The sequence below is a fragment of the Kitasatospora sp. NPDC088346 genome (assembly GCF_044740765.1).
Classification (GTDB): domain Bacteria; phylum Actinomycetota; class Actinomycetes; order Streptomycetales; family Streptomycetaceae; genus Kitasatospora.
Genome location: NZ_JBIURH010000010.1, coordinates 113969 through 170666 on the forward strand (window position 1 = coordinate 113969; position 56698 = coordinate 170666).

Genomic DNA, 56698 nt, shown 5'->3' on the forward strand with positions numbered 1-56698 from the left:
CAGTCGATCGTCTGCGGTCCCGAGGAGCCGGTCGCGGAGCTGGTGCGCCGGTTCCGCGCACTCGGGGTGCTGGGCCAGGTGCTGCCGTTCCGGTCCGGCTTCCACACGCCGATGCTGGGCCCCTACCTGGACCCGATCCGGCAGGCCGCCGACCGCTTCGAACTGCACCGGCCGACCGTGCCGGTGTGGTCCGGGACGACGGCCTCGCCCTTCCCGGTCACCGAGGCCGGGGTGCGCGACCTGTTCGTCCGCCACCTGCTGGAGCCGGTGCGGTTCCGGCCGCTGGTCGAGGCGATGTACGCGGCCGGCTTCCGGGCGTTCGTCCAGGTCGGCACCGGGCAGGTCGGCTCGCTGGTGGGCGACACCCTGGGCGGCCGGGAGCACCTGGTGGTCGCGGCGAACTCGCCGCACCGCGACGGGCTCGCCCAGCTGCGGCGGGTCGCCGCCGCCCTGTGGGCGGACGGCGCGGAGCCGGACCTCGCCGTCCTGCGGCCCGCCCGGGCGGCGGAACGGGAGCGGCCGCACCCGCGTGTCCGGCTGGACCTCGGCGGCGCCCTCGTCTCGCTGGACCCCACCGCCCTCGACGCGTTGCGCGCCGACCTGGCACCGCACCGGCGCACCGGCACCGTCCGGGCCGCCTCCGCCGGAGGCGACGGCTCGGAGCTGGCCGCGCTGGCCGGCCGCCATCCGGTGGCGGCCGAGCTGGACGCCCTGCTGCGCGACACCGCACGGACCGCGGCCGAGCTGATCCACGCGGGCCGACCGGTCCCGGGACGCGGCACGCCACCACCCGGACCGGACCGCACGGCTCCCCCGCGCGACAGCGTGCTCCGGGTCTCGACCACCGCCATGCCGTACCTGCTCGACCACTGCTTCTTCCGGCAGCGCCCCGGCTGGCCCGATCTGGCCGACCGCTGGCCCGTCGTTCCGGCCACCACGATCGTGCACCACCTGGTCGAGGCCGCTGAACGGGCGGTGCCCGGCCGGGTCGCCACCGGCGTGCACGACCTGCGGTTCGGGCAGTGGGTGCCGGCCGCGACCCCGCTGGAGGTGGCGCTCACGCTCCGGGACGCGGGCCCCGGCCGGCTGGCCGCCGACTTCGGCGGCTACGCCCGCGGCACGGTCGAGCTGGCCGGCCGGTACCCCGCGCCGCCGACCGCGTGGCAACCGGATCCGGCCACGGAGACCGCGCCGGGGCTGACGGCCGCCGGGCTCTACGAGGAACGGTGGATGTTCCACGGCCCGGCCTTCCGGGGGCTCACCGAACTGACCGCGCTCGGCCCGGCCCACGTCCGCGGCGTGATCACCGCACCGGCCGCCCCCGGCGCACTGCTGGACAACGTCGGCCAGCTGCTCGGGTACTGGATCATGGCGACCCGCTCCGAGCGGACCGTCGTCTTCCCGGTCGGCATCCGGCGGCTCACCTTCCACGGACCGCCGCCCCGGCCCGGCACCCCGCTGAACGCCCACGTCCGCGTCACCGGCCTCACCGACACCACCCTCGAAGCCGATGTGCAGCTGCTCGCCGGCGGCGCCGTGTGGGCCGAGGTGCACGGCTGGCAGGACCGCCGGTTCGACAGCCACCCCGACACCCGTCCGGTGGAACGCTTCGCCGACCGCCACACCCTCTCCGCGCCGCAGCCCGGCGGCTGGGTGGTGCTGCACGAGCGGTGGCCGGACCTCGCCTCCCGCGATCTGATCATGCGCAACCACCTGGGGTCCGCCGAGCGGGTGGCCTACGAGCAGCAGCCGCCGCGCGGCCGGCGGGCCTGGTTGCTGGGCCGGATCGCGGTGAAGGACGCGGTCCGGCGCCTTCTCTGGGAGCAGGGCGAAGGCCCCGTCTTCCCCGCCGAGATCGCCGTGCGCAACGACCCGCCCCCCGACACGGGGCACCGGCACGGCCGGCCCCGGGTGTCGGGACTGCACGGCCGCACCCTCCCCGACCTGGACGTCTCGCTCGCGCACACGGCCGAGGCGGCGGTGGCGCTGGTCCGCCCGCGGCGCCCGGGAGGCGGACCGGGCGTCGGCATCGACCTGGCCGAGGTCACGGACCGCCCGGCGGACCTGCGGATCGCCCTCGGCCCGGGCGAACCCGAGCTGCTGGCAGCGGCCCGCGCCACCCACGGCGGCTCCGAGGCCCTGTGGCTGACCCGGTTCTGGGCCGCCAAGGAGGCCGCGGCCAAGGCCGAGGGCACCGGACTGCGCGGCCGGCCGAGGGAGTTCGCGGTGGTCGCCGCCGACCCGGCCGAGCTGCGGGTCACGGTCGCCCGGCCCGGCGGAGCCCGTACCCACCGGGTGCGGTGCACCCGGCTCGCCGCCCCTCCCGGGCTGCCGGACCGCAGCTACGTCGCGGCCTGGACCGAGGACTTCGACGACACCGAGACCCACGAAGGGACGGCCACCCCGTGACCGGCAGCGCACCCACCGTCGACCTGCACCCGCCCACCGAGCCGGAGGTGCTCGCCGAGATCACCGGCATGCTGGCCGCCGTGCTCGACGAGTACGGCCTCGACGAGGCCGAGGTGACCATGGAGTCCCGGTTCACCGAGGACATCGGGCTGGAGAGCATCGACCTGGTGACCCTGGCCGGGCGGCTCCAGGACCGCTGGGGCGAACGGGTCAACTTCGCCGAGTTCCTGGCGGGCATGGACCTCGACGAGATCATCGGCCTGACGGTCGGCCGCCTCGTCGGCCACGTCGTGGACCGGCTGCGGACCGGCGAGCGGGGCTGACCGTGGCCTTCCTCGACCTGGACGGGCTCCGCTTCCACGTGCAGCGGCTCGCCCCCGGCGACGGCGGGCCGCCCGCCGCCACCGCCGTCCTGCTGCACGGCCTGCTGACCGACAGCCTCGCCAGCCACTACTTCACCCTGGCCCCCGCACTCGCCGCCGCCGGGGTGGAGGTGCTGATGTACGACCAGCGCGGACACGGCCGGTCCGAGCGACCAGCCGACGGCTACCGGCTCGACGACTTCGTCGACGACCTCGCGGGCCTGCTCGACCGGCTGGCCCCCGACGGCCCCGTCCAGCTGGTCGGCAACTCCTTCGGCGGCACCGTGGCGTACGGGCTCGCCGCCCGGCGTCCGGACCGGGTCGCCGGGATCCTGGCCATCGAGTCCGAACCCGCCTCCCCGGCCTGGGCCGAGAAGCTGGACGGCATCCTGCGGCGGGCCGAGGCCGAGCTGGCCGACGAGTCCGCCCTGGCCTGGGTCGCCGCGGAGCGCGGGGCCCACACCGCCCGGCTCGCCCGCTCGGCCGGACGGCTGCTGGCCGGCACCTCGCTGGCCCGGGACATCCCCGCCAGCACGCTGCCCACGCCGGCGGAGCTGGGCACGATCGGCTGCCCCGTGCTGGCCGTCTACGGCACCGAGTCCGACCTGGCCGAGCAGGCGGCCCGGCTGGAGGCGCTGCTGCCGCGCTGCCGCAGCGCCTTCGTCCCCGGCCAGGAGCACTCCGTGCTGGTCGAGGCCCCCGACACCGTCCTCGATCTCACGCTGGCCTGGTTGCGCGAGCACGGCGCCCGGCTGCGCGGACCGGCCGCCCGGGCGGGGCAGGATCTGCACGGGAGCCTGCGATGACCCGGTACCTGTTCGTCGTACCGCCGCTGGTCGGGCACGTGAACCCGGTCGTGGGCGTCGCCGCCGAGCTCCGGGCCCGCGGGCACGCGACGGCCTGGGCCGGGCTGCCGGAGGTGGTCGGGCCGCTGACCGGTCCCGGCGGCGAGATCCACCCGTGCGCCGTCACCCTCGACGGCACGGCCCCGCCGCGGCCGCCCGAACTGCGCGGCCCGGCCGCACTGAAGTTCCTCTGGGCGGACTTCCTCGTCCCGCTCGCCGAGGCGATGGCCCCCGGGGTGGCGGCCGCGGTGGACCGGTTCGCGCCGGACGTCCTGGTGGTGGACCAGCAGGCCGTCGCCGGGGCGCTGGTCGCCGAGCGGCTCGGACTGCCCTGGGCCACCACCGCGACCACCTCCGCGGAGTTGACCGGCGCCCTGGCCGGCCTGCCGCTGGTGGAGGCCTGGATCGCCGATCTGCTCACGACGCTGCGACAGCGCGTCGGCGACCCGCACGGCACCGCCGACCCGCGTTTCTCGCCCCACCTGACACTCGCCTTCACCACCCCCGAGCTGACCGGACCGCTCGCCGAACTCCCCGGCCCGGTAAGGTTCGTCGGCCCGTCGATCACCGCGCGCCCCACCCCCGGGCCGTTCCCCTGGGAGTGGCTGGACCCGCTCCGGGCGACCGTGCTGGTCACCCTGGGAACGGCCAACGCCGACGCGGGCACGCACTTCCTGACGATCTGCCGGAAAGTCGTGCGGGCCCGCTCGGAACGGCTCCAGGCGGTGATCGTCGACCCGGGCGGGCTGCTCGGCGACCCGCGGCCCGACGCCGACGTACTGGTGGTGCCCTCGGTGCCGCAGCTGCGGCTGCTGGCGCGCACCGACGCGGTGGTCTGCCACGCGGGCCACAACACGGTCTGCGAGGCCCTCTGGCACGGCGTGCCGCTGGTGGTCGCCCCGATCCGCGACGACCAGCCCGCGATCGCCGGCCAGGTGGCGGCGGCCGGCGCCGGCGTCCGGGTGCGCTTCGGCCGGACCGGCACGGAACAGCTCGGCCGGGCCCTGAACGCCGTCCTGGACGACCCGGCCCACCGCTCCGCGGCCCGGCGGATCGGCGCGTCCTTCCGCTCGGCGGGCGGCGCGGCGGCCGCCGCCACCCGGCTCGAACGCCTGGCCGCCGCACCCGACAGGAGGCCCCGATGACCACCGAGACCGACCGGACGCCGGGCCGCGCCGCCGCCCGCGCCCACCGGGTCGCCGCGCTGCGGCCCGCTTACCAGGCCGAACTGGCCGACGGGACCGGCCGGTTCTTCGCGCCGCGCCGCACCGACTGCCCGTGGTGCGGCTCCGTGCGGCTGCGGCCCCGGCTGCACACCACCGACCTGTTGCAGCACAAGCCGGGGCGGTTCGTCCTGGACGAGTGCGGGGACTGCGCGCACGTCTTCCAGAACCCCCGACTGACCGGCCCGGGACTGGAGTTCTACTACCGCGACTTCTACGACGGCCTGGGCGAACAGCGGCTCGCCGGCATGTTCGCCACCCGCGACCGGGTCTACCGCGAACGGGCCCGCTCGGTCGCCCCGTTCGACCCCGCGCCGGGCCACTGGCTGGACGTCGGCACCGGGCACGGACACTTCTGCGCCGCCGCCCACGAGCTCTTCCCGGACACCGTCCTGGACGGCCTGGACCTCAGCGAGGGCGTCGAACTGGCCGAGAAGCAGGGCAGGTTGGCCCGCGGCTACCGCGGCACCTTCCCGGAGCTGGCAGACGAGCTGGCCGGCCGGTACGACGTGGTGAGCATGTTCCACTACCTCGAACACAGCACCGACCCCGCCCATGAACTGGCCGCCGCCCACCGGACCCTGCGCCCCGGCGGCCTGCTGCTGATCGAGGTGCCGGACCCGGAGTGCAGCTACGCCCGCCTGCTGGGCCGGTGGTGGCTGCCCTGGCTGCAGCCGCAGCACCTCAACCTGGTCCCGGTCGCCAACCTGCGCCGCCGGCTCGGCGAGCTCGGCTTCACCGTCCTGCTGGAGCAGCACGGCGAGGCGCACGACCCGGTGGACCTGCTGGCGGCCTGCTGGCTGCTGCTCGACGCGCTCGCCCCGCGCGAGGACGCGCCGTGGCACCCGGGTCCGCCCCCGGGGCGGCTGCGCCGCGTGCTGCGCGGCGCGGTCTTCCTGGCCGGCGCGCCGGTCCTGCTGCTCGCCGCCCTGCTGGACCGCGCGGTCGCCCGCTCGGCCCGACGCACCGGGCTCGCCAACGCCTACCGCGTGATCGCCCGCCGCGAGGGCGCCGCGGCCGCCGGGCGGGGCGCGGCCGCATGACGCCGGGAGGCTCCCGGGGTCACCCCCCGGGAGCCTCCCGGACCAGCCGCGATCAGCCGTCCCCGGCCAGGACCGGGCTGCCGACCCGGACCGGATCAGTGCGCGGTCTGCGGCGTCCCGCTCGCCCGGCGCGGCAGCTTCCAGCCGGGCCGCACGAAGTGGCAGGTGTAGCCGTCGGGGTAGCGCTCCAGGTAGTCCTGGTGCTCCGGCTCGGCCTCCCAGAACGGACCGACCGGAGCCACCTCCGTGACGACCCTGCCGGGCCACAGGCCGGAGGCGTCGACGTCGGCGATGGTGTCCTCGGCGATCCGCTTCTGCTCGTCGTCCTGGTAGAAGATCGCCGAACGGTAGCTCGTCCCGATGTCGTTGCCCTGCCGGTTCGCGGTGCTCGGGTCGTGGATCTGGAAGAAGAACTCCAGGATGGTCCGGAAGTCGGTGACGTCCGGGTCGAAGGTGATCTCGATCGCCTCGGCGTGGGTGCCGTGGTTGCGGTACGTCGCGTTCGGCACGTCGCCGCCGCTGTAGCCGACTCGCGTCGCGACCACCCCCGGCTGCCTGCGGACGAGCGCCTGCACGCCCCAAAAACACCCACCCGCCAGGACAGCCTTCTGCGTCTGCATGGCCACCAGGTCCTCCTTACGATTGCGCCTGGTAGCCCCAACGCGGACCGCCCCGGCGATCATTCCTGCGGCGGCCGCCGGTTTTGCGCGCGCACGCCGGCGGGCGCCCGCCGGCCGGTGCTCAGCCCGCGGTGACCACCATCCGGAAGCGGGGGGCGCCCGACAGCATCCGGTCGTACGCCGCCGCGGTCCCCTCCAGTGGCACGGTCTCCACCATCGGGCGGATCCCCTTCAGCACGCTGAACGCCATCGTGTCCTGCATGTCCTGCGCCGTGCCCGAGGGGTGGCCGCGGATGATCCGGCCGCTCATCAGCAACTGGTTCGGGCTGATCCCGAGCGGGGCCGGGTCCGCGCCGATGACCACCAGCTCGCCGCGCGGGCGGAGCCCTTCGGCGGTCGCCGTGATCGCCTCCGAGTTGGCCGCGGTGGCCAGCACGACCCGGGCGCCGCCGAGGGCCTGGAGGACGTCCGCGACGGTGGTGCGGCCGGTGCTGTCGACGTAGTGGTGGGCGCCGAGCTCCCGCGCGAGGTCGGCCTTGGCGCCGCCGCGGGCGACGGCCACGGTCTCGAAGCCCATCGCGGCGGCGTACTGCACCCCCAGGTGGCCCAGGCCGCCGAGGCCGAGGACGGCGACCAGGTCGCCCGGTCGGGCGCAGCTGCGCCGCAGCCCGTTGTACGTGGTCACCCCGGCGCAGCCGAGGGGCGCCGCCTCGGTGGCGGTCAGCTCGTCGGGGATCCGGGCGAGGGCGTCGGCCGGCGCGATCAGCTTCTCGGCGTAACCCCCGTCGTAGGCCCAGCCGGGGACCTTCAGGTTCTGGCAGACCACGAAGTCGCCCTGCCGGCAGGGCCGGCAGTGGCCGCAGCTGCCGCCGAACCAGCCCACCGCCACCCGGTCGCCCGGCTGCCAGCCGCGCTGGGCGGTGCCCTCGCCGAGTTCCTCGATGCGCCCGGCGATCTCGTGGCCGGCGACCAGCGGGAACCGGACGCCGGGGACCAGGGCGTTCACGAAGGCCGTGTCGCTGTGGCAGACCCCGCAGGCGTCCACCGCCACCCGGACGTGGCCGGGGCCCGGCCGCCGGAGCTCCCGCTCGACGAGCTCGAACGGGCTGCCGAGCGCCGCGATCTGTGCGGCTCGGTACGTCGTCATCGCCACTCTCCCGGGTCCGCGTTCGACCACCCCGGGAACCAGCAGACCAGCTGCGGAGCGAGAACGCGCGCCGAACGCCGCGCCGGGCCGGGCCCGGTCCGGCCGATCCCGCCGGGCCCGCGGCGCCGACGTGCGCCCCGGCCCGGGCGCGCGCATCCTGGCACTGCCGGAGCCGCCCCCGGGCCGGGGCTCCGGCACGACCCGACCGCGCTGTGCGGCGGCACGGGCGGACCGTTCCCGGCCCGGGCGCCCGGAGCGGCGACGAGCAGAACAGGACCGACCCAGTGGCCAAGCCTGACGCGGTTTTCCTCTTCATCGGCATCTACCCGGACGAGTCCACGGCGCGGGACGACTACGCCGTCGTCAAGGAGCTGCACTCGGCGGGAGCGGTCGGCACCTATGACGCCTCGGTGATCACCAAGGACGACTCCGGGAAGGTGCACGTCGACAAGGACGAGACGGCCACCCGGCACGGGGCCTGGGGCGGCGCCGGGGTCGGCGCGGTCATCGGTCTGCTGTTCCCGCCGGCGCTCATCGGCTCCGCCGTCGTCGGCGCGGCCGTGGGCGGCGTGGGCGGCCACCTGTGGCGGGGCATGTCCCGGTCGGACGTCAAGGAGTTCGGGGAGCTCATCGACGAGGGGCAGGCCGCGCTCGTCATCATCGGCGAGGCCAAGCTCGCGCAGGCCGTGGAGAAGGCCGAGCTGAGGGCCGCGAAGCACATCGCCAAGGAGCTGGACGTGAGCGCCGCGGACATCGACGGCGCCGTCCGGACGGCCGCGGCCGAGGTCGCCTGACCGGCCGTCCGCCCCTGACCCGCCCCTGACCCGCCACGACCCGCCGATCGGCAGGTGACCGGATGTCCACACCGACGAACCCCACGCCCCCCACGCCCCCCAGGGGCCCGACCACCCCGACGAATCCCCGTGACCACGAGTCCAACACCCTGGCCGGCGGCCTGGTGGTGTTCGCCGCCGTCATGCTCCTGATCTCCGGAGTGCTGGACGTCCTGCGCGGAATCATGGGCATCGCCAAGGACCCGGTCTTCGTCAGCACGCCGAACTACGTCTTCAAGTTCGACCTGACCAGCTGGGGATGGATCCACCTGGTCCTCGGCCTCATCGCGATCGCCGCCGGCCTCGGGCTGTTCCGGCTGGCGCTGTGGGCCAGGATCCTCGGCATCGTGGCGGCCGCGCTGCTCATCGTCGCCAACTTCCTGTCCATCCCGTACTACCCGCTGTGGTCCGTCACCGTGATGGCCGCCTCGGCGCTGGTGATCTGGGCCCTGTGCGTGATCCGCCGCGACCGCGGCACGGCCGCCGGCTGAGCGGACCGGCACGGGACCGCCCGAGCGGGCCGGGAGGACGGGAGGAGGAGCCGACGTGTCGTCGACGGTTGCCGGCAGGTCTGGCCGGGCGAGGCTGCTGGCCCGGCTGGCGCTGGCCTGCCTGCTGGGCGCGGTGGCGGTACTGGTGGCGACCAGCGGGCCGGGTGGTCTCCTGGTCCTCGTCGTCGGGGTGGCGGGGCTGGCGGCCGCGGCGGCCGGGACCTGGTGGGCGCTGGCGCACCGCGGAGCCGTCCGGGTCGGCGGGACGCTGCTCGCGGTGGGCGCGCCCGTCGCCGTCCTGGTGGTCTACGCCCGGGCGGGCCTGTGGCCGGCCGCGCTGGCCGGGCTGGCGCTCTGGGCGGTCGCGGTGCTGTGCGCGCGGGCGGCACTCGGCAAGGTGCGGCGGCCCCGGGGGATGCACGCGTCCCCGGCTGCGGCTCCCCGGCGGCCGGTGCTGATCATGAATCCACGGTCCGGCGGCGGCAAGGTCGGACGCTTCGGGCTGGTCGAGAGGGCCGAGGCGCTCGGCGCCCGGGTCGTCCTGCTGGACCCGGCCGTCCACACGGACGTCGCGGCGCTCGCCCGCCGGGCGCTGGCCGAGGGCGCGGACCTGCTCGGGGTCGCCGGCGGCGACGGCACCCAGGCCCGGGTGGCCGAGGTGGCCGCCGAGCACGACGTGCCGTTCCTGGTGATCTCCGCGGGCACCCGCAACCACTTCGCGATGGACCTGGGACTGGACCGCGAGGACCCGTCCCGCTGCCTGGAGGCGCTCACCGACGGCGAGGAACTGCGCGTCGACCTCGGCATGGTGGGCGGCCGGGCCTTCGTCAACACGGTCTCGTTCGGCGTCTACGCCCAGATCGTGCAGAGTCCGGAGTACCGCGACGCCAAGGCCGGCTCCGCCCTGGCCGCCCTGCCCGACCTGCTGCTCGGGTACGCCGGCCACCCGCTCGACGCCCGGGCCGGCAGTACCCGGCTGGAGCACCAGCAGGCCCTGCTGGTGAGCAACAACCCCTACGCGGCCCCCCAGCCGATGGCCGCGGGCGGCCGCCGGCCGCGGCTCGACCTCGGGACGCTCGGCGTGCTCGGGGTCCGGGTGACCAACGCCGCCCAGGCGGCCGAGGTCGCGCTCCGCGGTGCGCAGGCCTCCGGGCTCCAGGTCCTGACGGCCCACCAGGTGACGGTCGACTCCGACGCGGCACGCATCCCGGTCGCCGTCGACGGCGAGGCACTGCAGCTGCCCGTGCCGGTCGTCTGCACCCTCCGTCCGGGGGCGCTGCGGGTCCGCGTCCCCCGCCACCGGCCCGGGCCGCCGGCGGCTCCCGCACCGGTGCACTGGCGGGCGATCGTCCAACTGGCCTTCGGCCGGCGCCGCCCGGGGCCCGCCGCCTCAGGCCGCGGAGGCGGCTGAGCCCGGCTGCCCGGGCCCCTGCTTCCGGGCCCCCGCCTGCTCGGCCCCGGGTTGCCCGGTCGGGATCCGCCCGGTGAAGAACAGCGCGAGGACGGCCATCAGCGCGAGCACGCCGAGCGCCGCGCGCAGGCCGTCGATCCGGGCCGCCGCGTTCGCGTCGAGCGCCGCCGAGGCCACCTCCGGGCTGACCCCGGTCTGCGCCAGGGCATCGGTGAGCTGGGCGTCCGACAGGAAGGGCACGCCGCCGGCCAGTTCGACCGCGGCCTGCTCGGTGACCTCGGGGGGAATCGCCGGATCCTCCCCGACATTGGTCAGGAACGAGGTGCTGAGCACCGCGATCATGATCGAGCCGGCGAGGGCCGTACCGATCGAGGCGCCGAGGTTGGTGACGGCGTTCTGGACCCCGCCGACCTCCGCGCTCTGCTCGTCCGGCACGGCCGACACGGTGACCGCCCCGAGCTGCGAGGCCAGCGCGCCCATCCCCAGCCCGATCAGCAGCAGCGGGACGGCGACGATCTCGGCACCCGCGTCCACGTCCAGGGCGGCCAGCATGGCCACCGCGCCGGCGAACAGCGACAGCACGCCGAACCGCACCACCCGCCGCGGCGAGACGTCCGGCAGCAGTTTCGGGATCAGGACCGCCGCGGCCAGCAGCGCGAGCGACAGCGGCAGCAGCCGGGCCCCGGTGGCGAGCGCCGACAGGCCGAGGGCCACCGACAGGTAGAGCGGGACGACGAAGAACACGCCCATCTGCACGAGGTACTGGAAGAAGAACATCGTCAGGCCCCCGGTGAGCTGCCGGTTGTGCAGCAGGGCCGGGTCCACCAGCGGTTCGGTCCCGGCCCGCACCAGGCGGGCCTCCCAGCGCAGGAAGAGCCAGACCAGCGCCAGACCGGCCAGGCTCGTCCAGACGACCGCCGAGACGCCGAGCCAGGACGGCGCGCCGGGCTTCGGCAGGAACCAGCCCCACTCCCCCGACCGCAGCACCCCGTACACGAAGATACCGAGGCCGAGGGCGGAGATCACCGCGCCGACGAGGTCCACCCGGGCCCCGGCGGCGGCGGGCGCGTCGGCGATCGGCCGGGCGAGCACCAGGATGCACAGGACCAGGACGACCTCCCCGGCGAACACCCAGCGCCAGGAGAAGTACGTCGTGGCGACGCCGCCGACCAGGGGCCCGACCGCGATCGCGATGGCCCCGGCGGCGGCGACCAGCCCGTACGCCGCCGGCCGGCGCTCCGCGGGGAAGTTGCCCGCGACCAGCGCGACGATCGCGGGCAGGATGAGCGCCGCGCCGATCCCTTCGAGGAAGGACCAGCCGAACAGCAGCACGCCGAGGTTGGGGGCGATCGCCGTGGTGAACGAGCCGCAGCCGTACACGCAGCAACCGATCATGAACGCGCGCTTGCGGCCGATCACGGCGCCGACCTTGCCGCCCGGGATCATGAACATCGCCATCACCAGGGTGTACGCCGTGATCGCGCCCTGGATGCCGGTCACCGTCGTTCCCACGTCGTCGGCGACCGTCGCGATCGAGACGTTCATGACGGAGCTGTCGAGCGCCATGAGGAACTGGCCGGCCGCGAGTGTCAGCAGGACCACTCCGGAGGCCTTCGAGGACTTCGCACCGGATGCCATAGCGGCATGGTCCCAGCGGCCGTTCCCCGGCACGGACTCCGACTCGCCCCGGGGCCCGTCCTTTCGGTGCCGTGGTGCCCGCACCCGAGCCGGGCCGTCGGTGGCGTGGGCCGCGCACCGGAGCCGGGCCGGCGGTCCGGTCAGCCCGGCGTGATCAGGCGGCCGCTGATCCGGGCCGGGACGATCCGGATCCAGTGCTCGCGGACCCCGGCCGCCCAGGGCTCCGCCCCCGGCTGCCCGGTCAGTCGCCGTACGGTGGCCGCGTCGGTGACCGGTTCGGCGGTGCCGACGACGAGGACGCTCCAGCCCGCGCTGCGGGCCTCGTCCAGGCGGTCCGCCTCGAAGGCGAGTTCACCGGCCCCGACGGCCGTGGCCGCGCCCGCGGCGGACGTCCGGTAGACGATCGCGTGCGCGTCGACGAGGTAGTTCACGGGCAGGACGACCGGGCCCGCGTCCGAGGTCAGGGCGACCCGGCCGATGCCGTGGTCGGACAGCCGGTCCCAGCACTCCTGCGGCGCGAGCCTCGCCAGCACGGGCGCCGGAGCGGGGGGCGGCTGCCCGGGCGGCAGGTCGGTACGGCCCCCCAGCAGGTCGTCGTAGGTCGTCTCCAGCGCCACCGCCAGCCTGTGGGCGGCCTCCGGGTCGAAGCCGGTGCCCAGCTCCTCCAGGTGCCGGAGGTAGCCCGGCGACATGCCGGCGCGGGCCGCGACCTCCTCCCGGCTGAGACCGAGCTGCCGCGACCGCAGGGCGACCCGCAGGGCGACCTCCTCCGGACCGGGACCGGGGCCGGGACCGGGACCGGGGCCGTCCGGCGGCGGCAGAGGCGTCGGAAGGGGCGTCACGACTCGAACCGCCGTCCGGTGACGAGCTCCGGGTGGATGCTCAGGTAGTCCGTGGCCGGCCCGCGCCCCCACGGCCGCGGCCCCCGGCGGCGCAGCTCGGCGACCTCGGCCGGGTCGGTCACCAGGCGGGAGCGGCCGACGACCAGCACGGTCCACCCGCGGAGCGTGCGTTCGTCGAAGCGGTCCGCCTGGAACCCGACCACCTCGCCGTCCATCACGTCCACCCGCCAGCCCGCGGGCAGCGGGACCACCACCTCCCCGACACCGTCCAGGGTGAAGCAGGCGGGGGTCACGGCGGGCATCGCGTCATCGGTGTGGATGAGACGTCCGATCACCGTCTGCCGGAGCAGGTCCAGGCTCTGCTCCCGGGTGCACTCCCCGGTCGCGGCCTCGCCCGCCGGTGCCGGCGGGTCGGGCACCGGAGCGTTCGCGCGCACGACGCCCACCTCCTTCGACGGGTCCACCGGCGGACATCCCGCCGCCCACTGGCCAGCGTGCGCGGATCCGCCGCCGCGCGCTGGGGCCGCACGGGCCGACGGGGTGCGCCGAACGGCCCTGTCCGGCAGGGGCCGGGTGTGGTGGACCATGGGAGGAGTGGCCGGTCCCGGGTGCCGGCGGCCGTCCTGCCGGCACCCGGCCACCGGAGCAGAGCTGGGCGCAGCGCGGGACGAGGAGCCGAGATGTCAGCCTCCGGGGACGGCCTGATCCGCACGGTGGCCTGGGTGGTGGATCACCCGGGCCCGACGGCCTCGGCGCCGCTGCGGCGCGAGGAACGGACGATCGGGCCGCCCGGTCCGCAGGAGCTGCTGATCGAGGTGACGGCCTGCGGCGTGTGCCGCACCGACCTCCACCTCGCCGAGGGCGACCTCGCGCCGCGGACCCGGCACTGCACGCCCGGCCACCAGATCGTCGGCCGGGTCCTGCACCTCGGGGCCGAGGTGCAGGGGTACGCCCACGGCGACCGGGTGGGCGTGGCCTGGCTCGCGGGCACCTGCGGCAGCTGCCGCTACTGCCGGGCCGGCCGGGAGAACCTCTGCCCGCTCTCCCGCTACACCGGCTGGGACGTGCCCGGCGGCTACGCCCGGTACGCGGTGGCCGACGCCAGGTACGCCTACCGGCTGCCGGAGGAACCGCCCGACGTGGAACTGGCGCCGCTGCTGTGCGCCGGGATCATCGGCTACCGGGCCCTGGAACGGGCCGAGCTGCCGCCGGGCGGCCGGCTGGGGATCTACGGGTTCGGGGCGTCCGCCCACCTGACCGCGCAGCTCGCCCTCGCCCGGGGCGCCACCGTGCACGTGCTGACCCGGGCCGAGGAGGCCCGGCGGCTGGCGCTGGAGCTGGGCGCCTCCTCGGCCCGCGACGGGTACGAGGCCCCGCCGGAGCCGCTGGACTCGGCGATCCTCTTCGCACCGGTCGGCGACCTGGTGCCGGTCGCGCTGTCGGCGCTGGACCGCGGTGGCACGCTGGCGGTGGCCGGCATCCACCTCAGCGACATCCCCGGGCTGGACTACCAGCGGCACCTCTTCCAGGAACGGACGCTGCGCAGCGTCACCGCCAACACCCGTGCGGACGGCCGGGCGTACCTCGCCGAGGCGGCCCGCCACCGGCCGGTGGTCCACGTGCAGCGCTACACCATGGACCGGGCCGACCGGGCGCTGGCCGACCTCGCCGCGGACCGGGTGACCGGGGTCGCCGTCCTGGTCGCGGACTGAACCGGCCCGGCAGCGGCGGGCCCGGGCCGGCCGGGGTCACGGCCGGGGCAGCGTGCGCGGGTCCTCCGGCGGCGGCAGCGGTACGCGCCAGTCCAGCCGGGTGCCGCCGTCCGGCCCGGGGCCGGCCAGGAAACTGCCGCCGCGCCGTTCGGCCCGCTCGGCGAGGTTGGCGAGGCCGCTGCGCGGCCCGCCGGGTGGGAGGCCCGCACCGTCGTCGGTGACGGTGAGGACCAGGTCGCCGTCGACGTTCAGGGCCACCTCGACCCGGCGGGCGCGGGCGTGGCGCACGACGTTCGACAGGGCCTCCTCCAGGACGGCGACCACGTCGTCGGCCACCGCCTGCGGCACCTCGACGTCCAGCAGCCCCGTCATCCGCAGCCCCGGCGCGAAGCCGAGGCCGGCGCAGGAGCGGTCGACGACGGCGGCCACCCTGGCGCGCAGCCCGTGGGCGGCCGGTCCGCGTTCCCTGGTCCGCAGGCCGAAGATACTGGAACGGATCGTCCGCACGGTCTCGTCGAGGTCGTCGATGGCCCGCAGGACCCGCTCCGACGCCTCGGGGTGGTCGATGAAGCGGGTCGCGCCCTGCAAGGTCATGCCGGTCGCGAACAGCCGCTGGATCGCCAGGTCGTGCAGGTCCCGGGCGATCCGGTCGCGCTCCTCCAGCAGGGCGATCTGCTCGGAGTCCCAACGGCGTTCGGCCAGTTCCATCGCCACGGCGGCCTGCCCGGCGAAGCCCGCCAGCGGGCCCGACTCCTCGGGTACGAAGACCGGTTTGCCGGTGGCCCGCGCCAGCATCAGCACCCCGCGCACACCGCCCTCCACCGTGCCGACGGGCACGGCCACGGCGGGCCCGAGACCGGCCCAGCGCGGCGGCCCGGCGGTGATCCTCGGGTCCCGGTGCACGTCGACGCTGGTGACCAGCCCGCCGGTCTCGACGGCGGCCCCCATGAAGGACCCCACCCGGGGCAGCACCAGCCCCCGGTGCCGGTCCGCGTCCAGGCCCACGGCCACCCGCACCTCCAGGTCGGCCCCGCCGTTGACCGGCCGGGCCACCACGGTCAGGTCCGCACCGGCGATGTCGGCCGCCCGCGCGATCAGCAGGTCCAGCACCTCCCGCTGCGAACTGCCCGACAGCAGGCTGTTGGTGACCTCCGCGCTCGCCGCCAGCCAGCGTTCGCGCAGCCGGGCCCTGGTGTAGAGCCCGGCGTTGTCGATCGCCACCCCGGCCGCCACCGCCAGGGTCGCCAGCACCGACTCGTCCTCGGCGTCGAACTCCGCTCCGCCGCGCTTCTCGGTCAGGTAGAGGTTCCCGTAGACCTTGTCGCGGACCCGGATCGGGACGCCCAGGAAACTGTGCATCGGCGGATGGTGCGCCGGGAAGCCGTACGAGGAGGGGTGCGCGGAGAGTTCCGCCAGGCGCAGCGGCTCGGGGTGGCGGATCAGCTCGCCCAGCAGGCCGAGCCCGCGCGGCAGCGGCCCGATGCGGTCGGCCCGCTCCCGGTCGATGCCGACCGGGATGAACTGCGACAGCCGCCGGTCGTCGCCGATCACACCGAGCGCCCCGTACTCGGCGTCCACCAGCGTGACCGCGGACTCGACGATGTGCCGCAGCACCTGGGTGAGGTCGAGGTCCCGGCCGACGTCGAGGACGGCCTCCAGAAGGCCGTGGAACCGTCCCCTGGTGCCGCGCGCGGCGTCCGGCCGGGACGGCGGCGCACCGGGGTGGTCCGCGGGGCCCGGGTCGGCGGGGCCCGGCCGCGGCGGGTCGGCGGGGCCCGGGTCCGAGGATGCGGCCACCGCTTGCTCCGTTCACGTGCCGGCAGCTCCCCCGGTCCCCAGCCTAGGGTCCGTACGGCCCGGGGGCCTCCCCGGTCGGCGAGGTCGGCCGGGTGGGGCCGGGGGTCGGCCGGGTGGGGCCGGGCTCAGTGCGGGCGGGCCGGTGGGGGCCGGCGGGCCGGCGGGGGCTGGTGGGGGTCGGCGTGGGCGGCGATCACCGCCGCCTGGAGCCGGCGCTCGACGCCGAGCTTGGCCAGCAGCCTCGACACGTGGTTCTTCACGGTCTTCTCGGCGAGGTAGAGCTCCTGGCCGATCTCCCGGTTGGTCCTGCCCTCGCCCACCAGGGCGAGGATCTCCCGCTCGCGCGGGGTCAGCTGCGCCAGCGCCGCGTCTGGGTCGGCCTCCTCGTGGTGGCGCAGGCTCTCCATCAGCCTCCGGGTGGTGGCCGGATCGAGCATCGACTGCCCGGAGGCCACCGTGCGGACGGCGCCGACCAGGTCGGCGCCCTTGACCTGTTTCAGCACGTACCCGGCGGCGCCGGCCATGATCGCGTCCAGCAGGGCGTCGTCGTCGTCGAACGAGGTCAGCATCAGGCAGACCAGCCCGGGCACCCGGTCGCGCAGCTCCCGGCAGACCGTCACCCCGTCGCCGTCCGGCAGCCGCACGTCCAGCACCGCGACCCGGGGCCGCAGCGCGGGCACCCGGGCGAGCGCCTCCGCGCAGGTCCCGCCCTCGCCGACGACCTCGATGTCGGGCTCGGCCTCCAGCAGGTCGCGCACCCCGAGCCGCACCACCTCGTGATCGTCCAGCAGGAACACCCGCAGCGGCTGCTGTCCCGGCTCCCGGGGGTCGGTACCGTCCATCGCTCGTCCCTCCTGCGCCCCGGCTGCGGTCCGCCGCCCCGGTCGTCGGCGCCGCGCGCCTCCGCTTCGATTCTGCGCGCGCCCCGGCCGGGCCGCAGCGGGCGCCGGGCGGGTGTGTCGGCGGCGGGCCCGGGCCCTCCGGCGGGTGGGGTGGGGCCGGAGGGCCCATGGCGGGGCGCCGCGGGCGGCGCAGGATGGGGGCGAGGGCAGAACGAGGAGCGGAAGGACGTACCCGGCCATGACCACCAGCGGAAGTCCGGACCGGTACCGGAACGAGGAGCGGTCGGCCCTGACCGAGCGGGCCCTGACCACGGAGCAGCTGCGGTTCCTGGCCGCCGCCGCGGGTGCGGCACCGTCGCTGCACAACAGCCAACCGTGGCGTTTCCGCCCGGCACCCGACCTCGACGGGCTGGACGTGTCCCTCGACCCGGCCCGTGCCGTACCGCTCACCGACCCGGACGGCCGGGCGTTGCACATCTCGGTGGGCGCGGCCCTGTTCAACCTGCGGGTCGCCGCCCTGCGGCTCGGCCGGGAACCGCAGGTGCGGCTGCTGCCCGACCCGGCGGAGCCGTCGCTGGTCGCCGCCGTGCGGCTGTCCCGGCCCGCGGCCGCCGCGACGCCGCACGGCCGGGACCTCTTCGAGGAGATCGGCCGGCGGCACTCCAGCCGCCAGCCGTTCGTCAACCGGGACGTGCCCGAGGCGGTGGTCGGCGAGCTCTGTGCGGCGGCCCTCGACGAAGGTGCCGTGCTGTCCGTGCTGGAGGAGGCCGGGGTGCGCCGGGTGCTGGAGCTCACCCGGGACGCCGAACGACGCACCGGCGCCGACCTCGCCCGGATGGCCGAGACCCGGACCTGGCTGCGGCTGGAGGAGCCGGCCGCGGACGGCATCCCGGCGGCCGCGCTGGGCCCGCAGGACCACGACGCCCGCGTCCCGATGCGGGCGTTCACCACCCCGCCGCCGGCCGCCGTACCGTCCCGGCGCTTCGAACCGCTGCCCCAGCTGGCCACCCTCACCACCCACGGGGACGGGCCCGCCGACTGGCTCCGCGCGGGCCAGGCACTGGAGCGCCTGTGGCTGGTGGCGACCGCCCACGGGCTGCGCGCCTCCGTGCTGCACCAGGCCGTCGAGTGGCCCGACACCCGTTGGGGCCTGCGCGACCCGGCCGAGGGGCCCGGCCACGTCCAGCTCGTGCTGCGTCTCGGCTTCGGCCCGCCCGGACCGGCGAGCCCCCGCCGCCCGGTCGACGAGATCCTCGACCTGGCCGGCCGCCGGGCCGACGCCCCGCGGACGGCGGCGCAGACGCACTCCCCGGTGTCCTGAACCGCCGCCGGCGGGCCGTCGGTCCAGGCGGCCCGTCGAGATCCGGCGGTGGCCCCGGGCGGTCCGCAGGGCGGACCGGACCCGCAGACCTCGACGCCCCCTCGCAACCGCCGCGGCGGGTGCGTCAGGGCGACGTCGAGGCAGGCCTGCGGAGCGTCGTGCGGACGTCAACGGCCTTGGCGCGGGCCGCCGTCGGGACTCGCATGGAGGTCGTGGCGCAGGAGTCGTCGGGGTCCACGGTTCGCCGGGCGGTCTCGCGGCGGTGCGCCGGGCGGTGGCGGAGGCGGGCCGGCGGGCAGCCGTCCTGGTTGCGGTGATCGCCTGGTCGGAGCCGGACGGCGGCCGCCCCCGGCCGGCGGGTCCTGCCCGGCTCGGTGGCCCGCTGCTGCCGGTCCCGCGCGGCCTGCGAGGTGCCGGCGGTCCCGCCGTCCGGGCTCCTGGCCGGGCCGGCGCCCACCACCGTCGCGGGGAACCGCGGTTGGCTGCCGCCGGCGCGTCAGATCCGGCGGATCGCCCCCTCGGCGCGCAGGTCCGCCAGGGTCGGGTAGCCGTCCACGGCCATGATCAGGTCCGCCTCGGCGAGCAGCGAGCGCAGCACGTGCACGATGCCGTCCTCGCCACCGACCGCCAGGCCGTAGGCGTAGGGACGGCCGACGCCGACGGCGGTGGCGCCGAGGGCGAGCGCCTTGACCAGGTCCGCGCCGGTGCGGACGCCGGAGTCGAACAGCACCGGCAGCCCGTCGGCCGCCTCCACCACGCCCGGCAGCGCCTCCAGCGCGGGCAGACCGCCGTTGGCCTGGCGGCCGCCGTGGTTGGAGCAGTAGACCGCGTCCACGCCGCCGTCCTTCGCCCGGCGGACGTCCTCCGGGGCGCACAGGCCCTTGAGGACGATCGGCAGGTCGGTGAGGGAGCGCAGCCACGGGAGGTCGTCCCAGGTGAGCGGGTTGCTGAAGAGGCCGATCCACTCCAGGACGGCGGCGCCCGGGTCCTCCTCCGGGGCCTTGGCGAGGCGGGCGCGGAACACCGGGTCGGACGTGTAGTTGGCCAGCGCGTGCCCGCGCAGCTGCGGGAAGTTGCTCGCCCCGAGGTCGCGCGGACGCCAGCCGGTGATCCAGGTGTCCAGGGTGATGACGATCCCCCGGAACCCGGCCGCCTCCGCCCGGTGCACCAGGCTCTCCGCGAGCGCCCGGTCGGTGGGGGTGTACAGCTGGAAGAGACCCGGGGTGTCGCCGAACCCGGCGGCGACCTGCTCCAGCGGGTCCACCGCGAGCGTGGAGGCGACCATCGGCACCCCGGTCCTCGCGGCGGCGCGGGCGGTGGCCAGATCGCCGTGCCCGTCCTGCGCGCACAGGCCGATGACGCCGACCGGCGCCATGAACAGCGGCGACGGCAGCCGCAGTCCGAACAGGTCCACCGACAGGTCGCGCCGGGCGGCGCCGACCATCATCCGCGGCATCAGCCCGTACCGTTCGAACGCGGTGACGTTGGCCCGCTGGGTGGACTCGTCCCCGGCCCCGCCCGCGACGTAGGACAGCACCGACGGGGGGAGGGCGGCCTGCGCCCGCGCCCGGAGCCCGGCGAAGTCCATCGGCATCGTCGGCAGGACGCCGGACAGGCCGGCGAGGTAGATCTCGTTCTGGTAGTCCCCGAACTGCTGCCGGGGGTCGACGTCCATGGTGCGCTCCGCCCTCTCGCCGTCGCCCGCGCCGGGGCCCTCCCGGTCGGCGACACCTCCCACCGTGCCCACCGGACCGGCCGGGGACCAGGCCCGTGCGGTAACGAAGGTTCTGGTCGCCCGTGACCGCTGACGACCGGTCACCGCCGACCGGTGCCGCGACGGAGCACGCGCCGGCCCACGGGCCGCCTCCGGACCGGGCGGGCGTGTCGGCGGCGCAGGCTAGGGTGTGGAACGTGACATGCCAGGGATGGACGAATCCCGGGCGGCCCCACGGACAGGTGTGATAAGCGGATGTCGAGCAGCCCCCACGAGCATTCCGGAACGGCGCAGCTCCCCCCGGCGCCGTGGCCGATCGGCCGCGAGCGCGAGGGCGACGCCCTGGCCGCACTGCTCGCCGGACACACCGCGGCCCTGATCACCGGCGAACCGGGCAGCGGCAAGTCCGAACTGCTGCGCTCCCTGACCGACCGGGCCCGGTGGGCGGGCACCACGGTGCTGTGCGCCGCCGCGGACCGGCTGGACGCCGGCTTCGAGTTCGGCGTGGTCCGCCAGCTCTTCGAACAGCTGCTGGCGGACGCCCCGCCGGGGGCGCCGCACCCGCTGCTGGCCGGTCCCGCGGCCGCCGCCGCCGAGGTCCTCGGCCCCCGACCGCCGCACTCCGCCGGGCCGGCGCCGGCCGACGGCGCGGTGCTGGGCGGGCTGCACTGGCTGACCGTCCACCTGGCCGCCCGGGGGCCGCTGCTGATCGCCGTGGACGACCTCCAGTGGGCCGACCCGGCCTCGCTGCGCTGGCTCAGCTACCTGCTGCGGCGCGCCGGCGGGCTCCCGCTGGGCGTGCTCGCCACCATCGGCGCCGGGGCCACCGAGCCCGCGCAGCGGGAGCTGCCGGGGACGGTGCTGCAACTCTTCCGGCAGCGGGTCGCGCTCGGGCCGCTCGGTGCGGCGACGGTCGCGGCGATGGCCGAGCAGGCGCACGGGCAGGCCCCGGACGAGGCGTTCGTGCGCGGCTGCCGGCACGCGACCAACGGCAACGCCTTCCTGCTCCGGGCGTTGCTGCGGGCCACCGCGGCGGCGGAGCCGGCACCGTCCGCGGACGCCGCGGAGCGGCTCGACGCGCTCGCTCCCACCGAGATCGGACAGGCCGTCCGGGCCGCCCTGGCCAACGCCGGCCCGGCCGCGGTGGAGGTCGCCGAAGCGGTGGCCGTGCTCGGCGGCACGCCCGGCACCGACCAGGTCGCCGCGGTGGTCGGGGAGTCCGAGGCGGTGGTCGAGGACGCCCTGCACGCGCTGGTCGAGACCGGTGTGCTGCGACGCGTCGGGCCGGCCGTCGGCTTCGTCCACCCGGTGGCGGCCCGCTCGCTGGCCGAGCTGGTGCTGCCCAGCCGGCGCCAGCGGATCCACCTCGCGGCGGCCCGGCTGCTGTGGGCGCAGAACGCCCCCGAGGACGAGGTGGCGGCCCGTCTGCTGCACACCACCGGCCCACTGGACGAGGACTGGGCGAACGAGGCGCTGCGCCGGTCGGCCGCCGAGGCCCTGGCGGCCGGCGATCCGGACGGCGCGGTCGCGGCCCTGCGCCGCGCGCTGCGCGAGCCGCTGCCCGAGGGCGCGCGGGCGACCCTGCTGAGCATGCTCGGACTGGCGGAGCTGGCCTCCTGCGTGCCGACGGCGGTCCGCAACCTGCGGCAGAGCCTGGAGCTGTCCCACGGGGCCGCCGCCCGGACGTCCGCCGCCCGGCGGCTGGCCATGGCGCTGTTCGCGACCGACAACTACGGCGAGGCGCTGGACGTCCTCGGGCGCACCAGTGCCGAACTGCGCGGCGCCGGCGACGAGTACGCCCTCCGGCTGGAGATCGACTACATCTACGCCGGCCTGAGCGAGCTGGCCACAGCCGCCGCCGTCCGGCCGCGGCTGTGGGAGCTGGACCTCTCGGACGCCGGCGGCGGCGCCGTGGAACGGCCGCTGGCCGCGCTGCTCAGCCTGCGGGCCGCGATGCGCGGCGAGGACCCGGCGGAAGCCGTCGAATTCGCCCAGCGGGCCCTGACGCTGGGCATGATCCCGGCCGACGACGAGTCGATCGTCTACAACAACGCGGTGTTCGCGCTCGGCGCCGCCGGAGCGGCCCGGACGGCGCTGAACTACGCCGACGCGGCGGTGGCCGAGGCGCGGGCCCGGGGCTCCGTGCTCGGCTACGCGCACGCGATCAGCACCCGGGCCAACGCCAACTGCCGGCTCGGCCGGCTCGCCGAGTGCCGGGCCGACGCCGAGGCGGCACTGGAGTCACTGCGCGAGATCGGGGTCGGCTCCCACACCAGCCACTGCGTCTTCCCGGTCACCACGCTGCTGGAGGCCCGGGTCCGGCAGGGCCTGCTGGTGGAGGCCGAGGAACTGCTGGCGCAGGCCGGGCTGACCGGCGAGCTGAACCTGCACTGGGCCAACGACTACGTCCTGCTCGCCCGCGGCTGGCTGCGCCTGGCGCAGGGCCTGCCCGAGCAGGCCCTGGCGGACTTCCTGCTCTGCGGGGAGCGCTCCGGCACCCGCGGCATGGCCGGCCCCGGCTTCTACCCGTGGCGGTCCGAGGCCGCGCTGGTGCTCGTCTCGCTGGGCCGGCACGAGGAGGCCAGGGTGCTGGCCGGTGAGGACCTGGAGCTGGCACGCCGCTGGGGCGTGCCCGAGATGATCGGGGTGGCGCTGCGTTCGCTCGGCGCCGCCACGCCGGGGCGGCCGGGGCTGGCGCTGCTTCGGGAGGCGGTCGAGGTGCTCGGCGAGTCCGACGCGCGGCTGCGCCGGGCGCAGGCCCTGGTCGACCTCGGTGCCGGACTGCGCGCCGCCGGGCAGGTCGAGGAGGCCCGCGAGCAGTTGCGGCAGGCCGTCAGCCTGGCCCACCAGTGCGGGGCGACCGTGATCGCCGAGCAGGCGATGGACGAGCTGCGCGCGGCAGGCGACCGCCCGCGCACCCGGACCTTCCAGGGCGTGGACGCGCTGACGCCGAGCGAGCGCCGGGTGACGGCGCTGGCGGTGGCCGGCATGACCAACAAGCAGATCGCCCAGCACCTGTTCGTCGGCCTGCGGACGGTGGAGGTCCACCTCACCAATGCGTACGGCAAGCTCGGCATCGGTGGTCGGCCGGAGCTCTCCGACGCACTCGCCGACGCCACCGCGGTGTGACGGCGGCGCTCGGGCTCGGGCTCGGGCTCGGCGGGACGGTACGGGAAACGGCGGGCCCACGAACGGCGGGATCGGGAAGGGCGGGATCGGGAACGGCGGGTGGCCGCGCGGATCACGCCGACTCGGCGGCGGGGAGCTGGCAGGTCGGGCAGAGCTCGTGGCGGCCCTGTTCGGTGATCACGGTGCCCCAGGACCGGCACTCGCGGCAGTCGCGGGCAAGGATGACGTTCGCGCGGGGGGCCGGGACGGGAGCGAAGGGGTGGGCTCCCTGGGCGGCGCGCTGATGCTGCTCGGTGGAGTCATGCATACAGACATTTTGTCATAGATTGCATAGATATGCACATGTCAGGCAACTCCGGGTGCCCGTCCGGGATCCGGCCGGATGGCCGAGTCCGCGCGGCGGGCTTACCGTCGACGAGCAGGAGCGGGCGCACGCCGGGCGGCGGACGTCTGCGTCTCCTCGTCCCCGAAGGGAAACCGACATGTCGACCATGTCCGACACCCCGGTCCTCGACACGCTCGCAGCGATGACGATGGACTCCATCGAGCGGTGCGGAATGAGCGAGGACATGCTCATCCTGACCCGGATCGCCGCACTGGTTGCCTCCGACGCCCCGTCCATCTCCTACCTCGCCCACCTCGGCCCCGCGGTCGAGGCCAACGTGACCGCGAGCCAGCTGCAGGACGTGCTGGTCGCGATCGCGCCGATCGTGGGCACCGCCCGCGTGATGTCCGCCGCCGGACACATCGCCGAGGCGATGGGCGTGGCCATCGCGGTGGCCGACGCCGAGCTCCAGTCGCAGCTGGACAGCGGCATGCGGTAGCCACCGGGCCCTCGTACGCCGTCGGCGGTGCCCTCCCGGCCCGGGAGGGCACCGCCGACGGGCGTTGCGGGGACGGGCCGGGATCGGCCCGCGGGGACGGCCGGCGCGGACGTCAGGCGAAGGTGAACCAGTTCAGGTTGACGAAGTCGGCCGGCTGCCCGCTGTCGAAGGTCAGGTAGACGTCGTGCACGCCGGTCGTCCGGCGGACGTCCACGGGCACGGTGCGCCAGCTCTGCCAGCCGCCGGTCGAGGCGACGGCCAGGCTGCCGATCGGAGTGGCGGTGGGGCTGCCGAGCCGCACCTGTACCAGACCGCTGACCCCGGCCGCCGCGCCGGACGCGACCCGGGCGTCGAACCGGCCGGCCCCCGCCGCGCCGAAGTCGACGGCCGGGTACTTCAGCCAGGTGCCGTTCCTCAGCCACCCCATGTCGCTGCCGCCGCCGGTGTCCGCGCAGGACTCCGCCCGGCCGCCCGACTGGGCGCCGAAGGACTCGGCCTGGATGGTGGCGAACGCGCTGACCCCGCCGCCGGCCGTCGCGGTGGCCGTCGCGGTGGGCGTGGCGGTCGGCGTGGCGGTGCCCGTCGGGCTCGGCGTCGGGGTCGCGCCGCCCGCCGTCCCGCCGACGGTGATGGTGAACCGGCCGGGGCTGCCCGACTGCACCTTGCCCTCGAAGTCGACTCCGGCCGGGTGCACGTCGTCGTAGGGGAAGGCGTAGCCGAGCCCGTCGGGGGTGGTGGCGTGCAGGATCCGGGCGTAGTGGTTGGTGCGGGGCTTGGTGTAGAAGGTGGCCGGCCGCTCGGCGGTCGGCTGGTCGGGGTTGTCCAGCAGGGTGGTCCGGTTGAGGGCGGCGGCCAGCCGCGCGCTGAGGTTGCCCATGACGTCGTTGCCGGTCGTGAAGGGCGCGTCGCTGCAGGAGAAGATCGCCAGGGTGGAGGGCTTGGCGAAACTGCCGACCCCCGGGAAGGTCAGCGTGTCGCCGTTCACCCGGCCGGTGAGGGTGCCCCAGGTGAACTGGGTGTCGAGGTGCAGGTCCCGGGAGCGGTAGGTGTTCCAGACCTGGTCCACATAGCTGTCGAAGTACCCCGAGAACAGCCCGGAGTTGCCGCGGATCGCCAGGTTGGGGCTGAGCACCCGCAGGTCGGCGCCGTTGCGCTGGACGATCAGGCGGCTCCAGTCGCTGCCGTCCGCGGCCGACTGGGCCCGCAGGGCGGCGGCGACCCGCGCCAGCCCGTCCGACGGGAGCCCGCGGACTGTCTGGGTGCCCTGGGCGGTCTCCAGCCGGAAGGCGATCGGCAGGCCGACCATGTCGACGAAGGTGATGTTGGCGTACAGCTGGTCGTTGTTGAAGGTGAATTCGCAGAAGTCGTGCTGGACGGCCGCGTTGGGATCGGAGGGGTTGCTCACCGAGGGCAGCGCCAGCCCTCCCCCACGGTTCATCAGGAAGGTGAGCCGCGCACCGACCGAGAAGTAGATCCGCCCGCTGTCGAGGTGGGGCAGGGTCACCCGCCGGGCACCGGCGCCCGGGCCGCCCAGCGCGATGGCGCAGTCGACCCCCAGCGGCGTCTGGTCGTTCGCCGGGGACGGCGGGTGGTGCAGGGTGGAGCCGTCGGCCTGGACGAAGGCCCAGGCGCCGCCCGCCGCGGGGTCCCGGCCCAGCACGTAGGCGTACACGGTGCCGGAGCCGGTGGTGTTGACCAGGTCCAGGGGGAGGGTGGCCGAGGTGGAGGCGGAGGCGCTCGACTCGATCCACCTGGACACGGCGGCGACGGAGAGCGCCGCGCCTGCGGTGGCGGCAAGCAGCTTCCGGCGGGAGATCGGCCGGTGGTGACGCGCTGTCATGGGGGGTTCCCTTCTGCGGTGGCGGCCCGCGGCGGCGGGACGCGCTGGGTGGCCCGCGCCCGGTGGGGCGGCGCGGCGCGGCGGCTCGGTGGGGTGAGTCCGGCGCTCGGCGGCCTGCGCCCGGTGGGGCGGGCGAACGGTGTGGGGTGCGTGCGGGGTGGGTCGGTGCGGTCGCGGTGGGCGGCGCGGGTCAGCCGACCGTCCACTTCTGGTTGGCGCCGCCGCCGCAGGTCCAGAGCTGGAGCCTGGTGCCGTCCGCCGAGGAGTTGCCCTTGGCGTCCAGGCACTTGTTCGCGCCCACGTTGGTGAGGTCGTGGGCGGCGGTGCGGGTCCACTTCTGCGCGTTGGTGCCGTTGCAGGAGTAGAGCTGGACGACGGCCCCGTCGGCCGACGAACCGCCGGCGACGTCCAGGCACTTGCCGAGGGCGCGCACGGTGCCGTCCGCGCCGACGGTCCAGTGCTGGGCGGGGTTGCCGGTGCAGTTGTGCAGTTGGATCGGGGTCCGGTCGGCGTTCGAGCCACCGGCCACGTCCGCGCACATGCCGCCGATGCCGCGGATCGCGCCGGTGGTGGAGCCCGAGGAGTCGTTCCAGGCCGAGGCGCGGACGTAGTCGACGGTCATGGTCTGCGGGAACGCGGTGGCGCCGTCGGGGCCGCCGGGCCAGTCGCCGCCGACGGCCAGGTTGAGGATGACGAAGAAGGGGTGGTCGAACACCCACCTGTGGCCGGCGGTGTCCGCGGGGGTACGGGTCTGGTAGGCGGTGCCGTCCACCGACCAGGTGATCGCGGTGGGGCTCCAGTCGACGGCGAACACGTGGAAGTCGTCGGCGAACGCGCGGCCGCCGGGCAGGGTGTAGCCGGCTCCGAGGCCGCCCGCGCCGGAGTAGCCGGGGCCGTGCACCGTCCCGTGGACCGTGCCGGGCTCGCGGCCGATGTTCTCCATGACGTCGATCTCGCCGCTGTTCGGCCAGCCGACCTGCCCGAGGTCGGCGCCGAGCATCCAGAAGGCCGGCCAGACGCCCTGCCCGCGCGGGATCCTGATGCGGGACTCGACGTGTCCGTACGCCTGGGTGAAGGACTTCGCCGTGTTGAGCCGGGCGGAGGTGTACTGGCAGGTCCCGTACCAGCAGCCGAGGCCGGAGTCGGTGTTCTTGCGGGCGGTGATCACCAGGTGGCCCTGCCCGTCCAGCGCGGCGTTGGCGTTGCCGGGTGTGTAGTACTGCAGCTCGTGGTTGCCGTTGCCCGAACCACCGGTCTCCACCGTCCACTTGGCGGCGTCGGGGGCACCGCCGGACGCGCCGTCGAACTCGTCCGACCAGCCCTGTGCGACGACGGCGGCGCCGGCCCGGGAGGGCGCGGGTCCGGTGGTCGACACGACGGCGGCCGTGACGAGCCCGGCGGCGAGGGTGAGTGCGAGGCCGCCGAGTGACCATCGGGACGCGCGGTGTGCAGCCATGGGCAGTACGCCTTTCCTGGGGCAGGGAGGTGCCGGGTCGGGGCCGGCGGTCGGCCACGGGTGCGGAGGGACGCTCCGGGCGGCCGAGAGAGCGCTCTCATCGAGGCGCCGCCCGACCCGAGGGGCCACATGTTATGCAGGGGCCACCGGCCCGGCAAGGTTCACGACCTGAACACAAGACTGGCTGACCTGGGTGTTTTCCCTTCAGGGCCTGACACTTAACGTTCCTTTAGGACTCGCTTGACCAGCGGCACAGGGTCGACCGGCGACCCGGGGCGAACGGACGCCGGGGCGAACGACACCCCGACACGACCGTGGACCCGAGGCGACCGGCGCCCCGGGTCCACGCGCGGCGCTCAGCCCGCGGCGGCGCCGAACCACCGCGCCAGCGGGCCGCGCAGCTCCCGCTGGTCCGTGCCGGCCCACGCCACGTGGCCGTCCGGGCGCAGCAGCACCGCGGACACCCCCGGCTCCCCGCCGAGGTCGGCGTCCCGGTCGACGACGAGGTCGACCCGGTCCGTCCAGCCGTCCACCGACAGCCGGCCGGTCCGGTCGAGCAGCAGCCCGCGGCCGCCGTGCAACAGCCCGTACAGCCGTCCCTCCTTCAGGGCGACGTCCCGCATCCGCCGGCCGAGCAGGTCGGGGCCCTCGCCGAGGTCGTAGCGGACCCCGACCGCGGTGATCATCTCGGTCACGTACCGGTTGACCTCCTCGAAGTCCATCAGCTTCGAGAACAGTTCCCGCAGCGCGGTCGGGCCCGGATCGGCGCCGAGCAGCGTGATCTGTGCGCGGGTGTTGTCCAGCACCCGGGCGCCCACCGGGTGCCGTTCGGCGTGGTAGCTGTCCAACAGCCCTTCCGGCGCCCAGCCGTTGACCTCGGCAGCCAGCTTCCAGCCGAGGTTGACGGCGTCCTGCACACCGAGGTTCAGCCCCTGCCCGCCGGTCGGCGGGTGGATGTGCGCCGCGTCCCCGGCCAGCAACACCCGGCCCACCCGGTAGCGTTCGGCCTGCCGGGTGGCGTCACCGAACCGGGACAGCCAGCGCGGCGAGTGCGCGCCGAAGTCGGTGCCGGCCGTCACCCGCAGCTGCCTGCGGAAGTCCGCGAGAGTCGGCGCGGCCGCGCGGTCCTGTGCCACCGCGCCGGCGGGCACGACGACCCGGTACACCCCCTTCTTCCCGTCCACGTCGGGTTCGAGGCCGAAGCGCTGCTGGGTCCTGCGGACCTCGGCGACGACGGCGGCCACCGTCTCCGGGTCCTCGGCCAGCTCCATCTCTCCCAACAGCGTCTCGACCGTGGCGGGTTCGCCCGGGAAGGCGACGCCGAGCCGCCTGCGGACCGTGCTGCGGCCGCCGTCGCACCCGACCAGGTAGCGCGAGCGCAGCCGGGTACCGTCCGCCAGGTCGACGTCCACCCCGTCCTCGTCCTGGCCCAGCCCGACCAGGTCGCGGCCGCGCCGGATCTCGGCCCCGAGTTCGAGCGCACGCGCGTCGAGGATCCGCTCGGTGGCCACCTGCGGGATGGCGAGACCGTACGGGTGGGCCGTGTCCAGGCTCTCCGGCCACGGCTTGACGATGCCGCCGAAGAGACCGCCGACCCGGAACGTCTCACCGACCGCGAGGAAGCGGTCGAGCAGGCCGCGCTGGTCCATCAGCTCCACGCTGCGCGCGTGCAGGCCGCGTCCGCGGGACTGCTCGGTCGGCTCGGCGAGCCGCTCCAGCACCACTACTCGCACGCCGTGCAGCCGCAGTTCGGCTGCCAGCATCAGACCTGTCGGTCCGCCACCGGCGACGATCACATCGATCATGGGAACTCTCCTCCACACCAGGACATTCACCGGCCGGACATCCGGATGTCCGACATTCAGGGGACGGTCGCCACCCGGCCGGTCCGTGCACGATTCACCGCTGCGGCATTTCCCCTGTTTCCGCAGGTCAAGGCTTCGGTCGACCATTCTGCGGCAGGACCGGGGCCTTGCCGCAAGGCCCCCGGTGCGCTATATCTTGGGAGTGGCAAGGAGTGGTTTCCCTCCTTGCCACCGGTGTTTTCCGGGGCATTTCCGGCCGCTGGAGACCACGGCCCGGCAGCCTGGCGCAGCCCGATCCCGCCGCCCCTCACGCCACACCGGTTGCTCGCATCTCACCAGTCGCACGCGTCACACCGGTTGCACGCATCACAGGAGCATCTCGAAGTCGCGCAGCCGTGACAGAGCTCTTGACGATCCCCCACCGGCGGCGTTTCCTGTGCCCGAACGTTCGATCCAGTTGATTTCTGAGCGCTTGTGTTTCATCTGGCTGGCTCAGGACCGACGCCACCCCCCAGGAGCCACCATGCCCCGCACTCCGGGCCGACGCGCCGCCGCCGGCCTCCTCGCCCTCCTCGGCCTGACCACCACCGCGTGTTCCACCGGCGCCCCGTCCGGCTCCTCCGCCACCGACCCGGTCGCGAAGGTCGCCGGCAGGATCTCCCTGACGTACCTGCAGAAGCAGGGCGACCAGGAGTACTTCATCGGCGAGGCGGAGGGCGCCAAGGCGAAGGCCGCCGAGCTGGGCATCGACCTGAAGGTGGTCAACCTCGGCAACGACGCGAACCGGACGGTCGGCGAGGTGCAGTCCGCGATAGCCCAGAAGTCCAACGGCCTGATCGTCGTGGTGCCGGACCCGGCCGTCGGTCCGCAGGTCGTGCAGACCGCCAGGGAGGCCAGGGTCGCCCTGCTCACCTCCGACGACCAGATCTGCGCCACCGGCCCCGAACCGTCCGCCTGCGACAAGGCCGACCTGATCCCCCGGATCGGCTTCAGCGGCACCCAGATGGGCGGCGAGGTCGGCAAGCGGGCCGGCGAGGAGTACCGGAACACCGGCTGGAACCAGGCGGACACCCGGATCCTCTCCGCCTGGAAGCAGGACGTCACGGTCTGCACGGACCGGGTGAACGCGGCCAAGGACGCGTTCATCGCGACCGCGGGCGCCAGCGTCCAGAAGATCGACGTGGCGACCGACAACACGCCGACCGGCGCCCAGGACAGGGTCGCGGCGACCGTCACCGCCAACCCGGACGTCAAGCACTGGATCGTCCTCGGCTGCAACGACGAGAACGTCCAGGGCGGCGTCACCGCCCTGCAGAACGCCGGTTTCAAGCCCCAGGACGTGATCGGCGTCGGCCTCGGCGCCTACCTCGCCTGCAAGAACTGGAGCGGCGGCAGGCCCTCCGGCATGCGGGCCGCCCTGTTCATCAACGGCAGGGACGTCGGCGCCCTCGCCGTCCAGACCATGTACGACCGGCTCAGGAACGGCCGGGCGATGCCCGCGGAGTCCTTCGCCCCGACCCGCATGGTCGACGCCGCGACCTGGAAGAGCGCCGGCGTGCCCTGCGGGTGAGGCACACCGGCCGTCGTACGCAAGTGGTTTGACGAAACATCAGGTCATCCGTCCCGGACTATTGACTCGGATTCCAACAGTGGCGATTCTCGTCACATCGAGTACGCGGGACATGCCAGTCGGCCGGACGGCACGGCCCGCGACCCCCGCACGCTCCGGCGCGCTGCGACCGCGCCGTCCGCTCACTCCCCCACCCCGACCTGAGTGGTGACCCATGACTCAACACGCCTACAGCAGAGGCAGGATCCTCGCGGTCCTGTCCTTACTCCTCGCCCTGGTGGCCATGGCGCTCGCCGCCCCCGCACCCGGCGCACCGGCCTCGGCCTCCGGTGACGCCGGCTGGTGGAACCCGACCGCACGGCCCGTACCCGACTCGCAGATCAACGTCACGGGCGAGCCCTTCAAGGGCACCGACGCCCAGGGACAGGTCCGGGGCTTCATCGACGCCCACACCCACCTGATGGCCAACGAGGCCTTCGGCGGCCGGCTCATCTGCGGCAAGGGCTTCTCCGAACAGGGCATCGCGGACGCGCTCAAGGACTGTCCCGAGCACTACCCGGACGGCTCCCTCGCGATCTTCGACTACATCACCAACGGCGGCGACGGCAAGCACGACCCGGTCGGCTGGCCCACCTTCAAGGACTGGCCCGCCCACGACTCGCTGACCCACCAGCAGAGTTACTACGCCTGGGTCGAACGGGCCTGGCGCGGCGGCCAGCGGGTGCTGGTCAACGACCTGGTCACCAACGGCGTGATCTGCTCGGTCTACTTCTTCAAGGACCGCGGCTGCGACGAGATGACCTCCATCCGGCTCCAGGCACAGAAGACGTACGAGCTGCAGGCCTACGTCGACCGGATGTACGGCGGGGCGGGCAAGGGCTGGTTCCGGATCGTCACCGACAGCGCGCAGGCCCGCGACGTGATCCAGCAGGGCAAGCTGGCCGTCGTCCTGGGCGTCGAGACCTCCGAACCGTTCGGCTGCAAGCAGATCCTGGACGTCGCCCAGTGCAGCCGGGACGACATCGACCGCGGCCTGGACGAGCTGTACGGGCTCGGCGTGCGCAGCATGTTCCTGTGCCACAAGTTCGACAACGCGCTGTGCGGCGTGCGGTTCGACGAGGGCGGGCTCGGGACGGCCATCAACGTCGGCCAGTTCCTGTCCACCGGCACCTTCTGGAAGACCGAACAGTGCGCCGGCCCGCAGCACGACAACCCCATCGGCCTGGCGCCCGCGCTCGCCGCCCAGAAGGACCTCCCCGAGGGCGTCGCCGTCCCGTCCTACGCGGCGGGCGCGCAGTGCAACTCGCGCGGTCTCACCGATCTCGGCGAGTACGCCGTGCGCGGCATGGTGAAGCGCAAGATGATGCTGGAGATCGACCACATGAGCGTCAAGGCGGCCGGCCGCGCCTTCGACATCCTGGAGTCCGAGTCGTACCCGGGCGTGATCTCCTCGCACAGCTGGATGGACCTGGACTGGACCGAGCGGGTCTACAAGCTCGGCGGCTTCGTCGCCCAGTACATGCACGGCGCCGAGGGATTCAGCGCGGAGGCCAAGCGTACGGACGCGCTGCGCGACAAGTACCACGTGGGCTACGGCTACGGCACCGACATGAACGGGGTCGGCGGCTGGCCGGGCCCGCGGGGCGCCGACACCCCGAACCCGGTGCGCTACCCGTTCCGCAGCGTCGACGGCGGGTCCGTGATCGACCGCCAGACCACCGGCGAGCGGACCTGGGACATCAACACCGACGGCGCCGCGCACTACGGCCTGGTCCCGGACTGGCTGGAGGACATCCGCCTGGTCGGCGGCCAGGACGTGGTGGACGACCTCTTCCGGGGAGCCGAGACCTATCTCGACACCTGGGGTGCCTCCGAGAAGCACCGGTCCGGGGTGAACCTGGCCGCCGGCTCCTCCGCCTCGGCCAGTTCCTCGGAGTGGAACCCGTTCACCAGCTACGCGCCCGGCCGGGCCGTGGACGGCAGCACGGGCACCCGGTGGGCCAGCGACTGGAGCGACGACCAGTGGCTGCAGATCGACCTGCGGTCCACGTCGCTGGTCGGGCGCGTCACCCTGGACTGGGAGCGCGCCTACGGGAAGGGCTACCGGATCGAGGTCTCCACCGACGGGGCCACCTGGAAGACCGTCTGGTCCACCACCACCGGTGACGGCGGCCTGGACACCGCGCAGTTCGCGGGTGTGCCGGCCCGACTGGTCCGTGTCCACGGGGTGCAGCGCGGCACCAAGTGGGGGTACTCCCTGCACGAGGTCGGCGTCTACAGCACCTGACGGGCGCCGCCCCCGGGCGGCGGCGGGTGCGGCCGGACCGGTGTCCCCGGTCCGGCCGCACCCGCACGCCCGCCGCCCGCAGGCCCGCCGCACGGCGCACGGCGCACGCACGACCGCAGCACGCAGCACGCAGCACGCAGCACGCAGCACGTGAACGAGAGGACTCCCCCGATGGCACGGATGCCGTCCGCCGAGCGGCGCAGACAGCTGACCGAGGCCGCGATCCGCGCGATGACCCGCGACGGCGTCGCCCGGACCACCACCCGGTCGATCGCCGCAGAGGCGGGCGTGTCGCTGAGCGTGTTCCACTACTGCTTCGACTCCAAGGAGGCCCTGCTGGAGTCCGTCATCGCGACCATCACCGAGCACTCGGTCGCCATGGTCCGGGAGGCGATCCGGCCGAGGGCCACCCTGCGCGAGACCGTCCGGTCCGGCTTCCGGGCCTACTGGGACCACGTGGCCGCCAACCCGGGCGAGCACATGCTCACCTACGAGCTCACCCAGTACGCGCTGCGCCAGCCCGGCTTCGAGCACCTGGCGCGGCGGCAGTACGAGCTGTACTCCGCCGCCTACATCGAGCTGCTCGACCGGCTCCGCGACCTGGCGGGCGTCGAACTCAGCGTCCCGGACGCCGTGTTGGCACGCTACCTGGCCGCGATGACGGACGGCCTGACGCTGAACTTCCTGGTGCTCGGCGACGCCCGGGCGGCCGAACAGATCCTCGACATGATCGCCGACCACGTCGCGGGCCTGGTCCTGGACACCGGACGCGCCCCGGTCTGACGGACGCCGGCCCGCCCGGCCGCCAGCCCGCCCGGACCGCGGCCGCCCGGACGACAGGTCACCTCGGCGCCGTGACCAGGCCCATCTCATAGGCGGCGATCACGAGTTGGACCCGGTCGCGGGCGCCGAGCTTGGTGAACAGCCGGGCCACGTGGGACTTGGCGGTGGCCGTCGAGATGAAGAGCTCGCCGGCGATCTCGGAGTTCGAGAGGCCCCGGCCGACCAGGGTGAGGACCTCCCGTTCGCGCTCGGTGATGCCCGCGACCGGGCGGGGGGAGCGCTCCGCGGCGGGTGCGGGCCGGTTGACGAACTCGGCGATCAGACGGCGGGCGACGCCCGGGGCGATCAGGGCGTCACCGGCGGCGACCACGCGGACCGCTGCGAGGATGTCGTCCACCGCCATGTCCTTGACGACGAACCCGCCGGCGCCGGCGCGCAGTGCGCCGTACACGTGCTCGTCCTCGTCGAAGGTGGTCAGAACCAGGACACGGGTGGTGGCACAGCCGGTGGCGATCAGGCGGGTGGCCTCGATGCCGTCCATCCCCGGCATCCGGAGGTCCATCACCACCACGTCGGGGGCCAGCTCCCGGGCCAGTCGGACCGCCTCCGCACCCGACGCGGCCTCGCCGACGACGTCCAGGTCGGGGTGGTCGGCCATGATCACCCGCAGGCCGGACCGGACCAGCGGCTGGTCGTCGGCGATGACGACACGGATGCTCATCGGACGTCCACCGGGAGCCCGACGGGCTCGGCCAGCGGCAGTCGGGCCGCCACCCGGAATCCGCCACCGGGCCGCGCCTCGGCGCTGAACCGGCCGTGCAGCAGGCTGACGCGTTCCCGCATGCCGGTGATGCCGAAGCCGGATCCCGCCGCGCCCCGCATCCCCCGCCCGTCGTCGACGATCTCCACGGCGAGCTCCTCCGATCCGTAGTCGATGGCCACCCGGCAGCGCCCGACGCCCGCGTGGCGGACCACGTTGGTCACCGCCTCCTGCACGATACGGTAGGCGGACAGGTCCACCTCGGCCGGCAGTCGACGCCGCTCGCCGGCCCAGCGCAGCTCGACCTCGACCCCCGCGTCCGCGGTCGCCGCCACCAGCCGCTCGATGTCCGCCAGGCCGGGGGCCGGTCCGGGGGCGAGCGGTGCCTGCGCGGCGCCGGGATGCGGATCGGCCTGACGCAACGCCACCAGCGTGCGCCGAAGGCCCGCCAGGGTCTCCCGGCTGGTGGCCTCGATGGCCTGCAGGGCCGCGCGGGCCTCCAGCGGCTGGGTCTCGATGACCCGGCCGCCCACCCCGGCCTGGATGGCGATGATGCCGATGCTGTGCGCGACCATGTCGTGCAACTCGCGGGCGATCCGCAGCCGTTCGGCGGTCACCGCCTCGGCCACCTGCTGCGTGCGCAGCGCGCCCGCGTGCGCACGGCGTTCGCGGATCAGCAGGCCGGCCATGCCGGAGGCGGCCACCAGCAGGACCGTGATCACGCAGGCGCCGATCATGCCGTCCGACCCCTGGGTGAAGCCTGCGACGGTGGCCAGCTGCGCCGTGACCGACACCACGGCGGCGACGGTCGAGGCGCGCCGCGACCGGGTGGCGACGATGAGGCCCAGGGCGAGGTCCACCGCCAGGAACGGGGCGAACCGGCCCGGGCTCCGGTCGTGGCAGAGCGGAACCACCAGGACAGCCCCCACCAGGACCATCGTCAGGGCCACCTGGGGACGGCGGCGCAGCACCCCGACGAGCAGACCGGAGGCGAGCAGTGCCCCGATGCCCTGCCGGGTGCCGGACGCCTCGGGCGCGTCGCACACCGGCAACAGCAGCACGACCGGGTACAGCGCCCCGCCGCCCCAGGTCATCAGCCTCGTCCTCGTCATTCCGCGAGCGTATCCGGCCGCCGCCCACGGGACATGGGCCCGGAGGCGTACGCCCCCGGGCTGACGTCCCACGCGATTGCCGCCTCCGGCCCGATGCCCGGGCGGGGGTGTGACCGGCACCGTCGGGGCTGTGATCGAAGTCAACGAACTCACCAAGACCTACGGCGGCAGGACCGCCGTCGCCCAGCTGTCGTTCACCGTCCGCCCCGGGCAGGTCACCGGCTTCCTCGGGCCCAACGGTGCCGGCAAGACCTCCACGCTGCGGATGATCCTGGGCCTGGACACGCCCAGCGGCGGCACCGCCACCGTCGGCGGTGTTCCGTTCCGCAGCCACCGGCGCGGCCTTCGGCACGTCGGCGCCCTGCTGGACGCGGGCCAGGTGCACGGCGGCCGCAGCGCCGCGGCCCACCTGGCGGCGCTGGCCCGCAGCAACGGCATCCCGCGGCGCCGGGTGGAGGAGGTGCTGCAGGAGGTGGGCCTGTCGGAGGCGGCCCGCCGCCGGATCGGCGGGTTCTCGCTCGGTATGAAGCAGCGGCTCGGCGTCGCCACCGCCCTGCTCGGTGATCCGCCCGTGCTGATGTTCGACGAGCCGATCAACGGGATGGATCCGGAGGGCGTGCTCTGGATGCGCCACCTCTTTCGACGGCTCGCCGCCGAGGGCCGGACGGTCTTCCTCTCCAGCCACCTGATGACGGAGATGGAGCGGACCGCCGACCACCTCGTCGTCATCGGACAGGGCCGGTTGATCGCCGCCGAGTCGGTACGGAGCTTCGCGGCCCGCGGCACCCGGCCCGGTGCCGTGGTCGGCACGCCGCGGGCCGCCGAGCTGACCGGGCTGCTCACCGCGGCGGGCGCGGTGGTCGAGCCGGAGGGTTCCGCCGGGGCCGAACGGCTCGTCGTGACCGGGCTGCCGACCGACCGGATCGGGGCGCTCGCCTTGGAGCACCGCATCGTGCTGCACGAACTGACCACCCGCAGCGCCTCGTTGGAGGAGGCCTTCATGGAACTGACCGCGGACAGCGTCGACCACCAGGCAGGACGTCCCCGATGACCACACCTTCCGCCGTTCCCTCCGGCGCCCCGGGCGCCCCCGTCGCCGAGCCCCCAGCCCCCGTCGCCGAACTCCCGGCCCGCTTCGGCGACCTGCTGGCCGCCGAGTGGATCAAGATGCGCTCCCTGCGCTCGACCCCGTGGACGTTCGCGTTCGTCGTGCTCTTCGTCATCGGATCGGCCGCGGCGGCGTCGCTGGCGGAGGTCGACAACATCGGGAGGGCCGGCTCCGACGCCCGTACCGACCAGGGGTTCCTGGTGTTCGACGCGTTCCCGGCCGCCGGCTACCTGACGTTGATGCTGGTCGCCGGCAGTGTCGGTGCGCTCACCGTCGTCGGCGAGTACGGCAGCGGGCTGATCCGCACCACTACGGTGGCGGTGCCGGCCCGCGGTTCGGTGGTGCTCGCCAAGGCCGTGACCCTCGCCGCGGTGTGGACCGCGGTCGGCGCGGCCGTGTCGACCGGCGCCTTCCTGCTCTCCCAGGCGATCCTGAGCGGGCGTCACGCCGGTGTCCCGTTCGACCGTCCGGGCGTGCTGCGGGCGCTGGTCGCGTCCACGCTGCTGGCTCCGGTGTGCGCGCTGGTCGGCGTGGGACTGGGAGTGCTGATCCGGCACGGCGCGGCCACCATGGTCACCACCGCCTTCACCCTGCTGATGCTGCAGCCGATGTTCTCGGACTCCCGGCGCTGGTCGGCCGACGTCAACCACGCGATGGTGGCCACGGCCTGGAGGCGCCTGCTGGAGTACTGGGAGCCGGACACCAGCCTCGGGTACACGGCCACCATCGCCGGGTCGTGGACCGTGCTCGCGCTCTGGCCGGTGATCGCGATCGTCCTGGCGCTGGTCGTCGTGGGCCGGCGCGACGTGTGAACGGGACCTCGGCGGCGCTCCCCGCCGCCGGGGTCCGCCGTCTTCCCAGCATCTCGGGCCGGGTCGGTCACAGAGTTCCCCGGGCCGTGGGAAGAGTTCCCCTATCGATCGGGAACGACCGCTCCCTAGCCTCCTTACGTCGTTCGACCGGCGTTCCGGAACCGTGGCCCCACCGGCAGTGAACCTCCCGGTGGCCGACGGTCCGTGACCGGATCCACCGTCATCGAGGGGGAAACGTGACCGACCACGAGGTGGGCGTTCTGGCGATCGGCGCCGGCCCGGCGAACCTGGCCCTCGCCGCCGCCATCGAAGAGAGCGGAAACACCGAACTCGCCGACAGCACCCTGCTGCTCGAACAGGCACCCGACATCAAATGGCAACGCGACCTCCTCATGCCCTGGGCCCGCAGCCAGGTCTCCTTCCTCAAGGACCTCGTCACCCTCCGCAACCCCCGCAGCAAATACTCCTTCCTCAACTTCCTCCACGACCAGGGCCGACTCGACCAATTCGTCAACCTCGGCACCTTCCACCCCTTCCGCTGGGAATTCTCCGACTACCTCCAGTGGGTCGCCACCACCCTCGAACACGTCCAGATCCGCTACAACGCCCGCGTCACCACCATCGACCCCCTGCACGACCACAGCCACACCCCCACCGGCTGGCACGTCACCCTCGACAACGGCGACACCATCCGGACCCGCGACCTCGTCATCGGCGCCGGCCGCGACCCCCACATCCCCCGACCCTTCACCCACCTCCCCCCCGACCGCGTCATCCACAGCTCCCGCTACCGCACCCGCATCTCCGGCATCCCCCGCGACCAGCCCCTGCGCACCGTCGTCATCGGCGGCGCCCAGAGCGCGGCCGAAATGTTCTACGCCCTCCACGACAACCTCCCCCACAGCACCATCACCATGATCGTCCGCTCCATCGGACTCCAGAACTACCAGACCAGCAAATTCATCAACGAACTCTTCTTCCCCTCCTTCGTCGACGAATTCCACGACAGCCCACCCGAGATCCGCGCCCAGGTCCTCGACGAAATGCGACTCACCAACTACGCCGGACTCGCACCCCCCTTCCTCGACGAGCTCTACACCATGCTCTACCGGCAACGCATCCTCGGAACCCCCCGCGCCACCATCCACACCATGACCGAAGTCACCCACGCCCACTACGACGACCACACCGACACCGTCACCCTCGACCTCAAGGACCGCCGAACCGGCAAGACCACGCCCCTCCCCTGCGACCTCGTCCTCCTCGGCACCGGCTACGACACCCGCATGCCCGCCCTCGTCCGCGACCTCGCCACCAAGACCGGACTCCCCCACATCAACGTCACCCGCAACTACCGCATCGACCTCGGCCGGACCACCACCGCCGCCATCTACCTCCAAGGCGTCAACGAAGCCACCCACGGCATCGCCGACTCCCTCATCAGCGTCCTCGCCCAACGCTCCCACGACATCACCACCGACCTGCTCACCCGTCGCACCACCACCCCGCGGAGGGCCGGCTGATGGACCGCACGATGGTGATCGCCCCCGGCCCGACCGCCAACGGCGACCTGCACCTCGGTCACCTGGCCGGCCCGTTCCTGAGCGCCGACGTCTGCGCCCGGTACGCGCGCGCCGCCGGCCGGGACGTGCTGTTCGGCACGGGCGTGCACTTCACGCAGAACTACATCGTGACCACCGCGCGCAGGCTGGGCGTCGACCCCGAGGAACTGCGGGTCCGCTCCGGCGGCCAGGTGGAGGAGACGCTGGCGGCCGTGGGGATCGAGCCGGACGGGTTCGTCCGCTTCGACGACCGGTACGTCGGGTCCGTCCGGGCGTTCTTCGAACGGCTCCACGGCCTCGGCCGGCTGCGGCTGCGGGTGGTGCCCTTCCCGTACGCGCCGCGCACCGGGGAGTACCTGACCGACGCCTACGTGCGCGGCGGCTGCCCGGTCTGCCTGGCCGACGGCTGCGCGGGGCTGTGCGAGAACTGCGGGCACTGGATCGCGTCCGGCGAACTGACCGACCCGCGCTCGACGCTGAACCCGGACGACCCGGTGGAGCTGCGCGAGCGGGAGGTGCTGGTGCTGCCGCTGGAGGAGTACCGCGAGGCGCTGGGGGCGTACTTCGCCCGGCAGGCCGCGACGATGCGCCCGCGTCTGGCGCAGCTGGTCGAGGAGTTGCTGTCCCGGCCGCTGCCGGACTACCCCGTGACGCTGCCGATCGCGTGGGGCATCCCGGCGCCGTTCCCCGAGGTCGCCGGGCAGGTGATCTACTCCGACGCCGAGACCGTCGCCTGGAGCATGCACTGCACCGCGCTGGCCGCCGAGCACCGCGGCGAGACGGACGGCGCCGCGGAAGACGGCTCGGACGGTGGCACGGACGGCGGCGCGGACCGACTGTGGTCGGCCGAGGCCGGCGCGAAGGTGGTGTACTTCTTCGGCTCCGACGCCAGTTTCGCCTTCGCGGTGGTCGGCGTGGCGATGCTGATGGCGCTGGGCGAGCACGTCCTGCCCGAGCACTTCGTGACCAACGAGTTCTACGAGCTGGACCACGACAAGTTCTCCAGCAGCCGCGGTCACGTGGTGACGGGACGGGAGCTGGCCGCCGAGGTGCCGCGGGACCTCGTCCGCTTCTACCTGGCCGCCACCGGCCCGGACTACCAGCGGACCAACTTCACCCGCGGGGCGATGGCCGCCGTCACCGACGCGCGGCTGGTGCGGCCGTGGAACCGGGTGGCGGCCAAGGCCGACGGCTGGGCGGACGCCGGGCCGCTGCCGGTGTCGGCCCGCTCCAGGACCGCGGCGGCGCGGCTGCTCGAACGGTTCGCCGCCGCGTACGACCCGCGCCGCTTCAGCCTGACGGCCGCGGCCTTCACCCTGACCGAGCAACTCGCCCGGCTGGACCGGTGGGAGGTGTCGGCGGCCGACGCGGGCGACTTCTGCCACGAGGTGGAGGTCTTCCTGCGCTGCGCGGCGCCGCTGCTGATCGACCTGGCCGCGGAGGGCCTCACGGACGGCGGGATCCCGGCCGCCTCGCACGCCACCGAGGTGACGCCGGGACGGCTGCCGCGGCTGGCCGGGGCCGACCGGTGACCGCCGTCCGGGCCGCCCGGGTGGTCGTGGTGGGGGCGGGCGTGGTCGGGCTGCTGACCGCGCTGGAGTGCGCGCTTGCGGGCCACCGGGTGACGGTGCTGGACCGGGGCACGATCCCCGACCCGGGGTCGAGCTCCTACGACCAGCACCGGGCGATCCGCACCCTGGTGCCGGGCGATCCGGAGGGCACCCGGCGGATGGTCGCCGCGCACCGCCGCTGGCGGGAGCTGGAGACCGTCCTGGGCACCGCCTTCTACCGCCGCGTCGGCGTGGTCACCGCCTGGCCGCCGGACCGGGTGGCCGCGGTGGTCGCCTCGGCGGCCGAAGCGGGCGTGGAGGTGACGCGGCTCGACCCGGCCGGTCTGCCGCACCTCGGGTTCCCGGCCGGTGCGACCGGTGTCCGGGAGACCCGGGCGGGGGTTCTGCTGGCGCGGCGGGTGCTGCGGGCCGCGGCCCGGTGGCTGGCCGCGCATCCGGCGGTCGTCCTGCGGCCGCACTGCGCGGTGACGGCGGTCGATCCCCGGTCCGGGCGGGTCGAGCTGGCCGGCGGTGAGGTGCTCAGTGCGGACCTGGTCCTGGTCGCCGCCGGTCCGTGGGGCCGTGAGCTGGTGGGCCGTCCGGTGGTGCTGCACCGTCAGACCATGCTCTACCTGCGCCCGCCGGATCGGCTGGCGCGCTGGTGGCGGACGGCGCCCGCGGCGGGCGGCCTGGGCGCCGACGGTCGGGCCTGGGCGGTGCCGCCGGGGGGAGGCACGCTGCTGAAGATCAGCTCGGACGCGGTGTGCCGGGAGGTCGCCGCGGCGGACTGCGCCGACGAGGACCAGGCGCCCTGGGCCGAACGGCTGGCCCTGGCGGGCGTCCTGCCGGACGTCGGGCGCTACACCGTGGTGGCGGCCAGGGCCTGCCACTACACGACGGACGCGGAGACCGGCGGTGCGCAGCTCGCCCGCCTCGGCCCGGCCGTCTGGGCACGGGCGGCCTGCGGCGGCACCGGGTTCGCCTCGGCGCCGCTGGTCGCCGGACGGATCGTCGACGCGGTGACGGAGGTGGCGGCATGAAGGACGAAGAGGCGCCGATCGGTGTGTTCGACACCCTGCGGGCGACCCCGGTCACGGTGCGGTACCTGCTCGGGGGCGTGCTGGTCAACCAGCTCGGCGCGTTCGTGCAGACCTTCCTGGTGCTGTACCTGACGCACCGGGGCCTGTCGGTCACCACGGCGGGTCTGGGGATCGTCGCCTACAGCGTGGGCACGATCTTCGGGACCATGCTGGGTGGGGAGTTCACGCACCGGTTCGGCCCGCGCGCCACCATCGTGACGGCCATGGCGGGCTCCGCCCCGCTGGTCGCGGTCATCCCGTGGCTGAGCCGGCCGGGGCGGCTGTGGCTGCTGCTGCTCGTGGTCGGGCTCGCGGGCCTGCTCGCGCAGGCGTACCGGCCGGCGGCGTCGGTGCTGCTCAGTGAGGAGATGCCGGAGCGCCACCAGGTGATGGCGTTCTCGATGATGCGGATCGCGCTGAACACCGGTGCCGCGCTGGCACCGCTGATCGCCGCGGGTCTGATCCTGGCCGACTGGGACGCGCTGTTCTGGCTGGACGGGCTGACCGCGCTGCTGTACGCGGCCCTGGCGTTCGTCCTGCTGCCGCGGCGGGCCGGCCACGACGGCGGGGCCGGGGCCGACACCGGGACGGACCGCGCGGGCCCGGCCGCCGTCACCGGCCGCGCGGCGTACGCCGCCATGCTGCGGGACCGCAGGTACCTCTGTTACCTGGCGGCCGTGCTGCTCGGCACCGTCACCTACGTGCAGTCCTCGATCGCACTGCCGCTGGAGGTGGTCGGGGACGGCTATCCGACCGGTCTGTACAGCGGGGTGCTCACGGTCTCCTCGGTGGTGCTGATCACCTGCGAGCTGAAGATCACCACGTACATCCTGCGGATCCCCACGCACACCGCGGTGGCCCTCGGCCACCTGGTGAACTCGCTCGGCCTGGCGGTGTACGCCCTGGCCACCCACTCCGGGGCGTTCGTGCTGCTCGGCGCGGTGCTCGCGGTGAGCGGGCTGATGATCGCCGGCCCGAGCATGTTCGCCCACCCGGCGACCTTCCCCTCGGCGCTCAAGGCCCGGTACATCGGCACCATGCAGGCGGTGGCCGGCCTCGGGCTGGCGATCGGGCCGCTGTTCGGGGTGTTCGTCTGGAGCCGGCTCGGCAGCGGCTTCTGGGTGCTGTGCGCGGTGGTGAACGGCGCCGCGGGGGTGCTCGCGACGGCGGGGCTGAACCGCGGGCGCGAGCCGGCGACGGAAGCCGCCGCAGAGCCGGCCGCGGGTCCCGAGGGCAACCACGAGGTCGTCGGAGACACGGTATGAACGAGCGACCCGCCCCCGTCCGTCCGGTGCTGATCGTCGGTTTCGTGGGTGTCACGCTGGCCGCCATCGGGGCGTTCCAGCCCGAGGGCTCGGTGATCTACGTCGAGGAGCCGGACGTCGCCCGCAAGCGGGGCGTCCGCGAGGCGCTGAAGGACGTGGCCTTCGTCCGCGACCTGATCGAGTGGGAGTACCACCTGCCGGGCCGGGCCGACGCGTTCTACCTGGCCCACCCCGGCCTCGACCCCGCCGCGGTCGTCCCGGCGGTCGAGTACGCCACACCGTTCGCCGCGCGGCTCGCGGAGCGGTACGGGCTGCCCGGCGCGGGCCTCGGCGCCGCGCTGATCCTGCGGGACAAGGCGCTGCTGCGGCAGGTCAGTGCCGCCGCCGGCGTCGCCAACCCGGCCAGTACGGCGGTGCGCAGCGCGGCCGAGGTGCTGGCGTTCGTCCGGCAGGCGCCGGGGCCGGTGGTGCTCAAGCCGGCCAACCGGCAGGCGTCGGTGGGCACCCGGGTGCTGCACGGGCCGGCGGAGGTCGAGGCCGCGTGGGCCGACTGCCTGGTCCAGGACGAGGGCGTGTTCGTCCCCGACCGGCCGATGGAACTGTCCATGTTGGCCGAGGAGTTCGTCGACGGGGACGAGTACAGCGTCGAGATGCTGGTGCGCGGCGGCGCGCCGCTGTTCGTCAACGTGACCGGCAAGCGGCTGTTCCCGGGCCCGCACCCGGTGGAGCTGGCGCACGTCGTGCCGGCCGACGTCCCGGCCGCCCTGGCCGCCTCGCTGGGCGACGAGACCGCCCGCGTGGTGACGGCGGTGGGCTTCCGGGACGGCGTGGTGCACTGCGAGTGGATCGTCTCGGACGGCGTGCCGTACCTGGTGGAGTGCGCGGGCCGGCTGCCCGGCGACGCGATCGTCGACCTCATCGAAGTGGCGTACCCGGTGGAGCTGTTCCGCTGCTACTTCGCGGTGCTGAAGGGCGAGGAACCGCCGAGCGCCCTGCCCCCGCGGGCCGAGGGCGGCGCGGCCGTCCGGTTCCTGGCACCCGGCCCCGGCCGGGTCGGCGAGGTGCGCGGTGTCGAGCAGGCGCGGCGGGCCGAGGGCGTGCTGATGGCCCAGTGCAGCGTGCCGGCCGGCCACCGGTCGACCGGGCTGCGCACCTCGTGGGACCGGGTGGGCATCGTCATGACGCACGCGAAGAGCCCGGCCGAGGCGCTCCGGCTGGCCGAGTCCGCCGCCGGGCTGGTCCGGATCGAGCTGCGCCCGGACGACGACGGGGCCGCGCGGGACGGGAACGGATCCACTGCCGTCGAGGGGGAAGCGTGACCGACCACGAGGTGGGCGTTCCGGCGATCGGCGCCGGCCCGGCGAACCTGCCCCTCGCCGCCGTCGTCGACGGGAGCGGGAACACCGGACTCGCCGACGGCACCCTGCTGCTCGGAGTCCCCGCCCAACGTTCCCACGACCTCACCACCGACCGCCTCACCCGCCGCACCACCCCGGACCGGGTCGCCCGATGACCCGCCGTCCCGACCCCGAGGGAGGGGACGCATGACCGCCACCAACGGGACGCTGCTGGTCGTCGGCAGCGGGCTCAAGGTGTACCGCGAGTACCTCGTGGCACCGATCAGCCGCCGGGCCCGCGCGGCCGGCCTGGACCTGGTGCTGCTCAACAACCTCAAGCCGACCTGGCAGAGCGAGTACTTCGACGAGGTGGTCGTCGCCAACGTCTTCGACTCCGCGGTGATGGGCGCCGCCGCCCGCGAGGTGGCCGCCCGGCGCCGGATCGTCGGGGTGATGTGCTGGGACGAGCCGCTGGTGCTGGACGCCGGCCTGCTGGCCGCCGAGTTCGGCGTGCCGGGGCTGTCCGAGCGCGGTGTGCGCGGCTGCCGGGACAAGGAACTGACCCGGGCCGAGCTGACCGCGGCGGGCCTGCACCAGCCGGGCTTCGAGCTCACCACCACGGTGGAGCGGGCCAGGGCGGCGGCCGAGCGGATCGGCTACCCGGTGGTGCTCAAGCCGCGGGCGATGGGGGCGAGCATCGGTGTGGTGTTCGCGGCCGACCGGGCCGGGCTGGACGAGGCGTTCACCATCGCGCTGGCCGCGAGCCGGGTCGACCCCGGGCCGTACCGGGCCAGCGTCATCGTCGAGGAGTTCGCCCCCGGGCCGGAGATCAGCGTCGACGGCGCGATCCACAGGGGCGAGTACCTGCCGCTGTTCGTGGCCCGCAAGGACAGCAGCGACCATCCGTACTTCGAGGAGGTCGGCCACGTCGTCGACGCGGCCGACCCGCTGCTGGCGGACCGGGAGCTGACGGACACGCTGGCCCGGGCGCACCGGGCGCTCGGCATCGAGGACGGCATCACCCACACCGAGGTCCGGCTGACCGACCGCGGGCCGCTGATCATCGAGATCAACGGCCGGCTCGGCGGCGACCTGATCCCGTTCCTGGGCCGGATCGCCACCGGTATCGAGCCCGGCGAGGTGCTCTTCGACGTGGCCACCGGCCGGCGGCCGAAGACCGCACCGGCCCGTCGGGCGGTGGCCGGCATCCGGTTCGGCTACCCGGAACGGGACTGCCTGCTGCGCTCGGTCGCGGTGCCGGAGCGGGCACCCGGCCTGGTCGCCGCGGCCCCGATGGCCGAGCCGGGCAGCATGCTGAGGCTGCCGCCCGGCGGGTACCTGGCCCGCCACTCCTTCGTGGTGTGCGAGGCCGATTCCGTCCCGGCCTGCCGGGAGCGGCTGGCCGGGGCGGCCGCCCTGGTCGAGCTGGACACCGAACCGGTCGGCCCGCCGGTCGCGGACGCGCCGTTCGCGATGCCGGCCGGCCTGCTGGACGTGGACGAATGACCGGGACCGACGAGCAGCCGAGGGACGGACACATGACCACGCACGACCCGGGGGCCGGGGCCCCCACCACCGCCGCCGCGGAGATCCTGGCCCGGGCGAAGGCCCTGGCACCGGTGCTGCGGGCGCGGGCGCAGGAGATCGAGCAGGCCCGGCGGCTGCCCGCCGACGTGGTGGAACTGCTCCGCGGGACCGGCGTCTTCCGGATGGGGTGGGGCCGGGAGTGGGGCGGCCCCGAGCTGACCTCGATGGAGCAGACCGCGGTCGTCGAGGCGCTTGCCCACGGCGACGCCTCGGCCGCCTGGTGCGGCGTGATCGGGGCCAACACCGGGCTGCTCGCCAACTTCCTGGACCAGCGGGTGGTGAAGGAGGTCTACCCCGACCTGGACATGATCACCGCCGGCGTGCTCGCCCCGGCCGGGCGGGCCGAGCGCGTCCCGGGCGGTTTCCGGCTCAGCGGCCGGTGGTCGTTCGGCAGCGGGATCGGGCACAGCGACTGGGTGACCTCGGGCGCGTTCGTCTACCAGGACGGCGAGCCCTACGCCAGCCCGGACGGCAGCAACCCGCACGAGTCCCGCCAGTTCATCGTGCCCTGCGACCAGGTCGAGGTCGACGACAACTGGCACACCACCGGCCTGTGCGGGACGGGCAGTTGCGACTACACCGTCACGGACGTCTTCGTCCCCGAGGAGCACACCTTCACCTTCTACGAGGCACGCGGCCGGCGCAGCCCGCTGTCCCAGCCGGAGTCCTTCATGCGGGCGCTGTGCGGGGTGCCGCTGGGGGTGGCGCGCGCCGCGCTGGACCACGCCAGGGAGATCGCCCTCACCCGCGTCGACCGGATGACCGGCACCGCCTGGTCCGACAGCTTCCGCGTCCAGGTCACCCTCGCCGAGTGCGAGGCCGACTACAACGCCACCCGCAACGGCGTCTACACCGCCATGACCCGCCAGTGGGAGGTCCTCGCCGCCGGCGGCACCCTCGACGACCTCACCCCCGACGAACGCGCCGCCTCACCCCTCGCCTGGCTGCACGCCTTCCGCACCTCCCGCACCATCGTCGACCGCCTCTACGACCTGCTCCAGACCTGGTCCATCAACCGCACCTCCCCCATGGACCGCTGGCTGCGCGACACCGCCACCATGTGCCAGAACCTGACCGCCCAGGACGCCGTCCTGGAGTCGGTCGGCGCCTACCTGCTGGGCGGCACCCCCAAGTTCCGGATCAGCCTCGGCCTCGTCAAGTAGGCCGTCCCGTACCGCGGACCGGGCGAACGGCCCGCGTGACCCATCAGCTGAGGGGCGATGACATGACGTTGACCGGGACTCCGGCCACCGAGGCACCCACCACCGCAGCCGAACTCCTGGCCCGGGCGAAGGCCCTGGCACCGGTGCTGCGGGCGCGGGCGCAGGAGATCGAGCAGGCCCGGCGGCTGCCCGCCGACGTGGTGGAACTGCTCCGCGGGACCGGCATCTTCCGGATGTGCTTCAACCGGGAGTGGGGCGGCCTGGAGCTGACCTCGCTCGAACAGACCGAGGTGGTGGAGGCGCTCGCCTACGGCGACGCCTCGGCCGCCTGGTGCGGCATGATCGGCGCAAACACCGGGATCTACAGCAACTTCCTTGACCAGGCGGTCGCCAAGGAGATGTTCCCCCACCCGGACATGATCACCGCCGGGCTGCTCCAGCCGGCCGGGCGGGCCGAGCGCGTCCCGGGCGGTTTCCGGCTCAGCGGCCGGTGGTCGTTCGGCAGCGGGATCGGGCACAGCGACTGGGTGACCTCGGGCGCGTTCGTCTACCGGGACGGCGAGCCCTACGCCAGCCCGGACGGCAGCAACCCGCACGAGTCCCGCCAGTTCATGGTGCCCCGCCGGGAGGTCGCCCTGATCGACAACTGGCACACCACCGGCCTGTGCGGCAGCGGGAGTTGTGACTACACCATCACGGACGTGTTCGTCCCCGAGGAGCACACCTACACCTTCTCGACCGTCCACGGGCGGCCCGGACCGCTCGCCCAGCCGGACGCCTTCACCCGCAGCATGTGCGGGGTGCCGCTGGGGGTGGCTCGCGCCGCGCTGGACCACGCCAGGGAGATCGCCCTCACCCGCGTCGACCGGATGACCGGCACCGCCTGGTCCGACAGCTTCCGCGTCCAGGTCACCCTCGCCGAGTGCGAGGCCGACTACAACGCCACCCGCAACGGCGTCTACGCCGCCATGACCCGCCAGTGGGAGGTCCTCGCCGCCGGCGGCACCCTCGACGACCTCACCCCCGACGAACGCGCCGCCTCACCCCTCGCCTGGCTGCACGCCTTCCGCACCTCCCGCACCATCGTCGACCGCCTCTACGACCTGCTCCAGACCTGGTCCATCAACCGCACCTCCCCCATGGACCGCTGGCTGCGCGACACCGCCACCATGTGCCAGCACCTCATCGCCCAGGACCGCATCCTCCAGTCGGCCGGTGCCTACCTGGTGGGCGGCAGGCCCGAGTTCGGGATCAGCCTCGGCATCGTCTAGGTCCTGTCCGGCCCTGCGCGACAACCACATCAGTGCCGCGAGCGCTGCGTGTTCCCCCCGCGCGCCGGGGGGGGAACACGCAGCGGTCATTCGCCTGCGCGTGCAGGCCCGTGGAGGAAATCCGATGAGCAGACGCCCTGTCCTTCTGGTCAACCCCAACAAGGTGCACCCGCCGATCGCGCCCTACGCGCTCGACGTGCTCACCACCTCGTTGGAGGCGGCCGGATTCGAGGTCGAGGTCCTCGACCTCACGTTCCACCGCGAGGACTGGAAGTCCTGCCTCGCCGAGTACTTCGCGGTGCGCAGTCCGATGCTCATCGGTGTCACCGTCCGCAACACCGACACCGTGTACGCCTTCGAGCAGCGTCCGTTCGTCGGCGAGCACAAGGAGATCATCACCGAGATCAAACGGCTCACCGACGCCCCGATCGTCGCCGGCGGCATCGGCTTCTCCACCATGCCGTTCGCCCTGGTCGACTACTTCGGCATCCCGTACGGGGTCAAGGGCCCCGGTGAGCGGATCATCTGCGACCTGGCCGACGCGCTCGTCACCGGGCGCGACCCGGCGACGGTGGCCGGTCTGATCCGCAACACCCCCCAGGGGGTCTTCCGGGTGCCGCCGGCGGTGCTCGCCGTGCGCCACGGCGTCCCGGCGGCGCCGGCCGCCGCCGGGCAGTTCGAGCCCCGGGTGTGGCAGGTCGACACCGCGGCGACGTACGTCCGGCGCTCCGGGGCGCCGTACAGGGTCGACAACCTGCTGTACTACCAGCGCGGCGGGCTGGGCGGCATCCTGACCAAGAACGGTTGCACGTACCGCTGTTCGCACTGCGTGGAGCCGGACGCGAAGGGGGTGCGGAGCGGCCGGCGGGAGGTCGCGTCCGTGGTGGACGAGATGCAGTCGCTCGCCGCCCAGGGCATCCTGGACCAGCACACCACGGACAGCGAGTTCAACCTCGCCATCTCCCACGCGAAGAACCTGCTGCGCGAGATCGTCCGCCGCCGGCACGCCGACCCGGCCAATCCGCTGAACGGCCTGCGGCTCTGGGTGTACTGCCAACCCAGCCCGTTCGACGAGGAGTTCGCCGACCTGCTCGCCGCAGCGGGCTGCCGCGGCGTCAACGTGGGCTCGGACCACCTGCGCAAGGACATGCTGGAGGGCTGGAAGGTCACCGCCAGGGGCACCACCTACTACGAGTTCGCCGACACCGAGCGGCTGGTCCGGCTCTGCCACGAGCGGGGCATGCTCACCATGGTCGAGGCGCTGTTCGGGATGCCCGGGGAGACGCCGGAGTCGATGCGGGACTGCGTCGAGGCGTTCATGGCCCTGGACGCCACGGTCACCGGGTTCTCGCTGGGCCTGCGGCTGTTCCCGTACACGCCGATGGGGATCGCGATCGCCGAGCAGTGCGACGGGGTGCGGACGGTGCCGGGGCTGCAGTCCAACACGGCCACCGGGCCGATCGTGCTGAAGCCGCAGGCCAAGTGCTCCGGCCCGGTGGAGTACGAGCGGCAGTTCATGTTCGACGAACAGGGCGACTTCCGGCTGGTCTGCTACTTCTCGCCGGACCTGCTGGAGGATCCGGGGTCCGCCGCCGATCCGTCCGAACGGTGGGGCCGCTCGGTGGACCTGCTCTGGGACCTGATCGATCCCGCCGACTACCACCGGGTGATGCTGCCGACGCTGTCCGGCTCCAGCGAGCACGACAACAACTACGCCGACAACCCGTTCCTCACCAGCCTCAGCGGGCTCGGGTACACCGGCGCCTTCTGGTCGCACTGGCGCAGCCGGGAGGAGATCCTGCGCCGGGCGCGCGACATCGGCGTGGCCGAGTCCGCGGATGCCTGAGCCGGCGCCGGGCGCGGCCGATTTCGGCGGCCGGGCCGGCCCGCACCACATTCCGCCGGCATTGCAATTCCGGCCCGGATCCCCCACCCGTCCGGCGTGGATTCCCGGTGATTCACATATTCATGTGGCCGGCCGCCACGCGCTTGTGCGACTCCGGCCCGGGCCGCCCGGGCGCTTCGCGCCCAGACCGGCACAAGGCGCTCCTATCGGCAGGAATCGCGTGTCCGGAATTGGCAACTCCGAAGCGCAGACGGACGCTTGCTCCGGTGTTGCGTCAGCCAGCATCATGGCCCAACGGCGGCACCGATCACGCGTCAGGTGATTCGGGGCCGGAGCGCCGCGTGTCGCGGCCGGCCGGTACCACCCCGAACGACCCCAGCCGGAGGAACTCCTTTTCAGAGGGGCAGATGAACCGAAATGGGAGCATCAATGGTTTACCTTGGCCAGTGCCGTCACAGCTGGATGCCCGATCGGACCATTCGAGTCGCCGCCCCGAACGGGAACCCGCACCGTCACGCACCGGCCCTGCCCCCCTCACCGTCCTCCTCGCCGACGTCCAACCTGCGATCCGGCAGGGCGTCCGGTCGATGCTCGAACGCTCCGGCGGGGTCTCGGTGGTCGGCGAGGCCGCCACGACCGGCGAGGTGCTCGCCGAGACCTCGCGCTACCGGCCCGACGTCCTGGTGATCGACCCGCTGATGGACGAGCCGACCGGGATGGAGGTGATCACGCAGGTCCTGCGGCTGACCCCCGGGACGGGGGTGCTGGTCTTCAGTTCGGTGGACGAGGACAAGGCCGTCACCTCCGCGTTCCACGCCGGGGCGCGCGGGTACCTGGTCAAGCGCGCCGACGCCGACCAGATCCTGCGCGGCATCCAGGCCGTCGCGGCCGGGCAGGCGATCGTGGACAAGTCGATCGCCGGACGGCTGGCCGCGCTGATCCGTCCGGTCTCCGGGCAGCGCTACTACCCGTTCCCCCAACTCACCGACCGGGAACGGGACGTACTGGAACGCATAGCGGCGGGCAAGTCCAACACCGCGATCGCCCGCGAGCTCGCGCTCGCCTCCAAGACCATCAGCAACCGCATCTCCGCGATCTTCGGCAAGCTCGGCGTGGCCGACCGTGCCCAGGCCATCGTGCTGGCCCGGGACGCCGGTCTCGGGCAGGGCCGGTAGCAGGGCCGCCCGCGGGGCCGCCGTCCGCGCGGTGATCGCAGATTCCCGTGCGGGAGGGAAGAGTTCCCCTGTCCGCGGGGCAGCACCGGCTCCTAGCCTGGGCCCCGTCGCACGCCCGCCAGTCCCAGCACCCCGATCGGAGTGGAACGTTGACCGACCGCAAGCATGCCGACGTGACCGTCCGCCCGCGTGAGCCGGAGCACCTGACCCGCGACCACGGTCTGGACCTCAGACTGCTCCAACCCTGGCCGGGGCTGGACACACCGTTCCTCGGTGCCTGGTGCGTGCTGCGCCCGGGGGACGTCTCCGAGGTGCACTCCCACCACGAGCACGAGATCTTCATCTGCATGGCCGGCCGGGCCGAGGTGGTCACCGGCGACCAGCGGTACGAACTCGCCGCCGGGGACCTGGCGTTCATCCGGCCCGGGGTCGACCACAGCATCGTCAACGAGCGCGACGAGGACTTCGCGTACTACGCCATCTGGTGGGACCGCACGACGGCGGCCGAGTTCCTCGACCAGGAGGCCGCCCACGACCCGGCGCCGGCGGGACCGGCCTCGTGATCGACTACGACGGGCGCAGGTTCCGCTCCGCGGACGGCGACGCCGACACCGTCGCCGTCTACCACCAGCAGGACGACCTGGTCTGGGGCGAGGTCGCCGGCGGCGCGGTCCGGCGCGGCTGGGCCGCGGGCACCCGGCAGCCGGACGGCTCCCTCGCCATGGGGTACACCATCGTCCTGGTCTCCGGCGAGGTGGTCTGCGGCCGCACGGTGAACACCCCCGAACTGACCGCCGACGGCCGGGTGCGGCTGCACGAGGTCTGGGAGCGCTACGGGCCGCACGCCGCGACCGGGACCTCCTGCATCGAAGAGGTGTGCTGAGCATGGAGGTGGCACCGTGAGCGACGGGTCCGAGGCCGCCTGGCGGCAGTTGGAGAAGAGCGTGACCGGCCGGCTGACGCGGCCGGGAGAGCCGGGATTCGGCACCGCCGCCGCGCCGTTCAACCGGCGGTTCACCCGGACCGTGCCGGGCGGCGTCCTCGCCGCGGCGGACGTCGCCGACGTGCGGCGCGCCGTCGAGTGGGCGCGCACGGAGGGCGTCCCGGTCGTGCCGCGCGGCGGCGGGCACAGCTACGCGGGGTTCTGCGTCAACACCGGTCTGGTCGTGGACACCCGGGCGCTGAACACGGTGACCGCCGACGGCGGCACCGGCCTCGTCACGGCGGCGGGCGGCGCGCTGATGGCGGACGTGTACGCCGCCGTGGAGCCGCACGGGATGGCGTTCGCACTCGGCAACGGCGCGACGGTCGGCATCGCGGGCCTGGCCCTCGGCGGCGGCTCGGCCGCGACCTCACGCCGGCTCGGCCTGACCGCGGACGCCCTGGTGAGCACCACCCTGGTGACCGCCGACGGGCAGCTGGTGACCTGCGACGCCGAACGGCACCCGGACCTGTTCTGGGCCTGCCGGGGCGGCGGCGGCGGCAACTTCGGCATCAACGTCTCCTTCACCTTCCAGGCCGTCCCGGTGCCGGACGTCTCCACCTGCCTGCTGCTGTGGGACGGCGGCGCGGCGCCCGCGGTGTTCGCGGTGCTCCAGGACGTCATGCGGCGGGCCCCGGACGAGCTCTCGGTGCGGCTCGGTGTCAGCGCGGCCGACGGCCGGGACGCCGTGGTGTCCGCGGTCGGGCTGCACCTGGGCCCGGCGAGCGAGCTGCGCGAACTGCTGGCGCCGGTCCTGGCGGTGGCCCGTCCGCAGCGCGCGGACATCGCCGACCGCACCTTCTGGCAGGCCAAGGACTACCTGCTGCACGAGACCGCGGGCGGGGCGTTCGCCGTCCGCACGGGCTTCGCCACCGAGCCGCTGCCCCCCGGGGCCGTCGCCGAGGTCCTCGCCCTGCTCGCCCACCGGCCGGGCAGCGGCAACCCGGACGGCTGCGGGCTGGCCCTGTTCGGCTGGGGCGGTGCGATCAACCGGGTGGACCCGGCGGCCACCGCCTTCGTGCACCGCGACGCGCAGTACCTGGTCAGCATGGACACCTCCTGGGACGAGCGGGACGACCCGGCCACGGTGGCGGCGAACCTGCACTGGCTCGCCGACCTGCGGGAGGCGCTGGCGCCGCACCTCGCCGGGGGTTCCTACCTCAACTTCACCGACCCCGACCTGCCGGACTGGCGCACCGCGTACTACGGCGCCAACTACGCCCGCCTCGTGGAGATCAAGAAGCGCGTCGACCCGGACCGCCTGTTCACCTTCGACCAGGCCGTCGGGGTGTGACGCCGCGCTCCGCCCCCACCCGCACCACCCCCTCGGAAGGAATGCCGCACGTGTCCTCGGACGTCACCCGCACCGCCCGCCCACGCCATTACCTGATGTGCCGGCCGACCCACTTCACCGTCGACTACTCCATCAACCCGTGGATGGACCCGACCAAGCCCACCGACACCGACTTCGCGATAGCCCAGTGGGAGCAGCTGCACACCCTCTTCCTGCGGCTCGGCCACACCGTCGAGCTGATCGAGCCGGTACCCGGGCTGCCGGACATGGTGTTCGCGGCCAACGGTGCGACCGTGGTGGACGGCCGGGTCCTGGTGGCGTGCTTCCACCACCCGGAGCGCACCGGCGAGGCGCCGGCCTACGCCGAGTGGTTCCGTGCCCGGGGCTACCCGCAGGTGCACCGGGCCGAGTTCAGCAACGAGGGCGAGGGCGACTACCTGGTGGTCGGCGAGCGCATCCTGGCCGGCACCGGCTTCCGCACCGACCGCCGTGCGCACGCCGAGGCGCAGCGGGTGCTCGGGCGCGAGGTGGTCACGCTGGAGCTGGTGGACCCGCGGTACTACCACCTGGACACCGCGCTGGCCGTGCTGAGCGACACCGAGATCATGTACTACCCGGGCGCCTTCTCGGCCGGGAGCCTGGGCACGCTGGAGGAGCTCTACCCGGACGCCGTGCTGGCGACCGCCGAGGACGCCGCGGTGTTCGGCCTGAACGCGGTGTCCGACGGCCGGCGGGTGGTGCTGCCGGAGGCCGCCGTCGGGCTGGCCGAGGCGCTGCGCGAGCGGGGTTTCGAGCCGATCGGGGTGGACGTCACCGAGCTGCTCAAGGCCGGTGGCAGCGTGAAGTGCTGCACGCTGGAGCTGCGGGGCGCGCGGGCCCGCGCCGGGTGTTAGTTTGACTCGGCACGGACAGGCCTCAGCGGGGGGAATCTCATGGCGGATCAGTCGGCACGGCAGGCACCCGGGGTACGCACGGTGGAGGTGGTGCGCACCGAGCGGCTCACCCCGCACATGGTGCGGCTGGTGTTCGGGGGTGCGGAGCTGGAGTCCTTCGGGGACTCGGAATTCACCGACCGGTACTTCAAGCTGCTGTTCCCGGCCGAGGGCGTGACCTACCCGGAGCCCTTCGACCTGGCCCGGATCCGCGAGGAGTTCCCGCGCGAGCAGTGGCCGGTCTCCCGGACGTACACGGTGCGGGGCTGGGACCCGCAGTTGCTGGAGCTGACCGTCGACTTCGTGGTCCACGGGGACGAGGGCCTGGCGGGGCCCTGGGCGGCGAGGGCGCGGCCCGGGGACGCGGCACTGATCGCCGGCAGCAGCGGCGGCTACGCCCCGGACCCGGCCGCCGACTGGCACCTGCTGGCCGGTGACGAGAGCGCCCTGCCGGCGATCGCGGCGGCCGTGGAGCGGATGCCCGCGGGCGCGGTGGTCCACGCGCTGGTGGAGGTGGCCGGCCCGGCGGAGGAGCAGAAGGTCATCACGCCGGACGGTGTGGGCGTCACCTGGCTGCACCGCGGCGACCGCCCGGTGGGCGAGGCGCTGGTCGAGGCGGTGGCGGCGCTGGAGTTCCCGGCCGGTGAGGTGTCGGCGTTCGTGCACGGCGAGGCCGGTTTCGTGAAGGAGCTCCGGCGCCAGCTGCGGCTGGACCGGGGTGTCGCGCGCGAGCGGCTGTCGATCTCGGGCTACTGGCGGCTCGGGCACAGCGACGAGGTCTGGCGGGCCGGCAAGCGCGCGTGGAACGCCCAGGTGGAGGCCGAGCAGGAGCAGGGCGCCTGACCTGGTACGAGCGCCGGACGCGGTGACGGCCGTCCGGGCCGCCTTCACCGCGTCAGGCGCTCGTACCAGCGTCGGAAGAGCTCCTCGGGGTCGTCCGTGTAGGCCCAGGGCACCCGGGTCGGACGGTTGCCGAGCAGGCCGAAGACGTACCGGGCCTGCTCGGTCAGCCCGGCCATCACCAGGCCGTGCACCAGGTAGTTGAGGTCGGCGACGTCCTGGGCGAACTCGTAGGCGCGCGGACGCAGCCAGTGCTCGCAGCTCTGGTCGAGGTCCCGGAGGGCGACCTCGCTCCTCCAGTGCTGGGAGAGCAGCAGTTCGGTGGTGGCGCCGTGCTCGGCGAGGCTGCGGTAGTGCTCGGCGCGGGCCGCCTGGGTGAGGGCGAGGAGCGGGGAGCCGGACGGCGCGAAGGAGGCGGCGTCCCAGGCGAAGTCGTACATCCTGGTGTGCGATCCGTGCCAGCGGGCCGAGACGTGGCGCAGCACCTGGTGGTGGCCCTCGCGGGTGTCGCGGTCGCGGGCCTTCAGTTCGCGCCACCAGGGGCCGGTCTGCGGGTGGCCGCCCGCGTAGAGGCGGGCCACGGTCATCAGGGAGACCCAGGGCACCGGGTCGTCGGGGCTGCCGTCCGCGGCCAGCAGGCAGGTCCGCACGGCGCGGTCGAGGCGGTCGCGGTCGGCGGCGTCCGTGTCGGGCTGTGGTGGGGCACCGGCGGCGACGGCGTTGAACAGCCGCATCACGTCGGTCTCGGCGCGCAGCACGCCGGCGTCGCGGCTGCCCGGTTCGGCGGCCTGCCAGGTCTCCACGGTGCGGTTGCCGGCGGCCGCGTCCGCGAGCAGGCGCATCCGGTGGGTGCGGCGGTCCCAGTCCCGTCCGGTGGCGTACAGCAGGTCGCGGGCGCCCTGCCAGCGGCCGACCAGGACGTCCTGGCGCGCCTCGGCGAGCGGTCGGTCGCCGAGGGTCGGGTCGAAGGCGGACGACGAGGGACGGCTGTGCCCTCTGGCCACGGGCTCACTCTCCTGCGCTGGGGGGACCTGGTGCGGGACGGCGGGTCACAGGTCGGTGGCGAGGCCGCCCCGGTC

Annotated in this window: 49 protein-coding genes (2 of these 49 cut by a window edge); 33 read left to right on the top strand and 16 right to left on the bottom strand. The window is 74.4% G+C overall.

Going from position 1 to position 56698, the window contains the following annotated elements:
* From ACIOFR_RS16265 to ACIOFR_RS16285, 5 genes are all read left to right on the top strand, one after another.
* On the top strand, nt 1-2409 hold the 3' portion of the coding sequence (locus ACIOFR_RS16265) for a beta-ketoacyl synthase N-terminal-like domain-containing protein (protein WP_400997189.1). The gene continues 2202 nt to the left of window position 1, outside the view; only the last 2409 of its 4611 coding nucleotides appear in the window; its start codon lies beyond the left edge, outside the window; it ends in the stop codon at nt 2407-2409.
* 68 nt (nt 2410-2477) lie between these two features.
* A complete protein-coding gene (locus tag ACIOFR_RS16270; RefSeq protein WP_400997419.1) occupies nt 2478-2732 on the top strand; it encodes a phosphopantetheine-binding protein in 255 nt (84 codons plus the stop codon).
* Nucleotides 2733-2734: 2 nt separating this feature from the next.
* Nucleotides 2735-3577: an alpha/beta fold hydrolase gene (locus tag ACIOFR_RS16275; RefSeq protein WP_400997191.1), complete on the top strand. Its 843-nt coding sequence runs from the start codon at nt 2735-2737 to the stop codon at nt 3575-3577.
* Nucleotides 3574-4761, top strand: a complete 1188-nt coding sequence (locus ACIOFR_RS16280) for a glycosyltransferase (RefSeq protein ID WP_400997194.1) — start codon at nt 3574-3576, stop codon at nt 4759-4761. Before ACIOFR_RS16275 ends, ACIOFR_RS16280 begins: the two co-directional genes overlap by 4 nt.
* Complete coding sequence (locus ACIOFR_RS16285) at nt 4758-5882, top strand: class I SAM-dependent methyltransferase (RefSeq protein WP_400997197.1); 1125 nt, start codon at nt 4758-4760, stop codon at nt 5880-5882. Before ACIOFR_RS16280 ends, ACIOFR_RS16285 begins: the two co-directional genes overlap by 4 nt.
* 95 nt (nt 5883-5977) lie before the next feature.
* Here ACIOFR_RS16285 and msrA read toward each other — a convergent pair whose 3' ends face one another.
* Together msrA and ACIOFR_RS16295 are read right to left on the bottom strand one after the other, a co-directional pair.
* Complete coding sequence (gene msrA, locus ACIOFR_RS16290; RefSeq protein WP_400997199.1) at nt 5978-6508, bottom strand: peptide-methionine (S)-S-oxide reductase MsrA; 531 nt, start codon at nt 6506-6508, stop codon at nt 5978-5980.
* Between the two features lie 115 nt (nt 6509-6623).
* Nucleotides 6624-7649, bottom strand: a complete 1026-nt coding sequence (locus tag ACIOFR_RS16295; RefSeq protein ID WP_400997202.1) for an alcohol dehydrogenase catalytic domain-containing protein — start codon at nt 7647-7649, stop codon at nt 6624-6626.
* Between the two features lie 284 nt (nt 7650-7933).
* On the opposite strand from ACIOFR_RS16295, the gene ACIOFR_RS16300 reads away from it, so the two are divergent.
* The 3 genes from ACIOFR_RS16300 to ACIOFR_RS16310 all read left to right on the top strand — a co-directional run bounded on the left by ACIOFR_RS16300 (nt 7934) and on the right by ACIOFR_RS16310 (nt 10384).
* Entirely contained in the window at nt 7934-8443 is a 510-nt protein-coding gene (locus tag ACIOFR_RS16300; RefSeq protein WP_400997205.1) for a DUF1269 domain-containing protein, read from the top strand.
* Nucleotides 8444-8505: 62 nt separating this feature from the next.
* Entirely contained in the window at nt 8506-8973 is a 468-nt protein-coding gene (locus tag ACIOFR_RS16305) for a hypothetical protein (RefSeq protein ID WP_400997208.1), read from the top strand.
* A 55-nt stretch (nt 8974-9028) separates the two neighbouring features.
* Nucleotides 9029-10384, top strand: coding sequence for a diacylglycerol/lipid kinase family protein (locus ACIOFR_RS16310; protein WP_400997211.1), 1356 nt, complete (start codon nt 9029-9031; stop codon nt 10382-10384).
* On the opposite strand, the gene ACIOFR_RS16315 is transcribed toward ACIOFR_RS16310, so the two are convergent.
* From ACIOFR_RS16315 to ACIOFR_RS16325, 3 genes are all read right to left on the bottom strand, one after another.
* Nucleotides 10364-12022: an MFS transporter gene (locus ACIOFR_RS16315; RefSeq protein WP_400997214.1), complete on the bottom strand. Its 1659-nt coding sequence runs from the start codon at nt 12020-12022 to the stop codon at nt 10364-10366. The genes ACIOFR_RS16310 and ACIOFR_RS16315 overlap by 21 nt on opposite strands.
* Nucleotides 12023-12162: 140 nt before the next feature.
* On the bottom strand, nt 12163-12864 hold the full coding sequence (locus ACIOFR_RS16320) for a pyridoxamine 5'-phosphate oxidase family protein (RefSeq protein ID WP_400997217.1): 702 nt from the start codon (nt 12862-12864) through the stop codon (nt 12163-12165).
* Nucleotides 12861-13301: a pyridoxamine 5'-phosphate oxidase family protein gene (locus ACIOFR_RS16325; RefSeq protein ID WP_400997219.1), complete on the bottom strand. Its 441-nt coding sequence runs from the start codon at nt 13299-13301 to the stop codon at nt 12861-12863. Before ACIOFR_RS16325 ends, ACIOFR_RS16320 begins: the two co-directional genes overlap by 4 nt.
* Before the next feature lie 243 nt (nt 13302-13544).
* On the opposite strand from ACIOFR_RS16325, the gene ACIOFR_RS16330 reads away from it, so the two are divergent.
* Entirely contained in the window at nt 13545-14576 is a 1032-nt protein-coding gene (locus ACIOFR_RS16330; RefSeq protein WP_400997222.1) for a zinc-dependent alcohol dehydrogenase family protein, read from the top strand.
* Between the two features lie 36 nt (nt 14577-14612).
* Here the strand turns inward: ACIOFR_RS16330 and ACIOFR_RS16335 are convergent, their stop codons facing one another.
* Nucleotides 14613-16373, bottom strand: coding sequence for a GAF domain-containing protein (locus ACIOFR_RS16335; RefSeq protein ID WP_400997225.1), 1761 nt, complete (start codon nt 16371-16373; stop codon nt 14613-14615).
* A 125-nt stretch (nt 16374-16498) separates the two neighbouring features.
* Nucleotides 16499-17215, bottom strand: a complete 717-nt coding sequence (locus tag ACIOFR_RS16340; RefSeq protein ID WP_400997228.1) for a response regulator — start codon at nt 17213-17215, stop codon at nt 16499-16501.
* A 238-nt stretch (nt 17216-17453) separates the two neighbouring features.
* Between ACIOFR_RS16340 and ACIOFR_RS16345 the strand changes: the two genes are divergently transcribed.
* Nucleotides 17454-18536: an Acg family FMN-binding oxidoreductase gene (locus ACIOFR_RS16345; RefSeq protein WP_400997230.1), complete on the top strand. Its 1083-nt coding sequence runs from the start codon at nt 17454-17456 to the stop codon at nt 18534-18536.
* Nucleotides 18537-19032: 496 nt separating this feature from the next.
* Here ACIOFR_RS16345 and ACIOFR_RS16350 read toward each other — a convergent pair whose 3' ends face one another.
* Nucleotides 19033-20211: an alpha-hydroxy-acid oxidizing protein gene (locus ACIOFR_RS16350; protein ID WP_400997421.1), complete on the bottom strand. Its 1179-nt coding sequence runs from the start codon at nt 20209-20211 to the stop codon at nt 19033-19035.
* A 294-nt stretch (nt 20212-20505) separates the two neighbouring features.
* On the opposite strand from ACIOFR_RS16350, the gene ACIOFR_RS16355 reads away from it, so the two are divergent.
* Nucleotides 20506-23379, top strand: a complete 2874-nt coding sequence (locus ACIOFR_RS16355) for an AAA family ATPase (protein ID WP_400997233.1) — start codon at nt 20506-20508, stop codon at nt 23377-23379.
* Between the two features lie 112 nt (nt 23380-23491).
* On the opposite strand, the gene ACIOFR_RS16360 is transcribed toward ACIOFR_RS16355, so the two are convergent.
* Entirely contained in the window at nt 23492-23686 is a 195-nt protein-coding gene (locus ACIOFR_RS16360; RefSeq protein WP_400997235.1) for a hypothetical protein, read from the bottom strand.
* Nucleotides 23687-23861: 175 nt separating this feature from the next.
* On the opposite strand from ACIOFR_RS16360, the gene ACIOFR_RS16365 reads away from it, so the two are divergent.
* Nucleotides 23862-24203, top strand: coding sequence for a carboxymuconolactone decarboxylase (locus ACIOFR_RS16365; RefSeq protein ID WP_400997238.1), 342 nt, complete (start codon nt 23862-23864; stop codon nt 24201-24203).
* Nucleotides 24204-24315: 112 nt separating this feature from the next.
* Here ACIOFR_RS16365 and ACIOFR_RS16370 read toward each other — a convergent pair whose 3' ends face one another.
* The 3 genes from ACIOFR_RS16370 to rox form a co-directional block, all read right to left on the bottom strand.
* A complete protein-coding gene (locus ACIOFR_RS16370) occupies nt 24316-26043 on the bottom strand; it encodes a beta-1,3-glucanase family protein (RefSeq protein WP_400997240.1) in 1728 nt (575 codons plus the stop codon).
* A 190-nt stretch (nt 26044-26233) separates the two neighbouring features.
* Complete coding sequence (locus ACIOFR_RS16375) at nt 26234-27499, bottom strand: family 16 glycosylhydrolase (RefSeq protein ID WP_400997242.1); 1266 nt, start codon at nt 27497-27499, stop codon at nt 26234-26236.
* 356 nt (nt 27500-27855) lie between these two features.
* Nucleotides 27856-29304 carry a rifampin monooxygenase gene (gene rox / locus ACIOFR_RS16380; protein ID WP_400997244.1) on the bottom strand — a complete coding sequence of 483 codons (1449 nt, stop codon included), beginning with the start codon at nt 29302-29304 and terminating at the stop codon, nt 27856-27858.
* Nucleotides 29305-29827: 523 nt separating this feature from the next.
* On the opposite strand from rox, the gene ACIOFR_RS16385 reads away from it, so the two are divergent.
* The 3 genes from ACIOFR_RS16385 to ACIOFR_RS16395 all read left to right on the top strand — a co-directional run bounded on the left by ACIOFR_RS16385 (nt 29828) and on the right by ACIOFR_RS16395 (nt 33944).
* A complete protein-coding gene (locus tag ACIOFR_RS16385) occupies nt 29828-30874 on the top strand; it encodes a substrate-binding domain-containing protein (RefSeq protein WP_400997247.1) in 1047 nt (348 codons plus the stop codon).
* 214 nt (nt 30875-31088) lie between these two features.
* Nucleotides 31089-33161, top strand: a complete 2073-nt coding sequence (locus ACIOFR_RS16390; RefSeq protein WP_400997249.1) for a discoidin domain-containing protein — start codon at nt 31089-31091, stop codon at nt 33159-33161.
* 171 nt (nt 33162-33332) lie between these two features.
* On the top strand, nt 33333-33944 hold the full coding sequence (locus ACIOFR_RS16395) for a TetR/AcrR family transcriptional regulator (RefSeq protein ID WP_400997251.1): 612 nt from the start codon (nt 33333-33335) through the stop codon (nt 33942-33944).
* A 58-nt stretch (nt 33945-34002) separates the two neighbouring features.
* Here ACIOFR_RS16395 and ACIOFR_RS16400 read toward each other — a convergent pair whose 3' ends face one another.
* Nucleotides 34003-34665, bottom strand: a complete 663-nt coding sequence (locus tag ACIOFR_RS16400) for a response regulator (RefSeq protein ID WP_400997253.1) — start codon at nt 34663-34665, stop codon at nt 34003-34005.
* Nucleotides 34662-35816, bottom strand: a complete 1155-nt coding sequence (locus tag ACIOFR_RS16405) for a sensor histidine kinase (protein ID WP_400997256.1) — start codon at nt 35814-35816, stop codon at nt 34662-34664. Before ACIOFR_RS16405 ends, ACIOFR_RS16400 begins: the two co-directional genes overlap by 4 nt.
* Nucleotides 35817-35946: 130 nt before the next feature.
* Between ACIOFR_RS16405 and ACIOFR_RS16410 the strand changes: the two genes are divergently transcribed.
* The 18 genes from ACIOFR_RS16410 (at nt 35947) to ACIOFR_RS16495 (ending at nt 55622) form a co-directional block, all read left to right on the top strand.
* Nucleotides 35947-36867: an ATP-binding cassette domain-containing protein gene (locus ACIOFR_RS16410; RefSeq protein ID WP_400997258.1), complete on the top strand. Its 921-nt coding sequence runs from the start codon at nt 35947-35949 to the stop codon at nt 36865-36867.
* Nucleotides 36864-37736: an ABC transporter permease gene (locus tag ACIOFR_RS16415; RefSeq protein WP_400997260.1), complete on the top strand. Its 873-nt coding sequence runs from the start codon at nt 36864-36866 to the stop codon at nt 37734-37736. The genes ACIOFR_RS16410 and ACIOFR_RS16415 overlap by 4 nt, the downstream gene beginning before the upstream one ends.
* Nucleotides 37737-37972: 236 nt before the next feature.
* Complete coding sequence (locus ACIOFR_RS16420; protein ID WP_400997262.1) at nt 37973-39259, top strand: lysine N(6)-hydroxylase/L-ornithine N(5)-oxygenase family protein; 1287 nt, start codon at nt 37973-37975, stop codon at nt 39257-39259.
* Complete coding sequence (locus ACIOFR_RS16425) at nt 39259-40830, top strand: class I tRNA ligase family protein (RefSeq protein WP_400997264.1); 1572 nt, start codon at nt 39259-39261, stop codon at nt 40828-40830. The genes ACIOFR_RS16420 and ACIOFR_RS16425 overlap by 1 nt, the downstream gene beginning before the upstream one ends.
* On the top strand, nt 40827-41888 hold the full coding sequence (locus ACIOFR_RS16430; protein WP_400997267.1) for an FAD-dependent oxidoreductase: 1062 nt from the start codon (nt 40827-40829) through the stop codon (nt 41886-41888). Before ACIOFR_RS16425 ends, ACIOFR_RS16430 begins: the two co-directional genes overlap by 4 nt.
* Nucleotides 41885-43192 carry an MFS transporter gene (locus tag ACIOFR_RS16435; protein ID WP_400997270.1) on the top strand — a complete coding sequence of 436 codons (1308 nt, stop codon included), beginning with the start codon at nt 41885-41887 and terminating at the stop codon, nt 43190-43192. The genes ACIOFR_RS16430 and ACIOFR_RS16435 overlap by 4 nt, the downstream gene beginning before the upstream one ends.
* The gene (locus tag ACIOFR_RS16440; protein ID WP_400997272.1) at nt 43189-44511 is read left to right on the top strand and encodes an ATP-grasp domain-containing protein; all 1323 of its coding nucleotides are present in this window, start codon (nt 43189-43191) and stop codon (nt 44509-44511) included. Before ACIOFR_RS16435 ends, ACIOFR_RS16440 begins: the two co-directional genes overlap by 4 nt.
* A complete protein-coding gene (locus ACIOFR_RS16445) occupies nt 44508-44705 on the top strand; it encodes a hypothetical protein (RefSeq protein ID WP_400997274.1) in 198 nt (65 codons plus the stop codon). Before ACIOFR_RS16440 ends, ACIOFR_RS16445 begins: the two co-directional genes overlap by 4 nt.
* 31 nt (nt 44706-44736) lie before the next feature.
* Entirely contained in the window at nt 44737-46035 is a 1299-nt protein-coding gene (locus tag ACIOFR_RS16450) for an ATP-grasp domain-containing protein (RefSeq protein ID WP_400997276.1), read from the top strand.
* Nucleotides 46036-46067: 32 nt separating this feature from the next.
* Complete coding sequence (locus ACIOFR_RS16455) at nt 46068-47279, top strand: acyl-CoA dehydrogenase family protein (RefSeq protein WP_400997279.1); 1212 nt, start codon at nt 46068-46070, stop codon at nt 47277-47279.
* A 62-nt stretch (nt 47280-47341) separates the two neighbouring features.
* A complete protein-coding gene (locus ACIOFR_RS16460; RefSeq protein ID WP_400997282.1) occupies nt 47342-48550 on the top strand; it encodes an acyl-CoA dehydrogenase family protein in 1209 nt (402 codons plus the stop codon).
* Between the two features lie 124 nt (nt 48551-48674).
* Nucleotides 48675-50396 carry a tryptophan 2-C-methyltransferase gene (gene tsrT / locus ACIOFR_RS16465; protein ID WP_400997284.1) on the top strand — a complete coding sequence of 574 codons (1722 nt, stop codon included), beginning with the start codon at nt 48675-48677 and terminating at the stop codon, nt 50394-50396.
* A 407-nt stretch (nt 50397-50803) separates the two neighbouring features.
* Nucleotides 50804-51571, top strand: a complete 768-nt coding sequence (locus ACIOFR_RS16470; RefSeq protein ID WP_400997286.1) for a response regulator — start codon at nt 50804-50806, stop codon at nt 51569-51571.
* A gap of 149 nt (nt 51572-51720) precedes the next feature.
* On the top strand, nt 51721-52134 hold the full coding sequence (locus ACIOFR_RS16475) for a cupin domain-containing protein (protein WP_400997288.1): 414 nt from the start codon (nt 51721-51723) through the stop codon (nt 52132-52134).
* Complete coding sequence (locus ACIOFR_RS16480; protein WP_400997290.1) at nt 52131-52454, top strand: hypothetical protein; 324 nt, start codon at nt 52131-52133, stop codon at nt 52452-52454. Before ACIOFR_RS16475 ends, ACIOFR_RS16480 begins: the two co-directional genes overlap by 4 nt.
* Nucleotides 52455-52470: 16 nt before the next feature.
* Nucleotides 52471-53847, top strand: coding sequence for an FAD-binding oxidoreductase (locus ACIOFR_RS16485; RefSeq protein ID WP_400997292.1), 1377 nt, complete (start codon nt 52471-52473; stop codon nt 53845-53847).
* A 41-nt stretch (nt 53848-53888) separates the two neighbouring features.
* Nucleotides 53889-54740 (top strand): dimethylargininase, encoded by an 852-nt coding sequence (gene ddaH, locus ACIOFR_RS16490; protein ID WP_400997294.1) that lies wholly within the window; start codon nt 53889-53891, stop codon nt 54738-54740.
* Between the two features lie 39 nt (nt 54741-54779).
* A complete protein-coding gene (locus tag ACIOFR_RS16495; protein ID WP_400997296.1) occupies nt 54780-55622 on the top strand; it encodes a siderophore-interacting protein in 843 nt (280 codons plus the stop codon).
* Nucleotides 55623-55666: 44 nt separating this feature from the next.
* On the opposite strand, the gene ACIOFR_RS16500 is transcribed toward ACIOFR_RS16495, so the two are convergent.
* On the bottom strand, nt 55667-56623 hold the full coding sequence (locus ACIOFR_RS16500) for a hypothetical protein (RefSeq protein ID WP_400997298.1): 957 nt from the start codon (nt 56621-56623) through the stop codon (nt 55667-55669).
* 45 nt (nt 56624-56668) lie between these two features.
* Nucleotides 56669-56698: the final stretch of an APC family permease gene (locus ACIOFR_RS16505; RefSeq protein WP_400997300.1), read on the bottom strand. It continues 1461 nt past the right edge of the window; only the last 30 of its 1491 coding nucleotides appear in the window; its start codon lies off the right edge, out of view — the gene reads right to left on this strand; it ends in the stop codon at nt 56669-56671.

What these genes read in the sequence shown, in the direction of transcription:
- ACIOFR_RS16340 (WP_400997228.1), bottom strand. Translation starts at nt 17,215, where the DNA reads ATGGACGGTACCGACCCCCGGGAGCCGGGACAGCAGCCGCTGCGGGTG.
- ACIOFR_RS16305 (WP_400997208.1), top strand. Translation starts at nt 8,506, where the DNA reads ATGTCCACACCGACGAACCCCACGCCCCCCACGCCCCCCAGGGGCCCG.
- ACIOFR_RS16315 (WP_400997214.1), bottom strand. Translation starts at nt 12,022, where the DNA reads ATGGCATCCGGTGCGAAGTCCTCGAAGGCCTCCGGAGTGGTCCTGCTG.
- ACIOFR_RS16285 (WP_400997197.1), top strand. Translation starts at nt 4,758, where the DNA reads ATGACCACCGAGACCGACCGGACGCCGGGCCGCGCCGCCGCCCGCGCC.
- ACIOFR_RS16295 (WP_400997202.1), bottom strand. Translation starts at nt 7,649, where the DNA reads ATGACGACGTACCGAGCCGCACAGATCGCGGCGCTCGGCAGCCCGTTC.
- ACIOFR_RS16455 (WP_400997279.1), top strand. Translation starts at nt 46,068, where the DNA reads ATGACCACGCACGACCCGGGGGCCGGGGCCCCCACCACCGCCGCCGCG.
- ACIOFR_RS16435 (WP_400997270.1), top strand. Translation starts at nt 41,885, where the DNA reads ATGAAGGACGAAGAGGCGCCGATCGGTGTGTTCGACACCCTGCGGGCG.
- rox (WP_400997244.1), bottom strand. Translation starts at nt 29,304, where the DNA reads ATGATCGATGTGATCGTCGCCGGTGGCGGACCGACAGGTCTGATGCTG.
- ACIOFR_RS16400 (WP_400997253.1), bottom strand. Translation starts at nt 34,665, where the DNA reads ATGAGCATCCGTGTCGTCATCGCCGACGACCAGCCGCTGGTCCGGTCC.
- ACIOFR_RS16280 (WP_400997194.1), top strand. Translation starts at nt 3,574, where the DNA reads ATGACCCGGTACCTGTTCGTCGTACCGCCGCTGGTCGGGCACGTGAAC.
- ACIOFR_RS16425 (WP_400997264.1), top strand. Translation starts at nt 39,259, where the DNA reads ATGGACCGCACGATGGTGATCGCCCCCGGCCCGACCGCCAACGGCGAC.
- ACIOFR_RS16395 (WP_400997251.1), top strand. Translation starts at nt 33,333, where the DNA reads ATGGCACGGATGCCGTCCGCCGAGCGGCGCAGACAGCTGACCGAGGCC.
- ACIOFR_RS16385 (WP_400997247.1), top strand. Translation starts at nt 29,828, where the DNA reads ATGCCCCGCACTCCGGGCCGACGCGCCGCCGCCGGCCTCCTCGCCCTC.
- ACIOFR_RS16440 (WP_400997272.1), top strand. Translation starts at nt 43,189, where the DNA reads ATGAACGAGCGACCCGCCCCCGTCCGTCCGGTGCTGATCGTCGGTTTC.
- ACIOFR_RS16450 (WP_400997276.1), top strand. Translation starts at nt 44,737, where the DNA reads ATGACCGCCACCAACGGGACGCTGCTGGTCGTCGGCAGCGGGCTCAAG.
- ACIOFR_RS16390 (WP_400997249.1), top strand. Translation starts at nt 31,089, where the DNA reads ATGACTCAACACGCCTACAGCAGAGGCAGGATCCTCGCGGTCCTGTCC.
- ACIOFR_RS16495 (WP_400997296.1), top strand. Translation starts at nt 54,780, where the DNA reads ATGGCGGATCAGTCGGCACGGCAGGCACCCGGGGTACGCACGGTGGAG.
- ACIOFR_RS16350 (WP_400997421.1), bottom strand. Translation starts at nt 20,211, where the DNA reads ATGGACGTCGACCCCCGGCAGCAGTTCGGGGACTACCAGAACGAGATC.
- tsrT (WP_400997284.1), top strand. Translation starts at nt 48,675, where the DNA reads ATGAGCAGACGCCCTGTCCTTCTGGTCAACCCCAACAAGGTGCACCCG.
- ACIOFR_RS16470 (WP_400997286.1), top strand. Translation starts at nt 50,804, where the DNA reads ATGAACCGAAATGGGAGCATCAATGGTTTACCTTGGCCAGTGCCGTCA.
- ACIOFR_RS16345 (WP_400997230.1), top strand. Translation starts at nt 17,454, where the DNA reads ATGACCACCAGCGGAAGTCCGGACCGGTACCGGAACGAGGAGCGGTCG.
- ACIOFR_RS16365 (WP_400997238.1), top strand. Translation starts at nt 23,862, where the DNA reads ATGTCGACCATGTCCGACACCCCGGTCCTCGACACGCTCGCAGCGATG.
- ACIOFR_RS16360 (WP_400997235.1), bottom strand. Translation starts at nt 23,686, where the DNA reads ATGCATGACTCCACCGAGCAGCATCAGCGCGCCGCCCAGGGAGCCCAC.
- ACIOFR_RS16270 (WP_400997419.1), top strand. Translation starts at nt 2,478, where the DNA reads ATGCTGGCCGCCGTGCTCGACGAGTACGGCCTCGACGAGGCCGAGGTG.
- ACIOFR_RS16330 (WP_400997222.1), top strand. Translation starts at nt 13,545, where the DNA reads ATGTCAGCCTCCGGGGACGGCCTGATCCGCACGGTGGCCTGGGTGGTG.
- ACIOFR_RS16415 (WP_400997260.1), top strand. Translation starts at nt 36,864, where the DNA reads ATGACCACACCTTCCGCCGTTCCCTCCGGCGCCCCGGGCGCCCCCGTC.
- ACIOFR_RS16370 (WP_400997240.1), bottom strand. Translation starts at nt 26,043, where the DNA reads ATGACAGCGCGTCACCACCGGCCGATCTCCCGCCGGAAGCTGCTTGCC.
- ACIOFR_RS16460 (WP_400997282.1), top strand. Translation starts at nt 47,342, where the DNA reads ATGACGTTGACCGGGACTCCGGCCACCGAGGCACCCACCACCGCAGCC.
- ACIOFR_RS16355 (WP_400997233.1), top strand. Translation starts at nt 20,506, where the DNA reads ATGTCGAGCAGCCCCCACGAGCATTCCGGAACGGCGCAGCTCCCCCCG.
- ACIOFR_RS16405 (WP_400997256.1), bottom strand. Translation starts at nt 35,816, where the DNA reads ATGACGAGGACGAGGCTGATGACCTGGGGCGGCGGGGCGCTGTACCCG.
- ddaH (WP_400997294.1), top strand. Translation starts at nt 53,889, where the DNA reads ATGCCGCACGTGTCCTCGGACGTCACCCGCACCGCCCGCCCACGCCAT.
- ACIOFR_RS16375 (WP_400997242.1), bottom strand. Translation starts at nt 27,499, where the DNA reads ATGGCTGCACACCGCGCGTCCCGATGGTCACTCGGCGGCCTCGCACTC.